A 56,376-nucleotide genomic window follows, 5' to 3' on the forward strand; every position below is an offset into this window, starting at 1 on the left:
GCGAGACGGTCATGGCGGCGGTCGAGGCGGTCCTCGCCGACCTCGCGGCCTCCCCGCTGTGGGGGTCCGCCGGTGCCGTCGGCATCGGCAGCGCGGGCCCGGTCGACGCCTCCCGGGGGACCGTCAGCCCGGTGAACGTGCCCGGCTGGCGCGACTATCCGCTCGTCGAGAGGGTGCGCCGGGCCACGGCCGGGCGGCCGGTCACCCTCGTCGGCGACGGCGTCGCCATGACGGCGGCCGAGCACTGGCTCGGAGCCGCCCGGGGCCACTCCGACGCCCTGTGCCTGGTGGTCTCCACGGGCGTCGGCGGCGGCCTCGTGCTCGGCGGCCGGGTCCACCCCGGCCCCACCGGCAACGCCGGTCACATCGGCCACATCCCGGTGGACCTCGACGGCGAACCCTGCGCGTGCGGCGGACGCGGCTGCGTCGAGCGCCTCGCCGGCGGCCCGCACCTCGCCCGCCGCGCCCTGGAGAACGGCTGGCGGCCGGGGCCCGACGGCGACGTCTCCGCCGCCGCGGTGGCCGCCGCCGCACACGCCGGGGACCCGGTCGCCGTCGCCTCGTTCGAGCGGGCGGCCCAGGCGCTCGCGGCGGGCATCGCCGCCACCGCCGCTCTCGTGGAGATCGACATCGCGGTCGTCGGCGGCGGGGTGGCGGGCGCCGGCGAGGTCCTCTTCGCCCCGCTCCGGCGCAGCCTCCGCGCCTACGCCGCGCTCTCCTTCGTCCGGGACCTGACGGTCGTCCCCGCCGTCACGGGCACGGACGCGGGCCTCCTCGGCGCGGCGGCGGCAGCGGCCCCGGGCCTCGCCGCGGCCGCCCCGGCTCCGTGAAGGTCCCCTGGACCCGGCTCACTCCCGTCCCCCACTCCGTAATTCCGTGAAGGGTTCCTGGACCCGGCTCACTCCCGTGCCCGCTCCGCCGTCCGCTGTTCGACGACCACCAGGAACGCGTCGGACTCCAGGTCCATCACGACCCGGGCCGGCACTCCCTCCTCGCGCCGCGCGCCGGCGAACTCCTCCGCCGGCCAGCTGCCCCGCGGCCCGCCGGCCGGAAACCGTTCGAGAACCGTACGACTCATCTCGGCACCCCCTCGTGCTCGCCGTTCTCAACGAGAGCCGCCCGGAAGTGTCACGCACATGCCGAGACGTGTGTTCGTGGTTTCCGTGGCAGGGTGTTGCGGGCAAGCCACTGGGGGCTATCGAAGAGGGGGAAACGTGATCGTCTGGATCAACGGTACGTTCGGTGCGGGAAAGTCCAGCACCGCGCGCGAGCTGGTCGATCTGATCCCGAACAGCACCTTGTACGACCCCGAGCTCACCGGTGGCGGGCTGCGCCGGCTGCTCCCGGCCAAGCGGCTCGCCGAGGTCGAGGACTACCAGGACCTGCCGATCTGGCGCCGGCTGGTCGTCGACACCGCCGCCGCCCTGCTCGCCGAGGTCGGCGGCGTCCTGGTCGTCCCCATGACCCTGCTGCGCCAGGAGTACCGGGACGAGATCTTCGGCGGGCTCGCCGCCCGCCGCATCGACGTGCGCCATGTGCTGCTCGCCCCGGAGGAAACGATCCTGCGGCAGCGGATAGACAGCCGCGCCGAGTACGGCGACCCCGAGACCGACGCGCGCGTCCGGGAGTGGTGCCACCGGCACCTGCCGTCGTACCGCGCCGCCCTCGACTGGCTCGCAGACGACGCGTACAGGCTCGACACCTCCGCGCTCACCGTGACCGAGACCGCCCGGGCCGTCGCCGACGCGGTCCTGGCCGACCGGATCGCGCCCTGCGGCATCGTCCAGACGCCCGAGCCGACCGGCGAGACCCTCGCCGCCGGCGTCCTGCTCTTCGACGAGCAGGACCGTTTCCTCCTCGTCGACCCCACCTACAAGCCCGGCTGGGAGTTCCCCGGCGGCGTCGTCGAGCCCGGCGAACCCCCGGCCCGGGCCGGCATGCGCGAGGTCGCCGAGGAGATCGGCCTCGAACTCGACGCCGTGCCCCGGCTGCTGCTCGTCGACTGGGAACGCCCCGAGCCCCCCGGCTACGGCGGCCTGCGCCTCCTCTTCGACGGCGGAACGCTCCGCACCGCCGACGCCGGGCGCCTCCACCTCCCCGGCGCCGAGCTCCGCGACTGGCGGTTCGTCACCGAGGAGGAGGCGGCCGAGCTGCTGCCCCCCGTCCGCTACCGCCGCCTCCACTGGGCCCTGCGCGCCCGCGAACGCGGCACGGTCCTCAACCTGGAGGCGGGCGACCCGGTGGGCTGAACCCCCGCTTACGCCTGGGCCGTCGCCGCGGCCGCCGCCAGCCGGTCCGCCGTGTCCGTGGTCACCGGGGCCCCGTGCCCGCAGCACAGCACCGAGGGCGCGAGCTTCGCGAGGGCCCGCATCGAGTCGAGGGCGAGGGCGCGGTCGACGTGGAAGACGCCGAACATCACGTCCGGCACCGAGGCCACCGTGTCGCCCGCGAACAGCACGCCGTGGCGCGGCAGATGGACGGCGATCGAGCCGGGGGTGTGACCCGGGGCGTGCACCACCACGGCGCCGTCGCCGAAGCCCAGCTCCTCGCCGTCCTCGACCTCCCGGTCGACCCGGGTCGGCGGCGCCTCCGGCGCGGTCAGGCCGTGCTCGAAGATCGGGACCTCCCAGTCCAGGAGGTCGGGCTCCGGGACCGGCGCCTCGCCCCGGATCACCGGCGCGTCCAGCCGGTGCGCGAGGATCTCGGCCCCGTGCCGGTCCGCGAGCTCCTGGGCCGAGCCCACGTGGTCCCGGTGGCAGTGGGTCAGCACGATCCGGCGCAGCCGGTCCGGATCCAGGCCGGCCGACCGTATCGCCGCGGCCGTGTCGTCGGCCGTGCCGGCCCAGCCGGCGTCGATCAGGGTCAGTCCCTCCTCGTCCTGCCACAGGTACGCCTGGCCGATCGAGAAGTCGAGGAGGTGCAACCGCGGGGTGATCCGGGTGAGTTCGATGGAAGCCATACGGCGAAACCTACGCATCGGCGCAGGTCCGCCGTGTGCTTCTACGCTCTCGGCGAGCTTCGCCGAGCGCTGAACCGAACCGGTGTCAGCCCTGCTTCGAGCGGGCGTAGTTGACGAGGAAGTGCGCCTCGGCCACCGAGAGCCGCTCCAGCTCCTCCGGCGAGACGGACTCGTTCGGCGCGTGGATCTGCGCCTCCGGCTCGCTCAGACCGATCAGCAGGATCTCCGACTCCGGGTAGAGCGAGGCCAGCGTGTTGCACAGCGGGATCGAGCCGCCCATGCCCGCCGTCTGCATCTCCTCACCGGGGTACGCGACGCGCATCGCCTCGGCCATCGACGCGTACGCCGGGCTGGAGGTGTCCGCCTGGAACGGCTGGCCCTGGCCGACCTGCTCCAGGGACACCCGGGCGTCCCACGGCGTGTGCTTCTCGATGTGCGCGAAGAGCAGCTTCGTCACCTCGGCCGCGTCCTCGCCCGGCGGCACCCGCAGGCTGATCTGCGCGCGCGCCGACTTCGGGACCGACGGGGTCGCGCCGGCCACCGGGTGGGCGTCGATGCCGATGACCGTGACCGCCGGACGCGCCCAGATCCGGTCGGCGACCGTGCCGGAGCCCGGCAGGGACACGCCCGTCAGCACCTTGGCGTCCTGACGGAAGTCCTCCTCCGGGTACTGGAGGCCCTCCCAGACCTGGTCGCCCGCGAGGCCGTCGATGACGGTGGAGCCGTCCGGGCCCCGCAGCGAGTCCAGGACGCGGATCAGCGCGGCCAGCGCGTCCGGCGCGGCGCCGCCGAACTGACCGGAGTGCAGATTGCCCTCCAGGGTGTCGATCGTGACCCGGATCATCGTCATGCCGCGCAGGGTCGCGGTCACCGTCGGCAGGCCCACGCGGAAGTTGCCCGCGTCGCCGATCACGATGGCGTCGGCCGTGAGGAGCTCGGGGTGCTGCTCCGCGTACCGCTCCAGGCCGCCGGTGCCCTGCTCCTCCGAGCCCTCGACGACGACCTTGACCGTCACCGGCACCCCGCCGTTCGCCTTCAGGGCGCGCAGCGCGAGCAGGTGCATGATGAAGCCGCCCTTGCAGTCGGCGGTGCCGCGCCCGTACCAGCGGCCGTCCCGCTCGGTCAGTTCGAACGGCGGGGAGAGCCAGACGGACTCGTCCAGCTTCGGCTGCACGTCGTAGTGGGCGTACAGCAGGACGGTCGGCGCGCCGGCCGGGCCGGGCAGGACGCCGTAGACGGACTGCGAGCCGTCCGGGGTGTCGAGCAGCGCCACGTCCTGGAAGTCCTCGGCGCGCAGGGCGTCCGCGACCCAGTTCGCCGCGGCCTCGCACTCGCTGCGGGGCGCCACGGCCTCGTCCGCCACCGACTCGAAGGCCACCAGCTCGGTGAGCTCGGCCTTGGCCCGGGGCATCAGTGACCGGACGGTCTCGGCGATCGGATTCGAGGTCATGGGCACGCTCCTGATGGGTGCGACGTTACGACGTGAGGACGACGTTCGTCGTATGTCGTGGTACGCCGAACGCAGCGTCGATCCTACGGGCGGCCCTCTGGCTACCGCGCCGTAGGATGCGTCAGGAGCAGACCACCGGTCGGATCAGGAGCAGAAGCACACGTGAGCAGCGAGCACGCAGGGAACGCCGGTCCGGAGCACACCGAGCCCGAAGGCGCGGCCCCCGAGGCCGCCGGGGGCCCGGGCGACGGGGCGGCGCGGCTCCCGGACGACGCGGCGTCGGACGAGGCGCCGGCCCGGGCGGGCGACGAGCCCGCCGGGGAGTCGGCGGACGTCTGGGACGTGGTGGTCGTCGGCGCCGGCCCGGCCGGCGCGTCCGCGGCGTACGCGGCGGCGGTCGCCGGCCGCCGGGTGCTGCTCCTGGAGAAGTCCGAGCTGCCCCGGTACAAGACCTGTGGCGGCGGCATCATCGGTCCCTCGCGGGACTCGCTGCCGCCGGGCTTCGAACTGCCCCTCCAGGACCGGGTCCACGCCGTCACCTTCTCCCTGGACGGACGCTTCGCCCGCACCCGCCGCTCGCGCCGGATGCTCTTCGGGCTCATCAACCGCCCGGAGTTCGACGCGCAGCTCGTCGAGCACGCGCAGAAGGCCGGCGCGGAACTGCGGACCGGCGCCACGGTGACCCGGGTGGAGCAGCACGGTCCGGCCGTCCCGGACCGGCGGACCGTCGCCGTCGTCCTCGCCGACGGCGAGACCGTCCTCGCGCGCGCGGTCGTCGGCGCCGACGGCAGCGCCAGCCGGATAGGCGCCCACGTGGGGGTGAAGCTCGGCCAGGTCGACCTGGGCCTGGAGGCGGAGATCCCCGTGCCGCCGTCCGTGGCCGAGGACTGGAAAGGGCGGGTCCTCATCGACTGGGGCCCGATGCCCGGCAGTTACGGCTGGGTGTTCCCCAAGGGCGACACGCTGACCGTGGGCGTCATCTCGGCGCGCGGCGAGGGCGCCGCCACCAAGCGGTACATGGAGGACTTCGTCGCCCGGCTCGGCCTCGCCGGCTTCGAGCCCACGATCTCCTCCGGCCATCTGACGCGCTGCCGCACCGACGACTCGCCGCTCTCCCGCGGCCGGGTCCTGGTCTGCGGCGACGCGGCCGGCCTCCTGGAGCCGTGGACGCGCGAGGGCATCTCGTACGCGCTGCGCTCGGGCCGTCTCGCCGGCGAGTGGGCGGTGCGGGTCGCCGAGTCGAACGACGCGGTCGACGCGCGGCGCCAGGCCCTGAACTACGCCTTCGCCATCAAGGCGGGGCTCGGTGTCGAGATGGCGGTCGGGCGGCGGATGCTCGCCGTCTTCGAGCGTCGGCCGGGGCTGCTGCACGCGACGATAACGGGACTGCGGCCGGCCTGGAACGCCTTCGCCGACATCACCCGGGGCTCGGCCACGCTCGGCGGCATGGTCCGCTCGAACGGCATGGCCCGGCGGGCCCTGGAGCTCCTCGACAAGCGGATGGACACCTCGGCCGGTGTCGGCCCGGCGGGTCGGGGCGTCAGTCCCCGCGAGCGCGCGGCGTCCGAGCCGGAGAGCGTCCCGGAAGAGGGCTGACCGTTCCTTCACGGGCCCCGTCGCCCCCGGCCGCGTCACGCCGCCGGGGCGGCGGGGCCCGTCGTCGTGATGCGGAAGACCGGGTGCTTCGGGGCGATGGCCCGCAGCTCCTCCGTGGAGGAGTCGGGGCCGACGCCGCCGAAGAAGACGCCGACCTCGGCCTTCCAGCGCTTGAGGTAGGCGCGGAGCAGGGCGGGCTTGTCGTCGTCGGCCACCTCGACCGCGGTGAACTCCTCCACGTGCCTGCCGAGGTGCAGCTGCCCGCCGCCGGCGGCCCGCATGTTGTGCGTCCACTGGACGTGGCCGCGGGGGGCGACGAGGTACTGGGCGCCGTCCACCGTCAGGAGGTTGACGGGGGTGCGGCGCCATTCGCCGCTCTTGCGGCCGCGGACGGCCAGGACGCGGGAGCCCCAGACGCTGATGCCCCGGCGGGTCATCCAGGCGACGGCGCGGTTGAAGACGTTCACCGTGAACCAGCCGGGCTTCATGACGTGGGCGGCGGGGGAGGAGCCGGCGGGGGTGGCGGGCTGAGCGGACATGAGGGCCTCCTGGCGAATTCCGCGGAACGAAACCGTGAGCACTGCTCTCTCTTGAGATCAGTGTGCACGGTTCGGTGCTCACAAGCAAGAGCGCTGCTCTCGTTTCGTTCCAGTGCTCCGAAAATGGCACACTGCTCTCCATGACGACCGTTCGAGGAGCCCGCGCCCGCGCCCGCATCGAGATCACCGCCGCCATCAAGGACGAGGCCCGCACCCAGCTCGCCGCCGAAGGCGCCGCCAAGCTGTCCCTGCGGGCCGTCGCCCGCGAGCTCGGCATGGTGTCCTCCGCGCTCTACCGCTACTTCCCCAGCCGCGACGACCTGCTCACCGCCCTCATCGTCGACGCCTACGACGCCGTCGGCGCCGCCGCCGAACGGGCGGCCGCCGAGGCCGAGGCCGAGCGCCCCCTCGACCGGTGGACCGCCGTCTGCCGGGCGGTCCGCGCCTGGGCCGTCGCCCACCCCCACGAATACGCCCTCATCTACGGCTCCCCCGTCCCCGGCTACACCGCCCCCCAGGACACGGTCGTCCCCGCCTCCCGCGTCGGTCTGGTCCTCATCGACATCGCCCGCCGGGCCCACACCGGCGAGGGCGTCGCCCTCCCGCCGCTGCCCGAGGACCTGCGCCCCGAAGCCGTCCGCATCGGCGCCGACATCGCCCCGGACCTCCCGCCGGCCCTCGCCGTCGCGCTCGTCGCCGCCTGGTCGCAGCTCTTCGGCCTCGTCTCCTTCGAGGTCTTCGGCCAGTTCCACCGCGTCGTCGAGGACCGCGACACCTTCTTCGCGACGGCCGCCCGCCGCCTGGGCCAGGACGTGGGCCTGCTCCCGCGCGGCTGACCCGACGACCCGCCCTCGTACTCCCGGGGGAGTAGGGGCGACCACCCCGCCGGGCTGACGTGCGGGCGGGGCCGGCGCGGTTAGCGTGACCGGTATGGACGCCGGTATGCACGAGGAGCGGCCGCGCGGCCCCTGGGAGCGATGGGGACGAGGCGGGGGGCTGCCCTGGCGGTCGACGCTGCTGATCGCCGTGTTCGTCATGGCGGGAACCGGCTTCTCCGCGCGGAACCAGCCGGACCGGGAGGCGCTCGACGCCCTCGGGCGGGCCCTGCTCCTGCTCGGGGCGGCCCCGCTGCTGCTGCGTCACCGCAGGCCCGTGCCGGTGGTGTTCGCCGTCGCGGCCGTCACCCTCGGGTACCTCGCGGCCGGCTATCCGTACGGCCCGGTCTTCGTCATGGTCGCCGTCGCCTGCTTCGCGGCCGTCGTCCACGGGCACCGGGCCGCCGCCTGGTGGGCCATCGGCCTGCTCTGGACGGGCCATCTGTTGCTCTCCCACTGGTTCTACCGGTGGCTGCCCCCGGCCGGTGACGGGCCCGCCCCCTGGGGGCAGGAGCTGCCGGCCGCGGCGTTCGCGGTGGCCGTGCTCGCCGCCTCCGAGGTGGTCCGGGTGCGGCGTGAGCAGGGCGCCCAGCTGCGGGCCGAGCGGGCCGCCGCCGAGCGGCGGCGCGCCGACGAGGAACGGCTCCGCATCGCCCGCGAACTCCACGACGTGCTGGCCCACTCGATCTCCGTGATCAACGTGCAGGCGGGCGTCGGCCTCGCCCTCCTGGACTCCGACCCGGAGCAGGCCCGGACCGCGCTGACCACCATCAAGGCGGCCAGCAAGGAGGCGCTCGGCGAGGTCCGGCAGGTCCTCGACACCCTCCGTGCCCCCGGTGACGCCCCCCGCGCCCCGGCCCCCGGCCTCGACCGGCTCCCCGAACTCGTCGAGCAGGCCGCCGCCGCGGGCCTCACCGTCACCGTCTCGACGAGCGGCCCCCCGGCCGCCCTGCCGCCGGGCACCGACCTCGCCGCCTTCCGGATCGTGCAGGAGGCGCTCACCAACGTGGTGCGGCACTCCGGTTCGCGCACAGCCCGGGTGCGGATCGGAGGGGGCTCCGGGCGCCTGGAGCTGACCGTCGACGACGACGGCCCCGCCACCGGCACGGAGGCCGGCGGCAGCGGGAACGGGCTCGCCGGAATGCGGGAGCGGGCCGGCGCCCTCGGTGGCACCATCGAGGCGGGCGCCCGCCCGGACGGCGGCTTCCGCGTCCACGCCGTCCTTCCCCTCCGCCCGCGGGAGGCCCCGAGGGCGGGGAGGGCCCCGAGACCCGAGGAGAACCGTCCGTGATCCGTGTCCTGCTCGCCGACGACCAGTCGCTGGTACGGGCGGGGTTCCGCGCGCTGCTCGACGCCCAGCCCGACATCGAGGTCGCCGGCGAGGCCGCCGACGGGGAGGAGGCGGTGGACCGGGCCCGCGCGCTGCGTCCCGACGTCGTGCTCATGGACATCCGGATGCCCGGCCTCGACGGGCTGGAGGCGGCACGGCGCCTCACCGAGGACCCTGACCTCGCCGGGGTCCGGGTCGTCATGCTGACCACCTTCGAGCTCGACGAGTACGTCTTCGAGGCGATCCGTGCCGGCGCCTCCGGCTTCCTGGTCAAGGACACGGAGCCGGAGGAGCTCCTGCGGGCCGTGCGGGCCGTCGTCCACGGGGACGCGCTGCTCTCCCCGGGGGTCACCCGCCGGCTCATCGAGGAGTTCGCGGCCCGCTCCAAGGCCCCGGCGGCCACGGCCGCGCTGAGCGCCCTGACCGAGCGGGAGCGGGAGGTGATGGCCCTGGTGGGGATCGGCCTGTCGAACGAGGAGATCGCCCGCCGGCTGGTCGTGAGCCCGCTCACCGCCAAGACCCACGTGAGCCGCGCCATGGTGAAGCTCGGCGCCCGGGACCGTGCCCAACTCGTCGTCCTCGCCTACGAGTCGGGGCTGGTCAGACCCGGCTGGCTGGGCTGAGGGCGGCCCCGGCCCCGGCCCGCCGGCCTGAGGGGCGGCCCGGTCCCGGCCGGCCCGAGGGCCCGCCTCAGCTCCAGGTGATCGCGGAGGTCTCCCGCCACACCCGCAGGATCTCCTCGTCGCCGGTCAGGGTGACGGCCCCGGCCGGCAGCCGGTTCCACAGGGTCAGGTACAACAGGTCGGCGGGGCCGCTCAGTTCGGTGTCGGCCGGACCGCCCGTGGCGTGGAGGGCCCGCTCCGTCCGGGGCGGGTCCGTCGGCGACAGACGAACGGTCCAGACGTCGTCGGTGTCCGTCGTCCGCACCCGCAGGGTGCGGGGCTCGGGCGTCCGCACCCGGCTGCGGTCGCGGGCGTGGAAGGCGCCGAACAGCTCGTCGATGCCGTCGGCGGCGACCGCGGGGTCCACCGGTCCCGGACCGCCCGCGAGCGCGGACTCCGCGTCCGCGCGGTGGACGGTCGTCTCCTGCGCCTGGCGGCGGGCCCAGAAGGCGAGCGGCGAGGGCGCCGGGAGGAAGGTCCAGCACTCCAGGTCCTCCGGCGCCGCGCGCAGGGCGGCGACCAGCCGCGCGTGCCCTTCGCGGAAGTGCGCCAGCAGCTCCTCGCCGTCGAGCGTCGTCTCGCCCCCGCCCGGGTGGAAGGCGGTGCGGCCCTCGGCCACGAAGGTCGTGGCCCAGCGGTGCACCATGGCCGTGTGCCGGAGGAGGTCGCGGATCCGCCACCCGGGGCAGGTCGGCACCTCCGCGTCGGGTCCGGCCTCGGCGGCGGCGTCCGCGAGGCCGAGACCGGCCGCCTCCAGCGCCTGGATGTGCTCCGTGGTCTTCAGGGTGTCCATGCCGCGGATTCTGGCAGCCCGGGAGCGGTGGCGCACACGCGTGCCCGCTCAACTGTCCCGGGAGGCTCCCGCGTTGCGCGCCCCGTAGCCCATGGCCGCCGCGCCGGCGGCGAGCACCGCGACCGTCGTGAGGGCCAGCGGCAGGGAGAACCGGTCGGCGAGGAAGCCGATCGAGGGCGGGCCGAGCAGCATGCCGCCGTAGCCGAGGGTGGACGCCGTCGCGACCCCGTCGGGGCCGGCGACGGCGCCCGCGCGGGCCACGGCGACGGGGAAGATGTTGGCGAGGCCGAGGCCGGTGACCGCGAAGCCGAGGAGCGCGGCCCAGACGTTCGGCGCGAGCGCGCCGAGCAGCATGCCGACGGCGGCGGTCGTGCCGCCCGCGACGAGGGCGCGGGTCTGGCCGAGGCGTTCGAGCAGCACGGTGCCGGAGAGCCGCCCGGCGGTCATGGTCAGCGCGAAGACGGAGTACCCGGCGGCGGCGACCCCCGGGTGCGCGTGCAGGTCCTGGGCGAGGTGGAGGGCGCCCCAGTCGGCCAGCGCCCCTTCGCCGTACGCGGTGCAGAGGGCGATCACCCCGAAGACGAGGACCGTACGGCGTGGCCCGGCCCCCCGTGCGCCGGAGTCCTTCGGGGCGGACGGCGCCGGGAGGGCCTCGGGGAGCACGGGGGAGGGACGGCGCAGCAGTACGGGGCCGGCGGTGGCCGTCAGGGCCAGGCCGACGACCGTGAGGCCGAGGAGGTGGGCGGTGGGGGACAGGCTTCCGGCGAGCAGCCCGCCGAGCCCCGCGCCGAGCATGCCGCCGAGGCTGAAGGCGGCGTGGAAGCTCGGCATCACCGGCCGTCGGAGCGCGGTCACGAGGTCGACGGCGGCGCTGTTCATGGCCACGTTGATCCCGCCGTACGCGGCGCCGAAGACGAGGAGGACGAGGCCGAGCGCGAGCGGGGACCGGGCGAGGGCGGGGAGGGCGACCGAGAGGGAGAGCAGGACGGCGGTGGCGACGGTGACGGCGTGGGAGCCGTGGCGGCGGCAGAGCCGGCCGGTCAGCGTCATCGTGATCACGGCGCCCGCCGAGACGCCCAGGAGGGCGAGGCCGAGGTCGCCGGCCGAGGCGCCGGTCTGCTGCTTGACGGCGGGGATCCGGACCACCCAGCCGGCGAACAGGAAGCCGTCGAGGGCGAAGAAGAGGGTCAGGGCGGAGCGGAGGCGGGTCAGGGAGCGGGTGGCGGTGTCTCCGCCGGAGCCCCCCGGTAGGGCCGTCCGTACTTTGTTTAGTAGCGGCACAAACTCAGGATAGGGGGCGGAGGGCGGGGGAATCAACCGGGCGGGGACGGCGCCCCGGTCCGATCATGGGAGACTCACCACCATGAACGGCAAGGCGACGACGACCCGGACACGGCTGGACAGGGGGCGTAACGCGCTCGGCCCCGCACTGGAACTGGTGCACACCGGCAGGGCGCCGACCCGGGCCGTCCTCACCGCCGAACTCGGCGTCACCCGGGCCACCGCGGGCGCCGTCGCCGCCGAGCTGGAGGCCCTCGGCCTCATCCGCGTCGACTCCAACCCCGGTGCCGCCGCGGGCTCCCAGGGGCGCCCCTCGCACCGCCTCGCCGTCGACGAGAAGGGCCCCGTCGCCCTCGCCGCCCAGGTCCACGCGGACGGTTTCCGCGCCGCCCTCGTCGGCCTCGGCGGCACCATCGTGGCCACCGCCCCCGGCTGCGTCACCGTCTCCGCCGACCCCGCGCAGGTGCTCGGCGCCGTCGTCGACGCGGGGGCCGCGCTGCTCCGGGAGAGCGGCCGCCGGTGCGTCGGCGCCGGACTCGCCGCCCCCTCCGCCGTGGCCGAGCCCGAGGGCACGGCGCTCAACCCCCTCCACCTCGCCTGGCCCGCCGGAGCGCCCGTCCGGGAGATCTTCGCCGAGCGGGTGCGCGCCGCCGGCATCGAAGGCCCCGCCTTCACCGGCAACGACGTCAACCTCGCCGCGCTCGCCGAGCACCGCCACGGCGCGGGGCGCGGCGCCCGGGACCTGCTCTGCGTCGCCACCGGCCACCGGGGCGTCGGCGGCGCGCTCGTCCTCGACGGGCGCCTGCACACGGGGAGTTCGGGCCTCGCCCTGGAGGTCGGTCATCTGACGGTCAACCCCGAGGGCCGTCCCTGCCACTGCGGCAGCCGCGGCTGCCTCGACGTCGAGACGGACCCGCTCGCGTTCCTCACGGCCGCGGGCCGGGTCCCCGGCCCCGAGGTGTCCCTGCTCCAGCAGTCCCGCGACCTGCTGCGCACCAGCCCCGACGACCCGGGCGTCCGGGTCGCGGTGGGGGAGCTGATCGACCGGCTCGGGCTCGGGCTCGCCGGCCTGGTGAACATCCTCAACCCGGACCGGATCATCCTCGGCGGCCTCCACCGCGAGCTCCTCGACGCCGACGCCGAGCGACTGCGCGCGGTCGTCGCCGACCGCAGCCTGTGGGGCCGCAGCGGCGGTGTGCCGATCCTCCCCTGCACCCTGGACCACAACAGCCTCGTCGGCGCGGCCGAACTCGCCTGGCAGCCGGTCCTGGACGATCCGCTCGCCGCCCTGGGGCGCGAGCCGGTCTGAGGCGCGGGGCCCCCGTTCCGCGGTTGCGGTTCGCGCCACGAACCAATATTGTTCGTGGCACGAACTTCAAGGCGTCGGTTCGGCGTGCCGAGGTGTCCCCGGCGCGCCATGGGGGAAGGACGGGACAGTGACCGGACGACAGGTGGTCTTCGGCTTCGGCGCGCACAGCGGGTTCGAGGACGGCCCCGAGCTGCTGCGCCGCGTCGAGCGGGCCGACGCCGACGGGCTCGACCTCTTCTCGCTCTCGGACCATCCGTACCTCGGCGCGCGCCTGGACGCGTACGCCTCCCTCGGCTTCCTCCTCGGCCGTACGCGGCACATCGCGGGCTTCGCCAACGTCACCAACCTGCCCACCCGGCCGGCCCCGGTGCTCGCGCGGACGGTCACCACGCTGTCGGCGCTCAGCGGCGGCCGCGTCGTGCTCGGCATGGGCGCCGGCGGGCTGTGGGACCGCATCGCCGACATGGGCGTCCCGAAGCTCTCCCCCGGCGAGGCCGTCGAGGCCTTCGAGGAGGCCATCGTCCTGATCAAGAAGCTGTCCGGCGGCGGCCCGCCGGTCACCCACCAGGGCCGCCACTACCGGGTGCGCGAGCTGGAGACGACGCCCGTCGCCGCCCCGCCCGTCTGGACCGGCTCCAACGGCCCCAAGTCCCTGGCCGCGACGGGCCGGGTCGCCGACGGCTGGATCCCCGGCCACGCCGCGGACTGGCTGAGCGAGCGGTACCGGACCTCGCGGCCGGTCATCGACGAGGCGGCGGCCTCCGTGGGACGCGACCCGGGCGAGATCCGGACGGTCTACAACCTCCCGGGACGCATCACCGAGCGGCCGCTGGCCGCCACCCGCGACGGGGAAGGACGCTGGATCGGCGGGTCCGCGGAGCAGTGGGTGGAGGAGCTGACCGGAGCCGTGCTGGAGCACGACGCCTCGGGCTTCGTCCTCTTCTCGCCGGGCGGCGGCGCCCAGGACGTCGACGCGCTCGCCCGGTGGGGCGGCGAGATCGTCCCCGCCGTGCGCGAGGCGCTCGCGAAGGAACGCGGCTGACCCGGGGCTCACCCGCGGGGGCCGGGGCGCCCCTCCGCCAGCGCGGCGAGCCGGTCGAGCGCCATGCGTGTCCCGGTCTCGTTGTCGGCGGGCGGCACCGCGTCCGGCACCCCCTCGTGGACGACCCGGACCTCGGTCCCGCCCCCGATCTCCGTCAGCGTCGTCGTGAGGACCATCGTCCCGTGCAGCGAGGGGTCCGGCGTCTCGAACTCGATGCTCTCGACCACCTTCTCGTACGGCACGAGCTCCAGGAAGGTGCCGTGGTACGTGTCCGTACGGGCCCCGGACTTCCCGGCGCCCTCGGACGACCCGTACCGCAGCGACACCCGGAAGGCGCCCCCTTCGCGCGCCTCGAAGCCGTGCACCTCGCAGGTCATCCCGTACGGAACCCGCCAGCGCGCGACGGCGTCCGGATCGAGGAGCGACCGGTAGACGACCGACGCCGGGGCGGCGATGTGTCGGGACACCCGCGTGGTGTACACGCCTCCCAGGCTAGCGGCGCACGGGCGCGGACGCCGGGCGGCCGGTGCGCGGGCGCCGTACGAGGCTCCCGAGGGGCCCCTGGCGGGGGCCCGCTGGACCGGTGCCGACGACGCCCGTCCCGCCCGTGCCGGACGAACCGGCGCGAGCGGCACGGGCGGTGCGGTCGCGTCACGCGACGGCGGTCCCCTCCGACTCGACCATCCGGCCGGGGACCGCCAGCCGCGTCACCCCGGGCATCGTGGTGGCGGGCGCCACCGCGGCGGCGCCCCACCGCGCCGCCGGCACGCCGTAGTGCCGCAGGAGGCGAGCGGATCGTCCAGGACCGGCTGCCAGGCGAGTTCGGCCGCGCCGACGAGGCAGGTCCACGTCGGCCGCGTGGACGTCGAGCCGGACGAGGTCCGCGAGGGACATGTCGGCCGCGCCGAGCACGGCCTCCAGGTTGTCGAGGCTCAGCGTCAACTGCGCCGTCATGTCACCGTCGTGCCGGGACCCGTCCGGCGACTCCCGCCGGGTCCGGTCCGCCCCCTGCGGGGGACCCGGGGAAAACCGATGGGCGGGGGAGACGGGACGACGTACTGTTCCGCCCCGTGATCACTTCTGAGACCGATACCCCTCCCGTGTCCGACCTCCCTCCGCGCCTCGGCAGCCTCACCTTCCACGGCCCCCTCTCCCCGGCCCGCGCCACCCGCATGATCGAGCGGCTCGCGGCCGCCCGGCCCGCCGACGTGCTCGACATCGGCTGCGGCTGGGGCGAGTTGCTCCTGCGCGTCCTGGAGGCGGCGCCAGCCGCCGAGGGGGTCGGGATCGACATCAACGCCGAGGACCTGGCCCGCGGCCGGAAGCTCGCCGAGCGCCGCGGGCTCGCCGACCGCGTCGCCTTCGTCGAGGAGTCGGCGCTCGGCACCGACCGGGGCCCGTCGACGCGATCCTCTGCCTCGGGTCCAGCCAGGCGCTCTGCGACCCCGAGCTGCCGCACGACCCCGCCGCCGCCCTGCGCGAGCTGCGCCGGCTCGTCCGGCCCGGCGGGCGGGTCGTGCTCGGCGAGGGCTTCTGGGAGCGGACGCCCACCGAGACGGAGCTCGCCGGGATGTGGCCCGGCGCGAGCACCGGCGACCACGTCTCCCTCGGCGCCCTCGTCGACCTCGCCGTCGAGGCGGGGTTCCGGCCCGCGTGGATCGAGACGGCGAGCGCGGAGGAGTGGGAGGAGTTCGAGTCCGGCTACCGGTACGACACCGAGGTCTGGCTCGCCGCCCACCCCGACCACCCGCTCGCCGCCGAGACGCGCGAGCGCGTCGACCGGCAGCGTTCCAGCTGGCTGAAGGGCTACCGGGGCGTGCTGGGCATCGCCTACCTCACCCTCGTCGCCGTGGCCTGAGGCCCACCGGGAGCCGGTTCACCACTGCCGTCCCCTGCCCAGCGCCGCACGGCCCGGCGCCGACAGGTGCAGCACCTGGAAGCGCTCGCCCTCGTCGGAGGGCGCCTCCGGGCCCTCCCACAGGGTGAACGAGAGCAGTTCCCAGTGGCGCGGGTCCACCGCCAGGGCGGAGGCCACCACCCCGTCCCGCCGCGCCTCGCGCGCGTGCCGGTCCACCGCCTCCGCCACGGCCCCGCCCGGCGGGACGCCCTCCCCGAGCGGCGTCCTCCGCCGCGTCGCGGCGCCCGGCGCCGACGCGGACGCCGGCCCCTCCTCGTACGAAAGACCCGTCCAGTGCTGCACCACCGGCCGGCCGAAGTCGTTCACGATGCCCTGGAAACCGGGGCCCCAGAGGAAGGAGTTCATGCCCTCGGGGGCGGCCCACAGATAAAACGGCGCGTACTGGTTCACGGGTGACCCGGCCTCCCGCTCCCGGATCAGATACGCCTTCAGTCCGAGTCCGGGGAAGGCGTCGAGCAGATGGCCCCTGGTCGCCACCCGCTTGCGGATGATCTCCATGTCGTAGTCGGCGGGCAGGGTGATCTCGTACTGCAGCGCGTGCACGGGAAGGCTCCGTCTCTCTGGACGCGGGGGGTCACACGGGGGCGGTGCGCGGGGCGAGCAGGGCGAGCAGCCCGCGTACGGCGGTGTCGAACGGAGCGGGCGAACCCGTCGCACGGGCCAGCACGTACCCGCCCTGCACGGTCGCGAGGACCGTCGCCGCGATCTCGACCGGATCGAGGGAGCCGCTCAGTTCGCCGCTGTCCACGCCCTCTCGCACGACCTCGGCGATCCGGCCGCGCACCCGGCCGAGCACCTCCTCGACCGGCGCGCGCAGCTCCGGGTCCGCGACGACCTCCGGATCCATGGTCAGCCGCCCCACGGGGCAGCCGCGCAGGACGTCGCGCTCGCGCCGCAGGTACGCCTCGACGCGGGCGTACGCCGAACCCTCGCCGCCGAGGACCGCCTCGGCCGCCGCGCCCAGCTCCTCCGCCGAGCGCCGGATGGCCGCGAGCGCCAGGTCGTGCTTGCCGGCGAAGTGGTGGTACATGCTGCCCTGGCCCGCGCCCGCCGCCTGCTGGACGGCCTTGGGGCTGGTGCCGACGTAGCCGCGCTCCCACAGCAGTTCGCGGGTCGCCTCGACCAGCCGCTCCGAGGTGCTCATGCTCATGACGGCACTGTACATACCAGTAGGTACAGAAAGGAAGCAGTGCCCGAGCGGCGACGTACTCCCGGTGTCGTACGCCAGGAGCCGCTGCCCGTACGACGACCCGGACCCCCTCCCGGAGCGAGTCTCGAAGCAAAGCCGGAGACCACCGAGGAGCTGAACCCTCATGAACACACTCGCCCACGCGGGCCCCGGCCCGTGGGTCCTCTTCTTCCCCCTCGTCTGGGCCGCCGTCGTCATCGGGATCGTCACCGTCGCCCGCCGCGCCGGATGGCGGCGCGGACGCGACGCCCGGTTCGGCGGCGACCTCCGCCGCGGGCCGGACGAGCACTCGCCCATCGCCCTGCTCGGCCACCGGTTCGCGGCCGGGGAGATCGACGAGGACGAGTACTGGCGGCGCCTGACCGTCCTGGAGGAGCAGTTCGGCCGCGCCGCGGACCCCAAGGGGCGCCGGACATGACCGCCCCCGCCCCGATCCACGCCGCCCGGGTCGTCGACGCCGTCAAGGTGTACGGGCGCGTCGACACCGAGGTCAGGGCCCTCGACGGAGTGAGCGTCGACTTCCCCGCCGGCGGCTTCACCGCCGTCATGGGCCCCTCAGGCTCCGGCAAGTCCACCCTGATGCACTGCGCCGCCGGGCTCGACACCCTGACCTCCGGCGCCGCCCTCGTCGGCGACACCGACCTGTCCACCCTCGACGACCGGCGCCTGACCCTGCTGCGCCGCGACCGGATCGGCTTCGTCTTCCAGGCCTTCAACCTGCTGCCGACCCTCACCGTCGCCGAGAACATCACCCTCCCGCTCGACCTCGCCGGGCACGCCGTCGACCGCGACCGGTTCGACCGGCTCGTCGACACCGTCGGCCTGCGCGACCGCCTCCACCACCGGCCGGCCGAACTCTCCGGCGGACAGCAGCAACGCGTCGCCGTCGCCCGGGCCTTCGCCGGCGACCCCGACGTCGTCTTCGCCGACGAACCCACCGGCAACCTCGACTCGCGCTCGGGCGAGGAGGTCCTCCGCCTGCTCGGCCGTACGGCCCACGACACCGGCCGTACGGTCGTCATGGTCACCCACGACCCCGTCGCCGCGGCCCACGCCGACGAGGTGGTCTTCCTCGCCGACGGCCGGCTCGTCGACCGCATGACCGGCCCCACGGCCGACCGCGTCCTCGACCGCATGAAGGCCTTCGAGACGGGAAGCCCGGCACCGGCCGCCGGCCGGGCGACGGCCCGTGGAGGTGCGACATGAACGCCCCCGCCACCCTCCGGCTCGCCGGGGCCTCGCTCCGCGCGCACCGACGCCGCTTCCTCGGCACCTTCGCAGCCGTCCTCCTCGGCGTCGCCTTCCTCACCGGCACCCTCGTCATGGGCGACACGCTCCGCGCGAGCTTCGACTCGATGTTCACCGGCGCCACCCGGGGCACCGACGCCGTCGTCCGCAGCGCCACCACCGTGACCGCCGCCGGCGACGCCCAGGGCACCCGCGGCCCCGTCGACGCGGACCTCGCCGAGCGCCTCGCCCGGGTCCCCGGCGTCGCCGCCGCCGCACCCCGCATCGAGGGCGCGGGCCAGCTCCTCGCCGCCGACGGCACCCCCGTCGGCGGCAAGGGCCCGCCCACCCTCGCGGGCAACTGGATCGACGACGCCGCCCTCAACCCGTACCGCCTCGCGGAGGGCCGCGAGCCGAGCGCCCCCGGCGAGGCCGTCCTCAACCGGGGCGCCGCGAAGACGGCCGGCCTCGCCGTCGGCGACACCACCGTCCTGCGCACCCCCGACCCGGTGGAGGTCACCGTCGTCGGCCTGGCCACCTTCGGCGGCGCGGACGGCATGGGCCAGGTCACCTGGACCGGCCTCACCCGCGCCGACGCCGAGAAGTACCTGACGGCGCGCCCCGGCGAGGCGACGAGCATCGCCGTGCGCGCGGGGCCCGGCGTCTCGCAGGACGAACTGGTCGCCGCGCTGACGCCCGCCCTGCCCGACGGCGTCGAGGCGATCACCGGACAGCGGGCCGCCGAGGAGAACACCGAAATGGTCTCCGGCCGGTTCCTCGACCTCTTCACCACCTTCCTGCTGGTGTTCAGCGGGGTCGCCGTGCTCGTCTCCGTCTTCACCATCCACAACACCTTCGCCGTCCTCGTCGCCCAGCGGACCCGCGAGAACGCCCTCCTGCGCGCGATCGGCGCCGCCCGCCGCCAGATCGTCACCGGCACCCTCGCCGAGGCGCTCGCCGTCGGACTGCTCGCCTCCCTCGCCGGGCTCCTCGCCGGGATCGGCGTGGCCGCCGGACTCCAGGCGCTGTTCCCCGCGATCGGCTTCCCCTTCCCCGAGGGCGGCCTCGTCGTCTCCGGCACCTCCCTCCTCCTGCCGCTCGGCGTCGGGCTCGCGGTCTGCGCCGGTTCGGCGCTCCTGCCGGCCGTACGCGCCGGGCGCACGGCCCCGCTCGCCGCGCTCCGCGAGACGGACGTGGACGGCTCGGGCACCTCCCGCCGCCGTGCGCTGACCGGCGGCGCCCTGCTCGCCACCGCCGTCGGCACGGTCCTCGCCGGCATCCTCGGCACCCCGTCCCTGTGGCTCGCCGCCACCGGGGCCGCGCTCGCCGTCGCCGCGTTCGTGGTCCTCGGACCGGTCGCCGCCTCGCTCGCCGTACGGGTGCTCGGCCGCCCGCTGCGCGGGGTCAACCACCGCCTCGCCCGCCGCAACGCCCTGCGCAGCCCGGGCCGCACGGCCGCGACCGCCACCGCCCTGATGATCGGGGTCGCCGTCGTCACCCTCTTCACGGTCTTCGGCGCCTCCCTCAAGGCGACCACGGACCGCACGGTCGACCGCTCCTTCGCCGGGGACGTGGCCATCGGCGCCCCCTCGTTCGGCGCGGGCGGCAGCGGGCTCAGCCCCCGCCTCGCCCCGGCCGTCGCCGCGCTGCCCGAGGTCGACACCGCCGTGGGTCTGGGACGCGGCGTCGCGGAGGTGGACGGCAGGGGCCGCGCGCTCACGGTCACCGACCCCGCCGCGCTCGCCCGGACGCTCGACCTGGGGGAGGTGCGGGGCTCCCTCGCGGGACTCGGTACGGACGGGCTCGCCGTCGCCGCCGACGAGGCCGCCGCCTCCGGTCTGGCGCCCGGCAGGACCGCCGAGCTGACGTTCACCGACGGCAGCCGGCACACCTTCACGGTCCGCGCGGTCTACGAGCGCGCCGACCTCGCCGGCGACTACCTCGTCACCCGGGAGGCCTGGGCCCCGCACCGCACCCAGGACGCGGACCGGCTCGTCGCCGTCTCGTTCGAGGACGGCGTCCGCGCGGAGGAGGGCAAGGCCGCCGTGACGGAGGTCGCCGAGCGGTACGGCCGTCCGGAGGTGCAGACCCGGGAGGAGTACGCGAAGGCCTCGGCGGGCGGCATCGACATGATGCTCACCCTGATCTACGCGCTGCTCGCGCTCGCCGTCCTGATCGCGCTGCTCGGCATCGCGAACACGCTGACCCTCTCCGTCCACGAACGGACGCGCGAACTCGGCCTGCTGCGGGCCGTCGGGCAGACCCGGGCCCAGCTGCGGACCATGGTCCGCTGGGAGTCCGTCCTGGTCGCCGCCTTCGGGACGGTCGGGGGGCTCACGCTCGGAGGCTTCCTCGGCTGGGTCCTGGTCCGGGCCTCGGCCGGCTCGGGCGACAGCGCCCTGGCGTTCGCCGTACCGACCGTGCGGCTCGCGGCCGTGGCCCTGGTCGGCCTGGTGGCGGGAGCCGTGGCGGCCTGGCGCCCGGCCCGCCGGGCGGCCCGCCTGGAGATCCTCCGGGCCATCGCCACGGAGTGACGGGGAGAGGCTTCGCCGACCCGTGCGGCCGGGCCCCGTCCGGCCGGGACGCCGAGGGACTCGGCGCCTCACCTGGCCGGGAACCCGTCTGGCCGGGAACCCGCCTGGCCGGGAACCCCGCTCGGCCGGGGTCGCGAGGGACCGCACCGGCCCGGCGGGGGACCTCGACCGGCTTCGTCAGCCCGCCCGGCCCGCCAGGACCGGGCGGGCCAGCGACGGGGCCGGCACCGGCTCGGCCGGGGAGCTGAGGGGCACGCCGGGGACCCGGCTGTACCCGACGCCCGCGAGCAGGCCCTCGGTCGCGGCCCCGTACACGGCCCGCGCGCACTCGTCGACGGGATCGCCGAGGGCCGGCGCCGTGAGGGTGAACCACACGACCTTGCCGTCGGCGCCGCACGGCCGGATGCCCCAGCTCTCGCTGACCGCCCCGACGATGCCGAGGCCCCGACCGGAGGTGGCGAGCGCGTCGGCGTCGTCCACCAGACCGAAGGCGGCCGCGGGGCAGACCTCGGGAAGCCGGGGGTCGTGGTCCCGGACGGAGACGGTGAGACGGTCGAGCAGCAGCTCGATCTCGACCCTGCATCCCTTGTCCGGCTGGGCATGGCGGTGCACGTTCGTCAGCAGCTCGGTCAGACCGAGGACGGCCTGGTCCACCAGGGCGTCCAGCTGCCAATGTCGAAGGTGCGCGGAGATGATGCGGCGGACCTGTCCGATCCGCGACGGCAGGGCCTGAAGCTCCACCGCGTAGTACCTGCTCGGCTCGCTGATCACGGCTGCGACTCCCCGAAGTGGTCCGGAAGAAGACGAAGATTCGGATCTGTCTCTGCGGTGCAGAAGGAGTGGCGACCTGATCGCAGCGTCACCACCGCTGAACCCTCAGTGAGGTGGATTCCAGCCTGGACCAGCCGTGACCGCCCCGCAACTCGCCGCGAACCCTCGCAGCTCAGGGCCGTCGGGCCGCCTTCTTCAGCGCCGCGAGGAAACGCCCCGACACCTGGGACCCGCCGTCCGGGCCGTGGTCGTCGTCCTGGAGCGTCAGCCGGTACCGCGTGCCGTTCACGGTCGCCACCGTCTCGTCCGCCTTCGCGAACCACGGTCGCCCCGCCCGTACCGCCGAGACCGGCGCGCTGTCGATCTCGCTGCCGTAGCTCGTCAGGAGCGCGAGGCGGCCGTCCTCGATCCGCACCTCGCCCGCGCGCGTCAGCGAACGCGGCCAGCGCGCGATCCGTACGCCCCTGGCGCTGAACTCGGGCTCCGCCATGCCGATCCGCCCCTTTCACCCGGTTGCCGTACCCAGTGTGCCGGGCCGTCGCCGCGCGCACCAGTAGCCCTCCCGAAGGCCGTCCACAAGGGAGGCCTATGGAACGTCAAAGGGAACGTTTGCCCAGGTGAGAGCGGTATTGTCGGCAGGGGGAGACCCCTGAGGCGACACACGAATAGAGGGACGGATGAGCACCACCCACCAGAGTCCGGCCGCGGTCACGGTCGACGTCGACCGCAGCGACCCGGCGTACCGGTCCTGGCTGAAGGAGGCCGTGCGCAAGGTCCAGGCCGACGCCAACCGCTCCGCCGACACCCATCTGCTGCGCTTCCCCCTGCCCGAGAAGTGGGGCATCGACCTCTACCTCAAGGACGAGTCGACCCACCCCACCGGCAGCCTCAAGCACCGCCTCGCCCGCTCCCTCTTCCTCTACGGCCTCTGCAACGGCTGGATCCGCCCCGGCAAGCCCGTCATCGAGGCCTCCAGCGGCTCGACCGCCGTCTCCGAGGCGTACTTCGCGAAGCTCATCGGCGTCCCCTTCATCGCCGTCATGCCCCGCACGACCAGCCCCGAGAAGTGCAGGCTCATCGAGTTCCACGGCGGCCAGTGCCACTTCGTCGACGACTCGCGCACGATGTACGAGGAGGCCGCCGCCCTCGCCGAGCGCACCGGCGGCCACTACATGGACCAGTTCACCTACGCGGAGCGGGCCACCGACTGGCGCGGCAACAACAACATCGCCGAGTCGATGTACCAGCAGCTGCGCCTGGAGCGGTACCCGGAGCCCGCCTGGATCGTCGCCACCGCCGGCACCGGCGGCACCTCGGCCACCATCGCCCGCTACGTCCACTACATGCAGCACGACACCCGGATCTGTGTCGCCGACCCCGAGAACTCCTGCTTCTTCGACGGCTGGACGCACCAGGACCCGAACGCCACCGCCGACTGCGGCTCGCGCATCGAGGGCATCGGCCGCCCCCGCATGGAGCCCAGCTTCGTGCCCGGGGCCGTCGACCGCATGATGAAGGTCCCCGACGCGGCGAGCGTCGCCGCCGTCCGCGCCCTGGAGACCGCGATCGGCCGGAAGGCGGGCGGCTCCACCGGCACCGGCCTGTGGAGCGCCTTCAAGATCATCGCCGAGATGGTCGCGCACGACCGCACCGGAAGCGTCGTCACCCTCATCTGCGACCCGGGCGAGCGCTACCTCGACAAGTACTACTCCGACGACTGGCTCGCCGCCCAGGGCCTGGACATCGCCCCGTACTCCGCCGCTATCGAGCGGTTCCTGGCGACGGGGGCCTGGCCGGAGTGAGCCGCCGGTCCAGCCGGCGCGCCGCGTCCCGGAAGGACAGGCCCACGCCCGGCGCCGCGAGGCGCAGCGCGAGCCGGAACGGGGCCGCGCCGTCGGCGGCCATCGTCCACCGCAGACGGGTGCCCGTCCCGGTGGGGGAGAGGGCCCACTCCTCCGCCATGGCCGTCACGCCGGGGGCGTTCGTCGCGTCCACCCGGTAGGCGTAGCGGAGGTCGGGCTCGGAGGCCAGGATCGTCTCGTCGAAGGCGATCCCGCCGCGCAGCCGTATGGTCCGGCCCGCGCCGTCGCCGGTCGGGACGGCGGAGGTGACGGCCGTGAACCACGACGGCAGACTCCCCACCTCCACGGCCACCGACCGGTAGACGGTCGGCGGCGGCGCGGCGAGGGTCGCGGTGAAGACCAGGCGGACGGGCGCGGACGAGGTGAAGTCGAGCTCCACCGGGCGCAGTCGGCGTGCCATGGACCCTCCCGGGGTGGGGCGTGGGTGGATGCAGCACGATAGCTGACGCGCTGTCAGCGGCCCAGGGGTACGGCGCCCGGCCGCCCGAACGCCCTTGCGGTGGCGGCGCCCCGCGGTGCAGGGCCCCACCCCGCCGGTGCGGGCCGCGCCCGGCGGGGCGGTGCCCCCCGGTACCCGCCGTGTGGGCGATCGTCCCGCTGGGCGAGGGGGTCCCCCCTGCTCGAGCGAAGCCGAGAGCTTGGGGGAGGGTGGGCACACGGGACGGCGCCCTTCAGCGGCGCCCCCGCGTTCCGCGCCTGGACCCGCACCACTGGTGCGCCGTGCACGGGGTGCGGGTCCAGGCGCTTGAGCCTCTGGCGCCGGCAAGGGCGCCGTTCCGTTGTGCCCACCCGTTCCGCCCCTTGCGGAACGCCTGCCCACAACGAGGGGCGCGGGGTCACGCCCCCCGTAGCAGGCCGTCCACCGCTCGGCCGAACACGGCCCGCCCCGCCAGCCGCAGCACCGGATCGAAGACCCCCGGCACGCCCCGCACCGAAAGCTCCTCCGTCCACACCATCCGGCAGCCCCCGCCCGCCGCACCCGTCACCTCGATCAGCGCCCAGCCCCGCACCACCCGCCCGGACTTCTCCAGGCGGCAGGCGCCGGGGCGGCCGGCCGACGGGGGTTCCCAGCGGACGACCTCCATCGGGTCGTCGAAGGACAGCCGGCCGAGGCCCGTGCGGGCGACGAACCGCGTGCCCACCCCGTCCGGCCCCGGCGTCAGCACCCTCGTGCGGGTCAGCGGCACCTGGCGGCCGTGCGCCGGCCAGTCCGTCAGCCGCCGCCACACCTCCTCCGGCGCCGCCGGCACCGTCCGCTCGACCCGGAAGAGGCTCACTCCTGTTCCTCGCCCGGCACCACGAGACCCGGCACGTACTCCGTCACCTCGGCCCGCACCCCGGCGGGCAGACCGCTGTCCGTCACCCAGGTGTCGACCTCGTCGAGGGCGGCGAAGGAACTCAGGCCCACCGTCCCCCACTTGGTGTGGTCGGCGACCACCACGACCCGGCGCGCCGAGCGCATCAGGCACCGGTTGGTCTCGGCCTCCGCCAGGTTCGGCGTGGAGAGCCCGGCCTCCACCGAGACGCCGTGCACGCCGAGGAAGAGCAGGTCGAAGTGGAGCGAGCGGACCGCCCGGTCCGCCACCGGCCCCACCAGCGCGTCGGAGGGCGTGCGGACCCCGCCGGTCAGGACGACGGTCGCCGCGCCGCGCCGCGTCTCGCCCCCGCCGCCCGTCTGCTGGGCCTCGTGGAACACGTCGGCGACCCGCACCGAGTTGGTGACCACCGTCAGGTCCGGCACGTCGAGCAGGTGCCGGGCCAGCGCGTAGGTCGTCGTCCCGCCGGACAGGGCGATCGCCGTACCGGGCGAGACCAGGGCCGCCGCCGTGCGGGCGATCTCGTCCTTGGCGCTCGGTTCGAGGACCGACTTGGCCTCGAAGCCCGGCTCGTGGGTGCTCGCCTCGACCACCGGAACGGCCCCGCCGTGCACCTTCGCGACCATGCCCTGCCGGGCCAGCGCGTCCAGGTCGCGGCGGATCGTCATGTCCGAGACGTTCAGACGGCGGGTCAGTTCGTTGACCCGCACGCCGCCACGCCGCCGTACCTCGTCGAGGATCAGGGCACGCCGCTGCTCCGCGAGGAGGTTCTGGTTGTCAGTCACCGCCGGGGCCGGTCCTTCCGCAGGAGACAAGGGGATGAGTGTCGGATTCGGTGAGGGACCGTGCGCGGTCGCACGGCCTTCCGCGATCCTGTTGCAGACGTCGCATCTTCCCACTCTGAGAGGAAGCCCCCTCAGTGTCCCCTGCCACACCCGCTCCGGAGAGCGGGGGCGCGGCGCTCGAACTCCTCGTCCACGGAGTCGGCGGAGCCACCCCCGAATCGATGCTCGACGACCCCAGGACCGTACGGGTCACCGGCGACCGGACCGCCGCCATGTACCGGCGCGGCGAGGACCTCGACGCCGAGGAACACCCCGAGCGGTACGCGGCGCGTCCCGTCCCGGAGGCGTACTGCTGGTCCAATCTGACCTCCGGCGACGGCGCCCGTGCCCTGTGGCTGCTGCTCCTGCCCTTCATGGTGGCCAATCTGGCGCACTGGATGCGGCCGCCCGCCGAGGGCAGGCCGGCGCTCGTGCGGCTCTACGGGGTCCTCGTCCGCCTCGTCGCCCTCACCCTCACCGTCCTGCTCACGGCCGCCGCCTGCGAGGTGGCGCTCGACCTGACGGCCTGGCAGTGCGCGGCCACCACCGCCTGCGCCGACGCGTACTCCTGGCTCGGTTTCCTCTCCGCCGGGCGCGGCGGCTGGTGGTCCCTGCCGGGCCGCCGCCTCGCCCTCGCCGCGCTCGTGCCGACCGCGCTCGTCGGCCTGCTCTGGTACCTCTCCAACCGGACCTGGAGCGCGTACGAGGCGCAGCGCCCGCCCGCCGGGTACGACGTCCCCGTCGCGGAGCCCGGGGCCGACACGGAGGCGGCGGACGCCGCCGAGCCCGTCGGCCCCGTCGAGCTCCGTCCCGCGCTCGGCCGCCCCGGCTTCTGGTACGGCCGCCGGCTCGTCGCCCGCCTCCGGGCCGCCCACACCGCCGCCGGGTTCCTCACCGTCGCCGCCGCCCTCGTCACGGCCACCGTCCGCCACGACGCCGGTTCGCCCGGCCCGCGCACGGTCCTCGGCTGGGTCCTCCGGGCGGCCGTCGCCGTCCTCGCGGTCGTCGCGGTCTGGGTCGTCTGCCGGCGCGGCCGCAGCGAGAGCCGGCTCGACCTGCGCGTCGAGCGGGCCCTCGTCTCCTGGCTCCCCGCCGCCTCCCTCGTCGTCCTCGCGCTCACGGCCCTGCACGCCGGCTGGTCCCGTCCCGGCTGGGTCTCCTCCGGCACCCTCCCCGGCGACGCCGTCTTCGGCGCCCTCACCCTCGTCCAGGGCGGTCTCGTCGTCGCCCTCGGCGTCGTCGCCCTGCTCCTCCAGCGGCCCCGCCGGGATCCCCGTACCGCGCTGCGCGGGCTCGGCGGCCCGGCGGTCGCCATGCTGGCCTGCGCGCTCGCCGGGGTCATGTCCGGGGGAGTGGCGCAGCGGGTCGCCGACTGGCTCGACGGCCCGGCCACCCCCGGCATGGGCGACCACGGCGGCCCCAGGATCGGCCCGCCGGTCCTCCTCAGCTGGCAGGCCTCGGTGATCCCCGTCCTGCTCCTGCTGCTTCTCGCGCCCGCCGCCCTCCTCGCCGTACGGACCGTCCTCGACGCCCGGCGCCTGCGCTCCGCCGTCGAGGCCGACTACGGCGCCGCGGGCGAACGCGACCCGGTGCGTACGGGACAGATCGCGACAGGCCGGGCCCGCGCCTCGCTCACCGACTCCGCGCCCGTCCTCGTCGGCGTGGTCTCCGGCGCGACCCTGCTCCTCGGGGCCGCCTCCGTCGTCGGCGCCTGGGCCAGCGGCAACGTGCCGGGCCGGGCCTTCGACGGGGCGCATCCCGCGATCGCCTCCCTCGCCTCCGTCACCCAGGCCCTCGGCTCCTGGATGATCGGCTTCGGCTTCCTGCTCTTCGTCACCTGGGGCCGCCGCGCCTACAAGGACGCCTCGGCCCGCCGCACCATCGGCATCCTCTGGGACGTCGGCACCTTCTGGCCCCGCGCCGCCCACCCCTTCGCCCCGCCCTGCTACGCCGAGCGGGCGGTCCCCGACCTCACCTGGCGGATGAGCTCCTGGACCCGGAGCACCGGCGGCCGGCTCGTCATCTCCGGGCACTCCCAGGGCAGCGTCCTCGCCGCGGCCGCCGTCTGGCAGCTGCAGCCCGCCACCCGGAGCCGGGTCGCCCTGCTCACCTACGGCTCGCCGCTGGAGCGGCTCTACGGCCGCTGGTTCCCCGCCTACTTCGGCCCCGAGGCGCTGCGCGCCCTGAACCGCACGGTGCACTGCTGGAGCAATCTGTACCGCGCCACCGACCCCATCGGCGGCCCCGTCAGGGTCCCCGCCGAGGACGGCCGTCCGGCCGTGGACGGAGCGGTGCTGCTCGACCCCGTCGCGTACGGCCGCACCCGTCGGCATCCGCTGCCCGAACCGATCCTCGGCCACTCCGACTACCAGGCCGACCCGGCGTTCGCCCGGTGCCGTTCCGGACTCCTCGACCGGCTCCCGCCGGCCTTTCCCTACCAGCGGTCCAACTCGCCGTTGGATCAGGGGATCTCGGGGATGTCCTCCGGGTAGAGCAGGGTCAGGTCGTCCGTGCTCGCCTCGGCGAGCGCGGCGACCCGGCCCGCGTGCCGCTCCACCATCGACTCGAAGGTCCCCCGCGCCGTGCGGCCGTTGCCGAACGCCGGGCCCTTGGGGAGCTTCTCGAAGTACGCGAGCAGCGCCTCGTCCGTGCCCGGCGCCAGCCGGTACTCGTGCTCGTCCGCCTGCTGGCCGACGATCCTCAGCAGCTCCTCCGGCGTGTAGTCGCCGAAGGTGATGGTCCGGGAGAAACGGGAGGCCACACCCGGGTTGACGGTGAGGAAGCGCTCCATCTCCGCCGTGTACCCGGCGACGATGACCACCACGGCGTCCCGGTGGTCCTCCATCAGCTTCACCAGCGTGTCGATCGCCTCGCGGCCGAAGTCCCGCCCCGAGTCCTCCGGCGACAGCGCGTACGCCTCGTCGACGAAGAGCACGCCGCCGCGCGCCCGGTCGAAGGCCTCCTGCGTGCGGATCGCCGTCGAGCCGATGTGCTCGCCGACCAGGTCCACCCGGGAGACCTCCACCAGGTGGCCGCGCTCCAGGACCCCGAGGGAGGCGAGGATCTCGCCGTACAGCCGGGCCACCGTCGTCTTGCCCGTGCCCGGGTTGCCGGTGAAGACCAGGTGGCGGCGGACCGAGGCCGCCTTGAGCCCCGCCTCCTGGCGCCTGCGCCCCACCTCGATCATGTTGGTGAGGGTCCGCACCTCCAGCTTGACGCTCTCCAGACCGACCAGGGCGTCCAGTTCGCCGAGCACGTCCTGCGAGGAACGGGTCTCCGGGGCGGGCTCCGGCGCGGCCGGCACGACCACCGGGGTGCGCGGCGGGGGCACCGTGCCGAGCAGCCCCGCCGACTGCGTGGCCGTCAGGACCGTGCCGCCGTCGGGCACGGAGGAGCGGACCGCGCTCTCGTCGCTGGTGCAGTCCTCCGCGCTCGCGCCCTCCTCGGGGAACTCGTAACCGCCGCGCGCGCAGCGCTCCGTGCGGCACTTGCGCAGGACCGTCCGGCAGCCGTCCGTGACGTGGAAGCCGTATCCGTCGCTGCCCGTCACCCGGCAGCCGTGGAAGGAGCCGCGGCCCTCCGCCGACACGTAGAAACCGGCCTCGGCGGGGGAGGTGACCACACACCGGTCGATCGTGGGGTCGGCGCCCTTGGTGACGATGACCCCGGTCTGCACGGAGTCGATCGTGCAGCCGCCGAGGGTGCCGCCGCTGCCGTGGTCGCGGAACCAGGCGCCCGTGGACGCCTCCCGGATCCGGCAGTCGTCGAGCTGGGCCGTGGCGCCGTCGCTCACCGAGACCGCCGTGTTCCGCACCTGCGTCAGATCGCTGTCGACGACGTCCACGCGGGAGCCCCGGTCGAGGACGAACAGCGCGTCCGGCACGTCGTGCACCCGGCAGGCGTCGAGGACGGCGGTCGCCCCGTCGCTGACCCACACCGCCGGGTAGTCGCCGGTGCTGTCGTGGATCTCGCACTGGTTGGCGTCCACCCGCGTCCCCGGGTCCCACACCGAAAGGCCGTTGCGCCCGAAACGGCGGACGGTCGACCGGGTCAGCGTCAGGACCGATCGCGAGCGGAGGTCGACCGCGTTCTCCGGCACATCGTGGATGTCGCAGTCCGAGAGCGTGAGCACGGCGTCCGTGTCCAGCGTGATGCCGTCCGCCGAGGTGCGGTGCACCGAGGAGTCGGTGAGGTGGGCGGTGGCGCGGGCGGCGATCTGCAGACCGGCGCCCTTGATCTCGTACACCTCGCAGCCGACGCCCTCCAGGCCGCTGCCCTCGCCGGTCACGGCGATCCCCGCGCCGGAGGCGTGGTGCACCCGGCAGCGTTCCAGACGGGGATGCGCCCCGCCGCGCACCGAGACGCCCGCCTGCCCGGCGGAGACGATCTCGCACTCCTCGAACACCCCGCCCGCGCCGTCGAGCACGGCGATGCCGACCCCGGCCGGATTGTCGACCGTGCAGCGGCGGACCGTCGGCCGGGCGGCGCCCCGCACCTCGATTCCGGCGGCCGAGCGGGTCATGATCCGCAGGTCGAGCAGCTCGGGCGTGCCGTCCTCGACGAGCAGGGCGGGCGCGGCCACGTCCTGCCCCTCGATGTGCAGGTCCTGCACGGTGACGGAGGCCCGCAGGGTCAGCGGCACCCCGTCCGGGGGCGCGATCCGCACCGAGCCGACCCCGCCCTCGGGGCCGCGCAGGGTGACGGCCCGCCGGACCACGAGGTTCTCCCGGTAGGTGCCGGGCGCGACGGTGAGGACGTCCCCGTCGCCCGCGGCCTCCAGCGCGGCGGCGAGGGAGGGGTACTCACCCGTGCGGCGCCGCCACCGCGATGTGCCGGTGTGCGTCACCTGGACCGTGCCCTGTGCCATGGGTGTGTCCTGCCCCCGCCTCATGCCTCGCCGCTGATCCGATGCCCCACCGTAGCGCGCGCGGCGCCGCCGGGTTGACGGGTCGCCGACCCGCGTGCGCACGGGAGGCCGACCGTCGCCGGGCACGCGTCACCGCCGGTCCGGGCCGGTCCGGAGCGGTCGGGCTCGGTCGCGGAGCGGTCGAACTCGAACGCGGCGCCGTGGGACGGCCGTGGTCGGCCGGAGCGACGGGCCCGGCCGGGGCGGACGGCCCCGGACCGGCGGGCGGTCGCCCGCCGGCGTCAGCTCCCGGTGCCCGTACGGCCCCAGTCGGGGCCCGCCGCCTCCCACGCGCGGTCGAGGCGCGCGTACCGCCGCAGCACCAGTCTGCGGACGGCGAGACGGCGGACGAGCTCCACCAGCGAACCGCCGAGCAGAGCGGCCGTCAGACCGGCGACGGCCGCGTGCGCGCGCGCCGTCCCCATCTGCATCGGCGGCGCCGCCGGGCGCCCGTCCCGGTCCGTCCAGAGCCGGAAGGCGGCGCCGGGCGCGGAGTGCTGCCGGGCCGTCGCCACCGTCCCGGTGCGGACCGAGCCGTCCGGCGCGGTCCAGCGGGCCACCACCGCGCGCCGCAGCCGCTCCTCCCCGGTGGCCTCGACGGATCCGGGGCCGCTCGCGGGGCCGCGGGCGAGCCGCACCACCCTGGCCGTCGTCGGCAGCCGCTGTGCCTGCTGCGCACGGGCCGCGCGCGACAGCGAGCCGTACGCGGAGGTGCCGGCCGCCCAGCCGGTCAGCGGCACGACGGTACAGAGCAGCACGATCGCCACGAGGGCGATCCACGCCTCGACGAGATCAGTGGTCCGGCGCAGGGGATTGTGCCGCCAGCGCCAGAGTCCGGTGGCTGCACGCACGTCTGGACCCCCTGGTTGTACACCGCCTCGTGGTTCACCCTTCCTCCAACGAGTGTGCCCCCGGGGAGGGTTCCCCGCCTGCCGGACCGGTGGACCGGGACGCGCGGCCCCGGGACCTCAGTCCAGGATCTTCACGGGGTCGCCGACCCGGACGGTGCCGGTGTGCTCGGGGACGAGGTTCTGGCCGAAGATGACCCGGCCGTCGCTCGTGCGGTGCCGGGCGAGGGTCCGCAGCGGCTCCTTGCCCCGCTCGGCCGTGAACTGGTCCGTCGTGGTGACGACGCAGCGCCCGCAGGGCCTGGCGACCCGGAAGGTGACCTCTCCGACGGCGAGCCGCTTCCAGCCGTCCTCAGCCCAGGGGGCGGTGCCCTCGATCACCAGGTTCGGCCGGAACCGGTTCATCGGCAGGGGGCCCTCGTCGGCGTGGTCGCCCTGGGCTATCAGGGAGTTGAGGGCGTCGAGAGAGGCGGTGGTGGCGACGAGCAGCGGATAGCCGTCCGCGAAGCTCACGGTCTCGCCGGGCAGGGCGTAGTCCGGGTCGACCGGACGCCGGTGCTCGGGCGCGTCCATGTGCACGAGCCGTACGTCGCTCTCCAGGTACTCCGAGAGCCAGGCGGCCGCGGCGGGGTCGGCCGGGACCGCCTCCACGAACTTGTCGAAGATCTCCATCGTGACGGTGGCCGTGGCCGGCGGGGGCTGGGGCACCTCGACCGTCAGCGTGGGCCGGCCGGGAGCGGACAGGGAGACCCCGCCGCCCGGCAGCGGCTCCGCCGTGGCCAACGCCATCCGGGGGTGACGGCGTTGGGTCACGACCTTGTTCGCGGCGTCGACGACGGCCCAGCGGCGGTCCCGGGCCAGCCCCCAGGGCTGTACCTCGGCCTCCGTGCGGGGCAGCGCGCGCATGGCTTTGACCGGGTGGATGTGGACGGAGCGGAGCACAGGAGTCGGCATGCCCCCATCCTGCCAGCCGCCCCGGCCTCCACGTCGGGCGTTGTGCGGGGTCTGTCAGTAACCCCCGCCCTGGTAGGGGCGGTTGTACGGGTCGTCGTACGGCGCGGGGGTCGGGACCGGCGCGGGCCGGGGGGCCGCCGGACGCATCGCCTCGTACCCGGCGGCGGCCGGGCGGGGCTGCTGCGGGTACTGGCCGCCCGGGTAGCCGCGCGGAGCCGCCGCCTGCTGCGGGATGTACGGGGCCGGGGCGTGCTGCAGCGGGACGGGGGCCATCTGCGGTGAGGGCTGCGGGTAGCCGTAACCGCCGCCGTAGGCCGGGGCGGGCTGCGGGCCCGGCGCCGCCGGGAGGGCGGGCAGCGCCGAGGGGAGCGCCGGCAGATGGGAACCGCTTCCGGGGAAGCTGCTGCCGGTGTCGTAGGCGGCGGGCACTCGGATCGGGGCGATCTGAGGCGTGCCCCGCTCCGCGACCAGGGAGTCGTAGATCGGGGTGTCCGGGAAGGACGGCGCGGTGTGGTAACCGCCTCCATAGGTGGAGCGGGGGGAGGTCATGGCACATAAGTTAAGCCCACGATGTGCTGGTTGGGGAGCCTGATTAGAGGGTTGTTTGACGGGCTTCGGGAAGAGATGGATCCCCAATCCGAGCGAACGTGACAAAAACGGGCGGCGCGCCGGGCCAAGATCGTGTAAACGCCGAGTTCGGAGGGGGTTACCGGTGGGTCGGAGCGTTCCGCGCCCGGCCCGCGCCCCCGACATGAAGAGCGCATAAAGAAAAGGCGCCGGGAAGGCGTGGGGGAAGTGATCATGGGCATGATTAAGCGTCAATCCCGCGCCGTCGAGCGTGGTGTGTACACGCCGAATTGATGGCGCTACTCCCCGTGTCGGAAAAGCCATTTCCGTGAAGACGCCACGGAACTCGGGGCGTTCACCGATCCGGTGCCGCCTCCGGGCGCGTGTACGTCCGGCCCTTCCACGTCGCGCCCCGGCCCCGGTGGTGCCGCACCGCCGAGTCCACCGTCATCAGGAGGTACAGGAACGCGGTGAACGGCAGCAGCGGAGCGAGCCACAGCGGCTGGCGGTAGTAACGGAGCATCGGCACGTACGTCCCCGCCATCACCGCCCACGCGCCGCCACCGGCCCACGCCGCCACCGCGTCCCCGCTCCGGACGCCGGCCACCAGGGCCGCAGGCGGCACCAGATAGACGAGCACGAGGCCCGCGACCGTCCCCACGAGCAGCAGCGGGTTGTGCCGCAGCTGCGCGTACGCGCTCCGCGCGACCATCCGCCACAGCTCGCCGAGCCCCGGATACGGGCGGACGCTGTCGACCCGCTCCGCCAGCCCCAGCCAGATCCGCCCCCCGGCCCGCCGCACCGCCCGCGCCAGCGACACGTCGTCGATCACCGCCTGCCGGATCGCCGCCGGCACGTCCGCCGCCACCGCCGTCTCCGTCCGCAGCAGCACGCAGCCGCCCGCGGCGGCCGTCGCCAGGGGCCGCGCCCGGTTGATCCAGCGGAAGGGATACAACTGGGCGAAGAAGTAGACGAACGCCGGGACGACCAGGCGCTCCCACACGCTCGCCACCCGCAGCCGGGCCATCTGCGACACCAGGTCCAGGTCGTCGCCCACGGCCGCCGCCACCAGCCGCCGCAGACTGTCCGGCTCGTGCGCGATGTCCGCGTCCGTCAGCAGCAGGAACTCCGGCCCGCGCGCGCGTGCCAGCGCCATCCCGTGCCGCAGCGCCCACAGCTTCCCCGTCCAGCCCGGCTCCGGCTCTCCCGGCGACACGACGGTCAGCGGCAGCCCGCCGTCCCGGCCGGCCAGCTCGACGGCGAGCTTCCCCGTCCCGTCCGTGCTCCCGTCGTCGACGAGGAAGACCTCCGCCTCCCCCGGATAGTCCTGCGCGAGGAGGGACGGCAGGCTCGTCGGCAGCACCTCCGCCTCGTCCCGCGCCGGCACCACGACGGCCACCCTCGGCCACCGCTCCGGAGGCGGTCGTCGCCCCCGTGGCAGCCGCTGATCGGTGCGCCAGAAGAAGCCCTGACCCAGGAGCAGCCACAACCAGACGGCCAGGGAGGCGATCGAGAACCAGGCAAGGGTGCTCATTCGTGGCAGTCTGCCCCAGATCGCGGGGGGTGAACGGCTCATCGGCTAGGGTGACCGGGTGAAGATCGCGCTCATGGACTCCGGAATCGGCCTCCTCCCGGCGGCGGCCGCGGTACGCCGGCTCCGGCCGGACGCGGACATCCTCCTCTCCAACGACCCCGACGGCATGCCGTGGGGCCCCCGCACCCCCGAGGACCTGACGGGGCGCGCCCTCGACGTCGCCCTCGCCGCCGCCGAGCACCGTCCGCAGGCGCTCATCGTGGCCTGCAACACCGCCACCGTGCACGCCCTGCCCGCCCTGCGCGCCGCCCTCGAACCGGGCATCCCCGTCATCGGCACCGTCCCCGCGATCAAGCCCGCCGCCGCGGACGGCGGCAAGGTCGCCATCTGGGCCACCCCCGCCACGACCGGCAGCGCCTACCAGCGCGGACTCATCCGCGACTTCGCGGACGGCGCCGAGGTCACCGAGGTGCCCTGCCCGGGGCTCGCCGACGCCGTCGAGCACGCCGACCGGGACGCGGTGGACGCCGCCGTCGCCGCGGCGGCCGAGCTCACCCCGACCGACGTCCGCGCCGTCGTCCTCGGCTGCACCCACTACGAACTGGTCGAGGAGCGGATCCTCGCCGCGCTGGAGGCCCGCCGCCGGGCCGGGCTGCCGCCGATCGTCTTCCACGGCTCGGCCGACGCCGTCGCCGCACAGGCCCTGCGCCGGATCGGCGTCGAGCCCGCGCCCGACGCGGACCCCACCGGCACCCTCTCCGTCCTGCTCAGCGGGCGCCCCGGCCGGCTCCCCGCCCCGGCCCTCGACTACGCGGAGGGCCGCACCCTGGCGGCCACGGCCGCCGCCCACTGACCACCGGGTCGTGCCGCGGGTGCGCCCCGCGCGCCGAGCGCCTCGGGCCGAGCCTCCGCCGAGCCGCCCCTCCACCGGGGCGTTCCGCGGACCGCCACCCTCCTCTCTCACCGAGCGTCACGGCGTGACCGCGCTCCGGCGTGCTGTCCACAGGGAACCTGGGTACTCTCCCCTTATGAGGGAGCACTCCCGGGACCGGAGCCCGCACGCCGACGAGCTGATGCCCGTCCTCTGGACCGGTCGCGCCACCAACCGTTTCCAGTGGGTCGCCGCCGTCGCCGGCGCCGCCTGCATGGCCCTGGGCATCACCATCGCCGTCGAGTCCGCGTGGACCTCCGGCATCGCCGCCCTCCTCATGGCCGTGATCGGCTGCGTCGCGGCCGGACTGCTCGTCCTCTTCGGCACCCTCGCCTTCGTCCACGTCGCCGTGAAGGTCGACGACCGCGCCATGGAGGTCCGCTGCGGCCACATCGGCGTCCCGCGCCGCCGCATCCCGCTCGCCCACGTCGTCGGCGCCGACTTCGCGCCCAGCGTCACCCCGCGCCAGTGGGGCGGCTGGGGCTACCGCTGGCGGCCCGAGATGGGCACGGCCGTGATCGTCCGGCGGGGCGAGGGCCTGGTCCTGCGCCTCGGCGACGGTCTGAGCTTCACGGTGACCGTCGACGACGCGGAGTCCGCGGTCCGCGTCATCCGCGCCCGCCTCGGCCGCCCCGCCCCGCCGACCCCGCCCGCCGCGACCGGTGTGTGAGCCCGCCCGTGTCCCCGGAGGGGCGGGTCCGCGCCGGTCGCACGGGCTCCGGGACGAGCCGTACCGCCCTCCTGAGGGACAGGAAAGCCCCGTAGACTCCGCTGGGTGAGCGCCACCATCACCCCCGTCGACGCGCCCGGACCCGACACCGCCCCCACGCCGGCCGCCCGGCTGCGGCGGTTCGCACGGCCCGGGGCGGCTCTGCTGTCCGGGTTCCTGCTCTACCTGAGCTTCCCCCCGCGCCCCCTGTGGTGGCTCGCGCTGCCCGCCTTCGCGCTGCTCGGCTGGACCCTGCGGGGCCGCCGGCTCCGCGCCGGTTTCGGCCTCGGCCATCTCGTGGGGCTCGGCTTCCTGCTGCCGCTCCTCGTGTGGACCGGCGAGGAGGTCGGCGCCGGTCCCTGGCTGGCCCTCGCCGCCGTCGAGGCGCTCTTCGTCGCCGCCGCCGGCCTCGGCATCGCGGCCGTCTCCCGGCTCCCCTGGTGGCCCTTCTTCGCGGCCGGGGTGTGGATCCTCGCCGAGGGGGCACGCGCGCGCGTGCCCTTCGGCGGCTTCCCCTGGGGCAAGGTGGCCTTCGGACAGGCGGACGGCCTCTTCCTGCCGCTCGCCGCCGTCGGCGGCACCCCGGTGCTCGGCTTCGCGGTCGCCCTGTGCGGCTTCGGCCTGTACGAGGCGTGCCGGCGGTTCCTCGCGTACCGGGCCACCGGCACCCTCCCGCGCGGCCCGCTCGCCGCCGCGGCGCTCGCGCTCCTCGTCCCGGTCACCGGCGCCCTCGCCGCGCTGCCCCTCGTCGACGACTCCGCCGAGGACGGCACCGCCACCGTCGCGGCCGTCCAGGGCAACGTGCCCCGCCTCGGCCTCGACTTCAACGCCCAGCGCCGGGCCGTCCTCGACAACCACGTCGCCCGCACCCGCGAGCTCGCCCGGGCCGTCGAGGAGGGCCGCGAGCCGCAGCCCGACTTCGTGCTGTGGCCGGAGAACTCCTCCGACATCGACCCGTACGCGAACGCCGACGCGGCCGACGTCATCGACGGCGCCGTCAAGGCGATCGGCGTGCCCACCGTGATCGGCGCCGTCGTCACCCCCGAGACCGGCAAGCTCCGCAACACGCTCATCCAGTGGGACCCCGAGCGCGGCCCCGTCGCCACGTACGACAAGCGGCACGTCCAGCCCTTCGGCGAGTACATCCCGATGCGCTCCTTCGTAAGGATCTTCAACAGCAACGTCGACCGGGTGAGCCGGGACTTCGGCGCCGGCACCGAGGTCGGCGTCTTCGACCTCGCCGGTACGAAGGTGGGCCTGGCGACCTGCTACGAGGCGGCCTTCGACTGGGCCGTCCGCGACACCGTCACCCACGGCGCCCAGCTGATCTCCGTCCCCAGCAACAACGCCACCTTCGGCCGCAGCGAGATGACCTACCAGCAGCTCGCGATGAGCCGGGTGCGCGCGGTCGAGCACAGCCGGTCGGTCGTCGTGCCCGTGACCAGCGGCGTCAGCGCGATCATCCGCCCCGACGGCGAGATCGTCTCCCGGACGAAGATGTTCACCCCGGACGTCCTCGTCGAGAAGGTGCCGCTGCGCTCCTCGCAGACCCCCGCGACCCGGCTGGGCACCCTGCCCGAGGCCCTGCTCGCGGTGCTCGCGGTGGTCGGACTCGGCTGGGCGGGCGCCCGCGCGGTGCGCGCCCGCCGGACCCCGGCGGCCTGAACGCGGCCCCGGCCCCGGTCCGTAGATGATCTAGGGTCGGGGCATGGGCACTCCTGACTTCATCCGCGAACTGCGCGAGACGGCCGGCCACCAGCTGCTCTTCCTGCCGGGTGTCAGCGCCGTCGTCCTCGACGACCGGGGCCGCGTCCTGCTCGGCAAGCGGGCCGACAACGGCCTGTGGGCGGTCATCGGCGGCATCGTCGACCCGGGGGAGCAGCCCGCCGACTGCGCCGTGCGCGAGGTGTTCGAGGAGACCGCGGTGCGCTGCGTGCCCGAGCGGATCGTGCTCGTGGAGACCCTGCGCAAGCCCGTCGTCTACCCGAACGGCGACATCTGCCAGTACATGGACGTCTCGTTCCGCTGCCGGGCGATCGGAGGCGAGGCGCGGGTCAACGACGAGGAGTCCACCGAGGTCGGCTGGTTCGGGGTGGACGAGCTTCCGGAGATGAAGCGTTTCTCGTACCTCCGGATCGAGAAGGCGCTCGCCGATGAACCCACATGGTTCCGCACCACAGCAACCAGCTGAACTATGGGCCCGGCACACATCGGTGGGGGAGGGGCCCGTTCATAGGGTGCGGAGCATGAGCGCCCCCATCACCGTCTCCGGCACCGAGCCCGGTGCCGACGTCGCCTCGCCCCTGCCCCGCGCCGCGGGGCTCGCCCTCGACCTCACCGGCCGCACCGCGCTCGTCACCGGCGCGGCCGGCGGCATCGGGCGCGCCTGCGCGCTGCGGCTCGCCGCCGCCGGGGCCCGGGTCAGAGCCGTCGACCGGGCCGCCGAGGGCCTGGAGAGCCTGGCCGAGGAGGCCGGCACGCTCCCCGGCGACCTCGAACCGCGGCTCCTCGACCTGACCGACCTGGACGCCGCGGAGGCGGTGGCCGCCGGCACCGACATCCTCGTCAACAACGCCGGGATCCAGCTGGTCCGCCCCATCGAGGAGTTCCCGCCGGACGTCTTCCACACCGTGCTCACCGTGATGCTGGAGGCGCCCTTCCGGCTCATCCGGGGCGCCCTGCCCCACATGTACGAGCAGGGATGGGGGCGGATCGTGAACCTCTCCTCCGTCCATGGACTGCGCGCGTCCGCCTTCAAGTCCGCCTACGTGGCCGCCAAACACGGTCTGGAGGGCCTCTCCAAGACCGCCGCCCTCGAAGGCGCCCCGCACGGGGTCACCTCCAACTGCGTCAACCCCGGCTACGTCCGCACCCCGCTGGTCGAACGGCAGATCGCCGACCAGGCCGCCGCCCACGGCATCCCGCCGGAGCGCGTCGTCGCCGAGGTCCTCCTCAAGGACTCGGCCCTCAAGCGGCTCATCGAGCCGCAGGAGGTCGCCGAGGCCGTCCTCTACCTCTGCACCCCGCAGGCCTCCTTCATCACCGGCACCTCCCTCACTCTCGACGGCGGTTGGACCGCCCACTGAGGCGGTCCGCCGGGAAGCCCGTCCACAGGGGTGGTGCGACCACACGTACGGCAGGTATCCCTGTGTCCATGCCCCACGAACACGTCTCCTACCTGGAACTCCTCGCCCGGGGAGCAGGGACGGAGGCCTACGACCGGCCCGTGCTGCTCGCCCGTGCGAGCGGCGCGGGTCCCGAAGCGCTGGCCGAGCTCGAAGAGGCCAAGCAGCTCGCGCTGCGGGTCCGGGCCGAGCTGGAGGGGCGGCGGCGGCGCGAGGCGGAGCTCTCCGCCCTCTTCGCCACCGCCCACGACCTCGCGGGACTCCGCGACCTCGACGCGGTGCTGCGCGCCATCGTGCAGCGCGCCCGCTCGCTCCTCGGCACCGAGGTCGCGTACCTCAGCCTCAACGACCCGGCCGCCGGCGACACGTACATGCGGGTCACCGAGGGCTCGGTCTCCGCCCGGTTCCAGCAGGTGCGCCTCGGCATGGGCGAGGGGCTCGGCGGCCTCGTCGCCCAGACCGCCCGCCCGTACGTCACCGAGGACTACTTCGAGGATCCGCGCTTCCAGCACACGCGCACCATCGACGCGGCGGTACGGGACGAGGGCCTCGTCGCCATCCTCGGCGTGCCGCTCAGCCTCGGCAGCCAGGTCATCGGCGTGCTGTTCGCCGCCGACCGCAGGGCCAGGGTCTTCGAGCGCGAACAGGTCGCGCTGCTCGGCTCCTTCGCCGCGCACGCCGCCGTCGCCATCGACACGGCCAACCTGCTCGCCGAGACCCGCTCGGCCCTCGCCGAGCTGGAGCGGGCCAACGACATCATCCGCGAGCACAGCGGTGTCATCGAGCGGGCCTCCGAGGTCCACGACCGGCTCTCCGAACTGGTCCTGCGGGGCGGCGGCGTCCACGACGTCGCCGACGCCGTCTCCGAGGTCCTCGGCGGCACCGTCGAGTTCACCGAGGCGGGCGCCGGCTCCGCCCGCCGCACCGGGGGCCACGCGGTCCGCGAGGGCGACGACTGGGTGGCCGCCGTGTCGGCCGGCGGCGAGACCCTGGGCGCCCTCGTGCTCCACGGCCAGCCCGACCTCGACCCCGTCGACCAGCGCACCCTGGAGCGCGCCGCCCTCGTCACCTCCCTGCTGCTGCTCGCCCGCCGCTCGGCGGGCGAGGCCGAGCAGCGGGTGCGGGGCGAGCTCCTCGACGACCTCCTCGACGCCCCCGACCGGGACCGCCGGCTGCTCCGCGAGCGCGCCGCCCGGCTCCGCACGGACAGCGAGGCACCGCACGTCGTGCTCGCCGCCCGCATCGACCGGGCCGCCGGCGACGCCTCCGAGGGCGACGCCGGAGGCCGCGAGAGCGCCGACCGCCAGCGCCTGTGGTCGGCCGCCTCGCACCTGGCCGCCACCCGGCACGGCCTCGCCTCGGCCCGCGACGGCGGGACGGTCCTGCTGCTGCCGCTCGGCCCGGGGGAGAGCGCCGCCGACCTCGCCCGCCAGACCGCCCGGAGCCTCGGCGGCACCCTGCGCGAGCCGGTCACCGTCGGCGCCTCCGCGCCCGTACGGACGCCCCTCGACCGACCGGACCAGGTCGCCGTCGCCTACCAGGAGGCCCGCCGCTGTCTGGACGCGCTCGTCCTGCTGCACCGCTCGGGGCAGGGCGCGGCCGCCGAGGACCTCGGCTTCCTCGGCCTGCTCCTCGCCGACGGCCGGGACGTCGACGGCTTCGTGGGCCGGACGATCGGTCAGGTCGTCGCGTACGACCGGCGGCGCGGCACCGAACTGGTCCGCACCCTGGACGCCTACTTCGCCAGCGGCATGAGCCCGGCCCGCACCAAGGACGAACTCCACGTCCACGTCAACACGGTGGCCCAGCGCCTGGAGCGCGTCGGCCGGCTGCTCGGCCCCGACTGGCAGTCCCCCGCCCGCGCCCTGGAGATCCAGCTCGCCCTGCGCCTGCACGCCCTGTCGGACGCCGTCACGGGCGGGTGACGCACGGAGAAGGCCCCGTGTCCCGCTCGGGTCGAGCGGGACACGGGGCCTTCCGGGCTCCGGATCAGGCGTCGGCGCGGACCCGGGCGGCCTCGGGGCTGCGGTCGTCGATCTCGCCGAGGTCCCGGTCGCGGGTCTCGCGGGCGGCGGCGATCGCGACGGTGGTGAGCAGCGCGGCGGCGATCACGTACAGGGCGATCGGGGTCGAGCTGCCGTAGTCGGCGAGGAGCGCGGTCGCGATGAGCGGCGCGGGGGCGCCGGCGGCCACGGAGGAGAACTGGGCGCCGATGGAGGCGCCGGAGTAGCGCATCCGGGTCGCGAACATCTCGGAGAAGAAGGCCGCCTGCGGCGCGTACATCGCGCCGTGCAGGACCAGGCCGACCGTGACGGCGAGCAGCAGGGAGCCGAAGCTGCCGTGGTCGATCAGCAGGAAGAAGGGGAACATCCAGGCGCCGACGCCGACCGCGCCGATCAGGTAGACCGGGCGGCGGCCGATCCGGTCGGAGAGCGCGCCCCAGGCGGGGATGACGGCGAAGTGGACGGCGGAGGCGATGAGGACGGCGTTCAGCGCGGTCTGCTTGCTCAGGCCGACCTGCGTGGTCGCGTACACGAGGATGAACGCGGTGATGACGTAGTACGAGATGTTCTCCGCCATGCGGGCGCCCATCGCGATCAGCACGTCCCGCCAGTGGTGCCTGAGGACCGCGACCAGCGGCATCTTCTCGACCTGACCGGCGACCGCCCTGCGCTCCTCGGCTGCGGCGAGCGCCGCCTTGAAGACCGGCGACTCGTCGACCGAGAGCCGGATCCACAGCCCGACGACCACCAGGACGCCGGAGAGCAGGAAGGGAACGCGCCAGCCCCAGGAGGCGAAGGCGGCGTCCGACAGCAGCGCGGTCAGCGCGGACAGCACGCCGGTCGCGAGCAGCTGGCCGGCCGGCGCGCCGGTCTGCGGCCAGGAGGCCCAGAACCCGCGCCGCTTCGCGTCGCCGTGCTCGGACACGAGCAGGACGGCCCCGCCCCACTCGCCGCCGAGCGCGAAGCCCTGCACCAGCCGCAGCGCCGTGAGCAGCACCGGGGCGACGGAGCCCACGGCCGCGTGCGTCGGCAGGAGGCCGATGGCGAAGGTCGCGCCGCCCATCATGAGCAGGCTCAGGACCAGCAGCTTCTTCCGCCCGAGCCGGTCCCCGTAGTGCCCGAAGACGAGCGCGCCGAGCGGCCGCGCGGCGAACCCGACCGCGTAGGTCAGGAACGAGAGGAGAGTCCCGACCAGCGGATCGGACTCGGGGAAGAACAGCTTGTTGAACACCAGCGCGGCGGCCGACCCGTAGAGGAAGAAGTCGTACCACTCGATGGTGGTCCCGATGAGGCTGGCGGCGACGATGCGCTTGAGGGAGCCGGGTGGCGTCGGGGAGGGAGTTGCGGCGGCCATGTGCACCACTTCCAGGCATGTGCGGGGACGTTTCGGTGTCGCCATACCGTAGGAAGGCGCAGGTCAGGGGCGTATGTGGTGGGACACTATAGTTCGACGCTCCCGCATGCGCCCGGCCGCCATGACCCGCCTGCACGGCCTCGCGGAGCCCTGCGGAACAGCCGGATCAGCGCCTGTCCGTGTTGCGCTGATGGGGGATGATATGAGGCCGCCGTGCTGACTCCCGTGCTGACTGAAACCCCATGTCAGCACCCGTGTTCACCTCTCCCGTGCTGACTCGGTGCTGACTGCGGAGAACGGAACCCGCACACATGGGACGGACCGGGCACGGTCGTCACAGCAGCGGCCGGCATCATTCCACTTCGGACCCGGACGGGTCTTTTGCATGCCCGCGGCGGCGAAGGAGGCAGATTCATGTGGGCGCCGCCTGAGGGGTGTGGGGTCCACGGCTTGCGGGAGAAGTCGGCGACGGCACCCTGTTGCCGGTCGACCGCAGCGTCGCCGACACCCCGTACTGCTCCGGGCCTCACCGACCCTGCCCGGATCGGCCCACGCCCTGACCGCCGCCAGGCAGCACGGAATCACCTCACCGAGGCCCTCGCTGGCGCAGGGCTCACGTGCTGGGCCGGACAGGGAGTGCCGAGGCGTCGGTGGGCTCATCCGAGTACCGTTTCGCGGTTGCCGCCTCAAGAGAGGGCAGCGCCGCCACCACACCATCCACGCCAAGACTCGCTGCCTGAGCGAGCGGGCCATGGCCACCCTGAAAGGCCGGCGCCTCCTGCGGAAGCCCCGCTGCGGCACCCACCGCATCACCGACGTCGTGAAGGCCGTCCTCGTCCTCCACCACGCATCAGCGTGAGGTGGGAAAACGCTCACTCTCACGGCATGCCTGGCCGGACCGGTGAACGGCACGGTGGGTCCCGACGGGCTTCCGCCGGACTTCCCGGGAGCAATCCGACGGTCGAGCTGTGGATCCAGCTGATCCATGAGGCGGGCCCGTCCACAGGACGGGCCGGCCTTGGTTTTCCCGGCATGGGTGCGCTGGGCGGCCACCCTTCCGGCAGGTCGCCCGCCGGCGCACGATTCGACCCCGCCCGACTCCTCGCGGCCGAACTGGACGACCTGCTGAAGCACTGAGCTCCGTCCACCCGGGGTACGGCTCTGCAGGCAGGGCCAGGCTGCCGCATCCGCGTCAGGAGGGGAGCCACGTCCGCCAGGTGGCCTCGTTCTCCTTCACCCAGCGGCCCGCCGCTTCCTGCGGCGACAGTTTCTGCTCCGCGATCATCAGGGAGACGTCGTTCTGCATCGCGGTCGTCCACCGGAACTTCTTCAGGAAGGCGGCGGCGTCGCCTCCGCCCTCCGCGAAGCGGGCGTTGAGGAACTTCTGGAGCGGCGTGTGCGGATACGCGCAGGCCACCTTCTCCGGGTCGGAGTCGCAGCCCTCCTCGTGGGCGGGCAGCTTCACCTCCGTCATCGGCACCTTCTCGAACAGCCACTGGGGCTGGTACCAGTAGGTCAGGAACGGCTTCTTCTCCTTGGCGAACTGCCTGATCTGCGTGATCTGCGCCGCCTCCGAGCCCGCGAACACGACGTGGTAGTCGAGGTCCAGGTTGTTCACGAGCGCCTTGTCGTTCGTCACGTACGACGGGGAGCCGTCCAGCAGCTGGCCCTTGCCGCCGCTCTCCGCGGTGCGGAACTCCTCCGCGTACTTGTTCAGGTTCTTCCAGTCGGTGACGTCCGGGTGCTGCTCGGCGAAGTACGTCGGCACGAACCAGCCGATGTGGCCGGTCACACCCAGATCGCCGCCCCGCTCGATCGTCCCCTTGTCGTCGATGTACCGCTTCTCCTGCTCCGGGTGGCCCCAGTCCTCCAGGATGGCGTCCACCCGGCCCTGGCTGAGCGCGTCCCAGGCGGGGACCTCGTCGATCTGGACGGTGTCCACCCGGTAGCCGAGCTCGTGCTCCAGCAGGTACTGGGCGACGGCTACGTTGGCCTGCGCTCCCACCCACGACTGCACGGAGAGGGTCACCGTGCGGGAGCCCTTGGCGTCGGCGTACGGGGAGGCCTGCTGCGTCATGTCGGCGGCGCCGCAGCCGGTGAGGGCCGTCAGGCCGACGGCGGCCGCGAGTGCGGCGAAGCGTGTGCGAGCCATGTCAGGCCCCCTTTCCGGCGAGGTCGCGGCGTTCCGTGGGCTGGGTGACGCGGTCGAGCATCAGCCCGAGGCAGACGATCGCGGCACCGGCGACCAGACCGGTCGCGAGGTCGCCCTGGGCGAGGCCGAAGACCGCGTCGTAACCGAGTGCGCCGCCGCCCACGAGGCCGCCGATGACGACGACCGCGAGGACCAGCACCACGCCCTGGTTGACGGCGAGCAGCAGCGCGGGCCGGGCCAGCGGCAGCTGGACCTGGAGCAGTTGCTGCCGTCCGGTCGCGCCCAGCGAGCGCGAGGACTCCAGTGCGGCCGGGTCCACCGCGCGCACCCCCTGGGCCGTGATCCGTACCACCGCGGGCAGCGCGTAGACCACGGCGGCCGCGACCGCTGGGGCGCGGCCCACGCCGAACAGGGCGACCACGGGGATCAGGTACACGAACTGCGGCAGCGTCTGGAAGACGTCGAGCACCGGACGGAGCGCGCGGCCCAGCCGGGTGCTGCGGGCCGCGGCGACCCCGAGGGCGACGCCGAGCAGCAGGGTCACGGCCACGGCCGCCAGGACCTGGGACAGCGTGTCGAGCGCCGGGTCCCAGACGCCGAGCACACCGATCACGCCCATCGCGAGGACGGCGGTGGCCGCGGTGCGCCAGGTGCCGATGAGCAGGGCGAGCGCGCCGACGGTCAACAGCACCGCCCACCAGGGCAGCCACTGCAGTCCGTCGCGCAAGGGGTTGAGGACCCAGGTGGTGAACCGCCCCGCCCAGTCGGCGGTACCGCCGACGACGGGCACGCCGGAGTAGAGGTGGTCGGTCATCCAGTCGACGGCCCCGTTGACGGGCTCGGCGACGTCCATCGTCCACGCGTCGGGCCAGGAGAGCCGGTCGGACAGACGGCCCCCGAGGGCGACGGCGGCGGTCACCACGAGGGCGACGGCCCAGCCGAGTCCGGCACGGCGGACCGGAGCCGCACCGATCCGCTCTCCCGCCGCGGCGGTGACCCGGTCCAGGACGATGGCGAGCAGCACGATCGGCACACCGGCGGCCAGCGCGGCACCGACGTCGACGGAGGCCAGCGCCTGGTAGACGCGGTCGCCGAGGCCGCCCGCACCGATGACGGACGCGATCACGGCCATTCCCAGGGCCATCATGATCGACTGGTTGACGCCGAGCAGGAGTTCTTTGCGGGCCAGCGGCAGCCGGGCGGTCAGCAGCCGCTGCCTCCCGGTGGCACCGAGGGACGCGGCGGCCTCCATGACGCCGGCGTCCGCGCCGCGGAGCCCGAGCGCGGTGAGCCGGGCCATGGGCGGGGCTGCGTAGACGACGGTCGCGAGTACGGCCGCCGGCACGCCGATGCCGAAGACCAGGACGACGGGCAGCAGATACGCGAAGGCCGGCAGCGCCTGCATGGTGTCGAGCACCGGGCGCAGGATCCGGTGCACACGGTCCGACAGGCCGGCGGCGAGCCCGAGGAGACCACCGAGCAGCACGGACGCGGCGACGGCGACCACCATCAGGGCGAGCGTCTGCATGGTGGGCACCCACATGCCGAGCAGTCCGCACACGGCGAAGGCGGCGACGGAGGTCAGCGCGAGCCGTACGCCCGCGACACGCCAGGCCACCAGGCCGGCGGCGGCGGTGACGCCGGCCCACCCGACGGTGAGCAGCAGCAGGTACACCGCGCGGACCGAGACGACCACGGTGTTGCTGACGTGGCCGAGGAAGTAGAGGAACAGCGGGTGGCCGTCGCGGTTGTCGATGATCCAGTCGCTGGTGCGGTCGAGCGGCCCGGACACGTCGACGGCGAGCCGGGCCGGCCAGCCGCCGCCGCCCAGGAGCACCGCACCCAGGACGAGCGCGACGGCCGTCCCGGCACCGATCAGCCGGCCGCGGTGCCGCGCGAGCGCGCGCAGCGCGGCGGTCCTGGTGTCAACGGCTCCGGCATTACCGGTTCCGGCCTTGCCGGCGGCCGTGCGGCCGGGAGGAGCAGGTGTGACGGTGACGGTCATCGGCCCCACCGCCCCGCGCCGCGCGTCCGCTCTCCCACGGCGTCGGCACCGGTCGTGCCGCACGGTGGCGGCCAGGTCGTATGGGAGTACATCAGGCCACCGCCTTCCCCGCCGCGGCCGGGACCCCGGCGACGACACCGAGGAGTCCCGCGTGGTCGACCACACCGAGGCACCGCCCGTCCTCGACGACCCGCGCGTTCTCACCCGTACGGGCAACGGCTTCGATGGCCTCGTGGACGGTGGCGCCGGGGGCGAGCGCGGGGCCGGTCTCACGTTCGCCGGCGAGCGCGGGGCGCATCGCCGAGCGGACGGTCAGCACCTGCTCGCGCGGCACGTCCCGGACGAAGTCCCTGACGTAGTCGTCGGCGGGGGCGCCCACGATCTCCTCCGGTGTGCCGAGCTGCACGATCCGGCCGTCGCGCATCAGCGCGATGCGGTCGCCGAGCTTCAGTGCCTCGCTCAGGTCGTGCGTGATGAAGACCATCGTGCGTCCCTCCTCCCGGTGCAGACGGACGACCTCCTCCTGCATCTCACGGCGGATGAGGGGGTCCAGTGCGCTGAACGGCTCGTCGAACAGGAGGACTTCGGGGTCCACGGCGAGCGCGCGGGCCAGTCCGACCCGCTGTTGCTGGCCGCCGGACAACTGGCCCGGCCTGCGTTGCTCCATGCCGCCCAGGCCGACCTTGGCGACGAACTCCGCCGCCCGCTCGCGCCGTTCGCCGCGCCCCACGCCCTGGATCTCGAGCCCGTACGCGACGTTGTCGAGCACCGTCCGGTGCGGCAGCAGCCCGAAGTGCTGGAAGACCATCGCCGCCCGGTGCCGACGCAGTTCGCGGAGCCGGCCGGAGTCCATGGACAGCACGTCCTCGCCGTCGATGGAGATCGTTCCCGAGGTCGGCTCGATGAGCCGGGTCAGGCAGCGTACGAGCGTCGACTTGCCTGAGCCCGACAGGCCCATGACGACGAAGACCTCACCCTTGCGGACGTCGAAGGAGACGTCGCGGACGGCGGCGGTGCAGCCGGTGCGCTCGCGCAGTTCGGCGGCGCCGAGGGAGGCGAGCTCCTGGTCGGCGGGCACGCGCTCGGCCTTCGTGCCGAAGACCTTCCACAGGCCGCGTACGGAGAAGACGGAGTCCGCGGGGCTCTGCGACGGCGTCGTGGTGAGCGGCGGAGTGTGGGGGGTGTTCATCGGGTGGTGCCTCCCAGCAGGTCGGCGCATTTCTCGCCGACCATGAGCACGCCGATCATGGGGTTGACGGCGGTCATGGTCGGGAAGACGGACGCGTCGGCGATCCGGATGCCGTCGAGGCCCCGGATCCTCAGGTCGGGTGCGACGACGGCGAGTTCGTCGTCGACGGCGCCCATACGGCAGGTGCCGGCAGGGTGGTAGACGGTGTGCGCGACCTGCCGTGCATAGGCGCTGAGTTCCTCGTCGGAGGTGATCTCGGGCCCCGGGCACACCTCGCGCTTCAGCCATCCGGCCAGCGGTTCGCTCGCCGCGATCCGCCGAGCGATACGGATCCCGTCGACGAGGGTCCGGCCGTCGTAGTCGTCCTCGTCGGTGAAGTACCGGAAGTCGAGAGCGGGCTTGACCTCGGGGTCGGCGCTCGTCAGGTAGAGCCGGCCGCGGCTGCGCGGCTTGGGGATGTTCGGGGTCATCGACACGCCGTGCGCAGGCCGTTCGTAGCCCAGCCGCTCGGGATTGTCGGTGAAGGGGATCTGGTAGAAGTGGAACATCAGGTCCGGCCCCTCGGCCTCCGGGTCCCGGCGGACGAACAGCCCGGCGTCCGAGTCCATGGCGGAGTTCTCCGGGATCGCGCCGTGGGTCTCCCACACGATGACCGACTCGGGGTGGTCGAGCAGGTTCTCCCCGACGCCCGGCAGGTCGTGCACGACGGGTATGCCGAGCTTCTCCAGGTCGGCGCGCGGCCCGATGCCGGAGTGCAGCAGCAGGCGCGGGGTGTCCACGGCGCCCGCGCACACCAGGACCTCGCGCCGGGCGCGTACGACGTGCTCCGCGCCCTCCTTCGTGCGGATGTGAACGCCGGTGGCGCGGGTGCCTTCGAGCTCCAGCCGGAACGCCCAGGTCTCCAGGGCGATGTGCAGGTTGGGCCGGTCCAGGAACGGGTGCAGATACGCGACGGAGGCGGACGACCGCTTGTTGTTCTCCGGGTGGTAGGCGAGGTCGAAGAAGCCGACGCCTTCGTGGAAGGGCTGCTTGTTGAAGCCCTCGACGCGTGGCACACCGAGCGCGGTCTGCGCGGCGTCGACGAAGTCCCGGGCGATCGCGTTCCGGTCGGCCTCGTCCACGGGGACGATGTTGTTGCGCAGCCGGGCGAAGTAGGGGTCCATGGCCGCCGCGTCCCACCCCTCGGCACCGGCCTCGGCCCACTCGTCCCAGTCGGAGGGAAGGGGCTTGAAGGCGATGAGAGTGTTGTGCGAGGAGCAGCCGCCCAGCACCCGGGCACGGCTGTGGCGGATGTACGAGTTGCCCCGGGGCTGCTCGGTGGTGGGGTAGTCGTAGTCCAGCTCGCCGCCGAGCAGCCCCATCCAGCGGCGCAGGGTGAGGACGTCGTCGCGGCCCACGTCACTGGGGCCGCCCTCGATGACGGCGACGGTGACGTCCGGGTTCTCGGTCAGCCGGGAGGCGATCACCGATCCCGCGGTGCCGCCGCCGACGACGACGTAGTCGTAGACGTGCTGGTCGTTCATGCCTGGTCCTTCTGCGTCTCGCCCGCGAACCAGCGCACGGGGCGCGGGGCGAGGTTCTGGTAGATGTGCTTGGCCTCGCGGTATTCGGCGAGACCGCTGGGCCCCAGTTCGCGGCCGATGCCGGACTTTCCGAAGCCGCCCCATTCCGCCTGGGGCAGGTAGGGGTGGAAGTCGTTGATCCAGACGGTGCCGTGGCGCAGCCGGGCCGCCACCCGTCGGGCGCGGTCCTCGTCGGAGGTCCACACCGCTCCGGCGAGGCCGTACTCGGTGTCGTTGGCGAGGGCGACGGCCTCCTCTTCCGTACGGAAGGTCTCCACGGTGAGCACGGGACCGAAGACCTCCTCGCGGACGACCCGCATGCCGCGGTGACACCGGTCCAGGACCGTGGGCCGGAAGAAGTAGCCGGGACCGGCCGGCTTCTCGCCGCCCGCCCGCAGAACCGCGCCCTCGCCGAGGGCGGAGGCCACGTACTCCTCGGTCCTCGTCAACTGGGCCGCGGAGACCAGCGGGCCGCACTCCACCCCCTGGTCCGTGCCGCGCCCCAGCCGGATGTGTTCGGCCCGACGGGAGAGTTCGGCGACGAAGCGCTCGCGCAGCGACTCCTCGACGATGAGACGGGAGCCGGCGGAGCAGACCTGGCCGCTGTGGATGAAGGCCGCGTTGAGCGCCTGGTCCACGGCCGTGTCGAACCCCTCCGGCGTCGCACAGGCGTCGGCGAACACGATGTTGGGGTTCTTGCCGCCCAGTTCGAGGGCGACCTTCTTCACGCTGTCGGCAGCGGCCCTGGCGACCTTCGTGCCGCTGACGAGACCGCCCGTGAAGGAAACGAGGTCGACGTCGGGGTGCTCGGCGAGCCGCGCGCCGACGGTGTCGCCGGGACCCGTGACGATGTTGGCCGCCCCGAGGGGCAGTCCGGCCTCCAGAAGCAGTTCGATCAGAGCGACGGTGCTCAGTGGGGTGATCTCGCTGGGCTTGATCACGAACGTGTTGCCTGCGGCGAGGGCGGGCGCGATCTTCCAGCTGGCCTGGAGCAGCGGGTAGTTCCACGGAGTGATCAGGGCGCAGACCCCGACCGGCTCGTGCACGACGACACTGCGGATCTCGTCCGAACCGGCGTCGACGACCCGCCCGCCGTCCTCGTTCGCCACGAGGTCGGCGAAGTAGAGGAAGGCGTCGCGGACGCAGTCGACGTCGGCGCGGCCCTCTTCCAGCGTCTTGCCGGCGTCCTGGCTCTCCATGGCGCCGATCCGCTCGCGGTCGCGCTCCAGCAGGGCGGCGACACGCTTCAGCAGGGCGGCCCGCTCGGCGACCGGCGTACGAGGCCAGGAACCGTCGTCGAACGCGGCTCGTGCCGCGGCCACGGCGTCGTCCGTGTCCTGGACACCGCCCTCCGCCACAACCGCGAAGGCGGTCGCGTCGGCGGGATCGATGATCTCGCGCGTGGCGCCGGACAGGGCTGCGCGCCACTCTCCGCCCACATGGATGGTCTGTTGTACTGCAGTCACGTCGCGTCTGGCCTTCCGCTCTTCGAATCCCCCTGCCGGTTGCCCGGCGATCGGGCCGCCTGCCCTGACCTCCGAGATCCATGCGCAATGCCTTACGGAGAGTGATCCCCCTCACTTCTGAAAGTGGCGAGAAAGGGGACATATGGAGCAGGTGAGGCAGGCTGAGCGGGCGCGTCCCGGAGCACGCGCTGCCCCGGAGGCGTGCGAGGCCACCGGCCTCGACACGGGCGCCTGAGTCCGACCGGCCCCGGACGGCGGCCCGCCCGCAGCAGTCTGGAACACGGCGAATCATTGGTTCCGCGTCCAGAACAAGGACGTGACCCCGAGGTTCGTCGGCGACAAGAAGCACTCCTGCCGGGCGGCCATCACCGACGTTCGCGTTCGGGCACACGCGTAACCGACCCGTCGTGGTCCTGGCCGGGTGGGCAGCAAGCTTGCCGTCGGCACGGTTCCGACCGGCGAGAAACGGTCGAGGCTCGCCTCCGGTGTTCGTCGTTCTCGATCACTGTTCGCTCACGAGCCCTCCCCACGGATCCTGAAGCCGCGCGCATGAGCCCCGCCGGTGCCCCGCCCGTGGGGCTCATGCGGTGGCCGCGGCGCCGAGGCGGCGTGGTGCTCGGGCCCGCGTCAGGGTCCGGGGCCGGGTTCGTTCGAACGGGTGAACCGGCTTCGCGGCGATGATTCCGCGGTCGTCCCCGGGTCTACCTCTTGACGAGACCGTTCGACGCATCAGGAGCAAGCCATGGGCCTCATCCACATCGCCATGTTCTCGACCCTCGACCTCGTCGGGCAGGCGCCCGGCGGCCCCGACGAGGACCCCGAGGGGTTCCCCTTCGGCGGCTGGCAGGCGCCCCTGATCGACGGGGCCACGGGCGCCCAGATCCAGGCGGCGTACGAGGGCACGGACGCCCTCCTGCTCGGCCGGCGCACGTACGACATCTTCGCCTCGTACTGGCCGCAGCAGGACGACTACTTCGGCACGCTCTTCAACCGCATCCCGAAGTACGTGGCCTCCCGTGGCAAGCCCGACCTGCCCTGGGCCCGCTCCGAGCAGCTCGGCCCGGACCTGCCCGGCGCGGTGCGCGAGATCCGCGAGCGGCATGAGCAGGTGACGGTCGTGGGCAGCCTGAACCTGGTGCAGACCCTCCTGCACGAGAAGCTCTTCGACCGCCTGGACCTCTGGCTGCACCCCGTCGTGCTCGGCGTCGGCAAGAAGGTGTTCGAGGACGGCGCGGTGCCCACCAACGTCATGCTCCTGGAGCCTCCGGAGGCCAGCCCCAAGGGCACCGTGCACCTGCGCTACGGTCGCGCCGAGGGCACGCCCGTCACGGGAGACATGAGCGCACCCGACCGCGGCCTGGGCGACGAGTCCTGACCTATGCCGGGGCGGCCGGCGGGCGTCGACCACCTCCCGTCCGGCGAGGAAAGCCCTTCGAGGAAAGACCCGTCGACTCCGTACTCCCTTGCCTTCTGCCTCGATGCGATCACGTCCGGAACGGTGCTCGGCGCCAGGCCGACGGACGGCCCCGACCAGGTCACGGCCGTCCTCGGGGCCGACTTCGCCGAAAACTCCCCCGACGGCCACGGCATGGGGCGCGACTACGGCATGGCCGAGTTCTTCTGGCAGCGGGAGTCGCCTGACCATCCTTGGGTGGGCCACCACTTCACCCTGCAGGTGCATCGGCTGTCGTCCCTCGGCAGCGGCGCCGTCAACCCCGTGATCCGTGAGCGGTACGGCCGCTTCGCCCGCCGCCTCCGCTACGGCAAGCTGGAACGGCTGCTGGCCGGGCGCGGCGTATACATGGAGGACGTCCCGGATCCCAACGGCCCGGCGTACACCCTGTACCGGCAACCCGACTCCCCAGGTGTCGGTGCTGGCGTGCCGGACTGCCCAGGGGAGGCACGGGCGTCGGGGCGGCGGCGAGCGCATCGGTGACGTGTACGCCGTGCACTCGTCGACGAGCGCCGAGCAGGTGGCCTTCTACCGGGCGGGTTACGGCGGACCGCGTGCCGAGGGAGCTCTCAGGTCGGCGGTGATGCCCGGACCGGCGTACGGTATCGGCGCCGAACCGCCCTGGAGGACCGCATGACCCGCACCACGCCGCCGCGTCCCGTCGACGTCGAGGACGTCTTCCCCGCCCTCTCCGCCCACCGGCGCACGGCCACCCGCCTTCACCCCCGCCAGGGCGTCGCGAAGGCCGGGGAGAGCTCGCTGGCCGGACCGCTGTCGTGGCCTGCCGACGAGCCGTGGCCCGTGTGCACCGCGGTACACGCCAAGGACACGGGCCATCGGTTGGCCGACGTGCGGCTCAAGCGGCGCATCCTCGCCGAGGCGAGGGGACGCGACCTCTCCGACGAGGAGCGGCGGATCCTCGACGCCCTGAGGCCGGGTCGGCACGCCCCCGGTCTCCGGGACGAGGATCCCCTCCCGCTGCTGGCCGTCGCCCAGCTGTACACGCGGGACGTCCCCGACCTCGTCGGGCCGGAAGGCCACGACCTGCTCCAGGTGTTCTGGTGCCCCTTCGAGGTCCACGGCCCCGACCGCACCATCGACGTCGTGCTCAAGTGGCGGCGCTCGCAGGAGGTCGGGGACGTCCTGGCGGACCAGCCCGAGCCCCCGGTGACGGGCCGCGAGGAGTGCGTGCCCACCCCGTGCGTCCTGCACCCCGAACAGGTCGTCGAGCACGAGTACCTGGGGCTGCTGGACGAAGAACTCCAGGAGGCCATCGCCGACTGGGAGGAGAGCCTGCTGGACGAGGAGGACGAGGAGGACGAGGACGACGACGCGTACGACTCCTCCACGCCGCAGAGCTACGACACGTACGAGGAGTACGAGGCCGCGACGGCCCGTGCGCGGGCGGAGGAGGAGTACGAGGTCGACTACATGGGGGACCTGTCCATCGCTCCGGGATGGAAGGCGGGCGGCTTCGCGTCCTGGCACCTCACCGATCCCGCACCGGTCGACTGCGAGGCCTGCGGCACACCGATGCCTCCCCTGCTCACCGTCGACCAGTGGGAGTGCGACGGCGGTTCGAGGAGCTGGCTTCCCCTGGAGGACCGCGACTCGGCCGACGACCCGGACGTGATCGACCCGGTCGGCGTCTACCTCGGCCGCGGCGTGATGCGCGTCCACACCTGCCCCGTCGACCCGGCGCACCCGCACCGGCTCAGCTTCCAGTAGGCGCCCGCCGCCGTGCGCGCGGGCGCCGCGCGAGCGCGCCGGATTCAGGAGGTGTGCGCGTCGGACTCCTTCCGGCCCGTCTTCCAGTGGACGTGCCCCTTGGCACCGGCCCGGGGGGCCCTCGGCTCCGGCTCGTACTCGACGGCCACGCTCATCGGTCCGGTGCCGACCGTCGTCGAGCCCATGACCCGGTCGGTCTCCGTGTCGACGTAGACCGTGGAGCGCGAGCCGAGCCCGGTGGTCACGTACATCTGCCGCCCGTCGTAGCCCAGCGCGAGGCCCTCCGCGCCGCCGGGAACGCGGAAACTGCGCGCCACGACGCCGATCTCGGTGTCGATGACCGACACCTCCTCGTTGCCGAAGCCGGAGGACACGTACACCGACGAACCGTCGGGCGCCACCGTCAGCGACTCCGCGCCCGCCTCGACCGGCACCGTGTCGAGGACGGTGGCCGCGCGGGTGTCGATGACGGACACGGCGTCGGCCCCGTTGCCCGTGCTCACGTACGCCAGGGCGCCGTCCGGGCTGACGGCCACGTCGTAGGCGGCGGTACCGGTGTCCAGCGGCACGGTCGCCACGACCCGGTCGCGGCGGGTGTCGATGATCGACACGCTGCCGGACAGCAGGTTGGCGACGTAGACGCGGCGACCGTCGGGGGAGACCGCCACGCCCTTGGGGAACGAGCCGACCCGGACGGTGCGCACGGCCCGGCCGCGGAAGGCGTCGATGACCGAGACGGTGCCGGAGTCGGCGTTGGTGACGTAGGCGCGCCGGCCGTCGCGGCTGACGGCGACGCCCTCGGGCCGGGCGCCGACCGGGATGGTGCGGACCACCCTGGCCCGCTCGGTGTCGAGGACCGTGACGGTGTGCGAGCCGCTGCCGCCGGTCACGAAGGCACGGTGCCGCTGTCGGGAGACGGCCACGTCCACCGCACCCGACGGCACGGCCACGGTGTGGGTGACGGTCCGGTCGTCGAGGTCGAGGAACGACACGGTCCTGGCGGTGGCGTTGGCCACGTAGGCGCGGTCGGCCGCCGGCGTGTCGTCGTGCGGCGGTGGCGTCGCCGCGGCGGCGGGGGTGGCGGGCGCGGCCGTCGAGGCGGCTACGGCCGCGGCGGCCAGGGCCGCGCGGAGCCACCCGACGGGCCGGCGTCGAGTGGCTTCCTGGGAGTCGCGTGCCGGCACGGGGGCCTCCAAAGGGGCGGCGATGGGGCGCCCTCCGGTACGGATGCGGGAGCGCATGGGTCCTCCCCCTTCTTCCCGTACCGGGCGGGAGGCGAGACGGAAGGACACGCCTTCTCGCCCGACCGGCCCACGTCGTGGACCTCGACCGAGTGAATGCGGCGGCTCGGAGAGTGCGGTTCGGCCGCGCCGGTCCTCCCGGCCCCCCGGCCGCCCGTACGTTCCCGAGGGTGCCTCCGCCCCCCGCCTCCTGGCCGATGCCCTCGACCGGCCGCAGCGGAGGCTGAAAGGACCCGTGTCATGCCTGTGCTCGCATCCGCCGGACGACGCCGAGGCCTCCGCCTCGCCGGCGCCGCCGTGACGCTCGGCGCCCTGTCGGCGGCCCTCGGTGCGCCCACCGCCGCCCACGCAGACCTGCCCGGCGCCTCCCCGGTGCTCACCCGGGCCCCCTACCTCACGGATCTGACGCCCACCTCCGTCCGGGTGACGTGGGCGACCACCACCCGCAGCCGGCAGACCGTGAGGTACGGCCCGCTCGGCAACTGCACGGCCAACACGGCCACCGCCGCCACGCTCGGCACCACCATGACCGTCAACGGCGTCACCGAGTACAGCAACTCGGTGACCGTGCCGAACCTCAGCCCCGACACCCCGTACTGCTACCGGGTCTTCACCGGGGACGCCACGCCCATCGACCTGCTCGGCACCAACCCCTCGCCCTCGTTCACCACGATGGTGCCGGGCGGCTCGTCGGCACCCTTCACGTTCGCCGTGCTCGGCGACTGGGGCGACACCACCAGCAACGGCGTCAACAGCGGCGCGGTCAACCAGGACCAGGCCAACGTGCTGTCCCAGCTGGCCGCGAGCGGCGCCCGCTTCACGCTCTCCACCGGCGACGTGGCCTATCCCAGCGGCAGCCCGACCAACTACGGCGACCTCCAGCAGTCCGGGGTCAACATCAGCGCCGTCTTCGCCCCGGAGTACTACGCGGCGCCCGGCCAGCGCATCCCGATGTTCGCCCTCAACGGCAACCACGGCCGCACCTCCACCCTCCTGCTGACCTGGCCGGAGAGCGCGGTCACCGCCGCCTCGAACGGCGTCTACTCCCAGGTGAGCTACCCGTCGTTCTTCGGCAGCAACCCGGCGAGCTACCCGACGACGTACTACGCCTTCACCAGCGGCGGCGTGCGGTTCTACGTGCTCGACGCGTCCTGGAGCGACAGCAACGTCGG

49 protein-coding genes and 2 pseudogenes (2 of these 51 cut by a window edge) are annotated in these 56,376 nt (G+C 74.3%); 24 read left to right on the top strand and 27 right to left on the bottom strand.

The annotated features are described in order from the left end of the window. Window positions 1-830: the 3' portion of an ROK family protein gene (locus tag ACFYUZ_RS22385; RefSeq protein ID WP_389311855.1), read on the top strand. The gene continues 133 nt to the left of window position 1, outside the view; only the last 830 of its 963 coding nucleotides appear in the window; its start codon lies off the left edge, out of view; its stop codon occupies window positions 828-830. 68 nt (window positions 831-898) lie between these two features. On the opposite strand, the gene ACFYUZ_RS22390 is transcribed toward ACFYUZ_RS22385, so the two are convergent. After that, the gene (locus tag ACFYUZ_RS22390) at window positions 899-1,078 is read right to left on the bottom strand and encodes a hypothetical protein (RefSeq protein ID WP_389311857.1); all 180 of its coding nucleotides are present in this window, start codon (window positions 1,076-1,078) and stop codon (window positions 899-901) included. A gap of 136 nt (window positions 1,079-1,214) precedes the next feature. Between ACFYUZ_RS22390 and ACFYUZ_RS22395 the strand changes: the two genes are divergently transcribed. Then, window positions 1,215-2,249 (top strand): NUDIX domain-containing protein, encoded by a 1,035-nt coding sequence (locus ACFYUZ_RS22395; protein WP_389311859.1) that lies wholly within the window; start codon window positions 1,215-1,217, stop codon window positions 2,247-2,249. Between the two features lie 8 nt (window positions 2,250-2,257). On the opposite strand, the gene ACFYUZ_RS22400 is transcribed toward ACFYUZ_RS22395, so the two are convergent. Next, window positions 2,258-2,959: an MBL fold metallo-hydrolase gene (locus ACFYUZ_RS22400; protein ID WP_389311861.1), complete on the bottom strand. Its 702-nt coding sequence runs from the start codon at window positions 2,957-2,959 to the stop codon at window positions 2,258-2,260. An 85-nt stretch (window positions 2,960-3,044) separates the two neighbouring features. Further along, window positions 3,045-4,409 carry a dipeptidase gene (locus tag ACFYUZ_RS22405; protein ID WP_389311862.1) on the bottom strand — a complete coding sequence of 455 codons (1,365 nt, stop codon included), beginning with the start codon at window positions 4,407-4,409 and terminating at the stop codon, window positions 3,045-3,047. Window positions 4,410-4,751: 342 nt separating this feature from the next. On the opposite strand from ACFYUZ_RS22405, the gene ACFYUZ_RS22410 reads away from it, so the two are divergent. Continuing rightward, window positions 4,752-6,005: a geranylgeranyl reductase family protein gene (locus ACFYUZ_RS22410; RefSeq protein WP_389312184.1), complete on the top strand. Its 1,254-nt coding sequence runs from the start codon at window positions 4,752-4,754 to the stop codon at window positions 6,003-6,005. 35 nt (window positions 6,006-6,040) lie between these two features. Here ACFYUZ_RS22410 and ACFYUZ_RS22415 read toward each other — a convergent pair whose 3' ends face one another. After that, entirely contained in the window at window positions 6,041-6,544 is a 504-nt protein-coding gene (locus ACFYUZ_RS22415) for a nitroreductase family deazaflavin-dependent oxidoreductase (protein ID WP_389311864.1), read from the bottom strand. Between the two features lie 140 nt (window positions 6,545-6,684). On the opposite strand from ACFYUZ_RS22415, the gene ACFYUZ_RS22420 reads away from it, so the two are divergent. The 3 genes from ACFYUZ_RS22420 (at window position 6,685) to ACFYUZ_RS22430 (ending at window position 9,372) form a co-directional block, all read left to right on the top strand. Further along, the gene (locus tag ACFYUZ_RS22420) at window positions 6,685-7,380 is read left to right on the top strand and encodes a TetR/AcrR family transcriptional regulator (RefSeq protein WP_389311866.1); all 696 of its coding nucleotides are present in this window, start codon (window positions 6,685-6,687) and stop codon (window positions 7,378-7,380) included. 106 nt (window positions 7,381-7,486) lie between these two features. Further along, window positions 7,487-8,710, top strand: coding sequence for a sensor histidine kinase (locus ACFYUZ_RS22425; RefSeq protein ID WP_389312186.1), 1,224 nt, complete (start codon window positions 7,487-7,489; stop codon window positions 8,708-8,710). Further along, window positions 8,707-9,372, top strand: coding sequence for a response regulator (locus ACFYUZ_RS22430; protein ID WP_389311868.1), 666 nt, complete (start codon window positions 8,707-8,709; stop codon window positions 9,370-9,372). Before ACFYUZ_RS22425 ends, ACFYUZ_RS22430 begins: the two co-directional genes overlap by 4 nt. A gap of 67 nt (window positions 9,373-9,439) precedes the next feature. On the opposite strand, the gene ACFYUZ_RS22435 is transcribed toward ACFYUZ_RS22430, so the two are convergent. Next, window positions 9,440-10,195 carry a maleylpyruvate isomerase family mycothiol-dependent enzyme gene (locus ACFYUZ_RS22435; RefSeq protein WP_389312188.1) on the bottom strand — a complete coding sequence of 252 codons (756 nt, stop codon included), beginning with the start codon at window positions 10,193-10,195 and terminating at the stop codon, window positions 9,440-9,442. A gap of 57 nt (window positions 10,196-10,252) precedes the next feature. Continuing rightward, the gene (locus ACFYUZ_RS22440) at window positions 10,253-11,485 is read right to left on the bottom strand and encodes an MFS transporter (RefSeq protein ID WP_389311870.1); all 1,233 of its coding nucleotides are present in this window, start codon (window positions 11,483-11,485) and stop codon (window positions 10,253-10,255) included. Window positions 11,486-11,567: 82 nt separating this feature from the next. On the opposite strand from ACFYUZ_RS22440, the gene ACFYUZ_RS22445 reads away from it, so the two are divergent. Together ACFYUZ_RS22445 and ACFYUZ_RS22450 are read left to right on the top strand one after the other, a co-directional pair. Beyond that, window positions 11,568-12,794 (top strand): ROK family protein, encoded by a 1,227-nt coding sequence (locus tag ACFYUZ_RS22445; protein ID WP_389311872.1) that lies wholly within the window; start codon window positions 11,568-11,570, stop codon window positions 12,792-12,794. 127 nt (window positions 12,795-12,921) lie between these two features. Continuing rightward, the gene (locus ACFYUZ_RS22450) at window positions 12,922-13,836 is read left to right on the top strand and encodes an LLM class flavin-dependent oxidoreductase (RefSeq protein ID WP_389311874.1); all 915 of its coding nucleotides are present in this window, start codon (window positions 12,922-12,924) and stop codon (window positions 13,834-13,836) included. 8 nt (window positions 13,837-13,844) lie between these two features. Here ACFYUZ_RS22450 and ACFYUZ_RS22455 read toward each other — a convergent pair whose 3' ends face one another. Continuing rightward, window positions 13,845-14,318, bottom strand: coding sequence for an SRPBCC family protein (locus ACFYUZ_RS22455; RefSeq protein ID WP_389311875.1), 474 nt, complete (start codon window positions 14,316-14,318; stop codon window positions 13,845-13,847). Window positions 14,319-14,487: 169 nt separating this feature from the next. Further along, window positions 14,488-14,820: pseudogene (locus ACFYUZ_RS22460) on the bottom strand (hypothetical protein); the annotation flags it as partial. An 86-nt stretch (window positions 14,821-14,906) separates the two neighbouring features. Here ACFYUZ_RS22460 and ACFYUZ_RS22465 point away from each other — a divergent pair. Next, a pseudogene (locus ACFYUZ_RS22465) lies at window positions 14,907-15,694 on the top strand (methyltransferase). A gap of 18 nt (window positions 15,695-15,712) precedes the next feature. Here ACFYUZ_RS22465 and ACFYUZ_RS22470 read toward each other — a convergent pair. Further along, the gene (locus ACFYUZ_RS22470; RefSeq protein WP_389311877.1) at window positions 15,713-16,297 is read right to left on the bottom strand and encodes a DUF4865 family protein; all 585 of its coding nucleotides are present in this window, start codon (window positions 16,295-16,297) and stop codon (window positions 15,713-15,715) included. Between the two features lie 31 nt (window positions 16,298-16,328). Beyond that, window positions 16,329-16,919 (bottom strand): TetR/AcrR family transcriptional regulator, encoded by a 591-nt coding sequence (locus ACFYUZ_RS22475; RefSeq protein WP_389311879.1) that lies wholly within the window; start codon window positions 16,917-16,919, stop codon window positions 16,329-16,331. Window positions 16,920-17,067: 148 nt separating this feature from the next. On the opposite strand from ACFYUZ_RS22475, the gene ACFYUZ_RS22480 reads away from it, so the two are divergent. From ACFYUZ_RS22480 to ACFYUZ_RS22490, 3 genes are read left to right on the top strand one after another with little or no spacing between them, the layout of a single operon-like run. Then, window positions 17,068-17,361, top strand: a complete 294-nt coding sequence (locus ACFYUZ_RS22480; protein ID WP_389311881.1) for an SHOCT domain-containing protein — start codon at window positions 17,068-17,070, stop codon at window positions 17,359-17,361. Next, a complete protein-coding gene (locus ACFYUZ_RS22485; RefSeq protein WP_389311883.1) occupies window positions 17,358-18,149 on the top strand; it encodes an ABC transporter ATP-binding protein in 792 nt (263 codons plus the stop codon). Before ACFYUZ_RS22480 ends, ACFYUZ_RS22485 begins: the two co-directional genes overlap by 4 nt. Next, the gene (locus ACFYUZ_RS22490) at window positions 18,146-20,704 is read left to right on the top strand and encodes an FtsX-like permease family protein (RefSeq protein WP_389311885.1); all 2,559 of its coding nucleotides are present in this window, start codon (window positions 18,146-18,148) and stop codon (window positions 20,702-20,704) included. Before ACFYUZ_RS22485 ends, ACFYUZ_RS22490 begins: the two co-directional genes overlap by 4 nt. A gap of 177 nt (window positions 20,705-20,881) precedes the next feature. Here ACFYUZ_RS22490 and ACFYUZ_RS22495 read toward each other — a convergent pair whose 3' ends face one another. Continuing rightward, window positions 20,882-21,475, bottom strand: a complete 594-nt coding sequence (locus ACFYUZ_RS22495; protein WP_389311887.1) for an ATP-binding protein — start codon at window positions 21,473-21,475, stop codon at window positions 20,882-20,884. Between the two features lie 172 nt (window positions 21,476-21,647). Next, window positions 21,648-21,965 carry a hypothetical protein gene (locus ACFYUZ_RS22500; RefSeq protein ID WP_389311889.1) on the bottom strand — a complete coding sequence of 106 codons (318 nt, stop codon included), beginning with the start codon at window positions 21,963-21,965 and terminating at the stop codon, window positions 21,648-21,650. Between the two features lie 187 nt (window positions 21,966-22,152). On the opposite strand from ACFYUZ_RS22500, the gene ACFYUZ_RS22505 reads away from it, so the two are divergent. Continuing rightward, a complete protein-coding gene (locus ACFYUZ_RS22505) occupies window positions 22,153-23,277 on the top strand; it encodes a PLP-dependent cysteine synthase family protein (RefSeq protein WP_389311891.1) in 1,125 nt (374 codons plus the stop codon). Here ACFYUZ_RS22505 and ACFYUZ_RS22510 read toward each other — a convergent pair. The 3 genes from ACFYUZ_RS22510 to ACFYUZ_RS22520 form a co-directional block, all read right to left on the bottom strand. Further along, window positions 23,237-23,737 carry an SRPBCC family protein gene (locus ACFYUZ_RS22510; protein ID WP_389311893.1) on the bottom strand — a complete coding sequence of 167 codons (501 nt, stop codon included), beginning with the start codon at window positions 23,735-23,737 and terminating at the stop codon, window positions 23,237-23,239. The two genes, ACFYUZ_RS22505 and ACFYUZ_RS22510, sit on opposite strands and share 41 nt — an antisense overlap. A 436-nt stretch (window positions 23,738-24,173) precedes the next feature. Next, window positions 24,174-24,614: an SRPBCC family protein gene (locus tag ACFYUZ_RS22515; protein WP_389311895.1), complete on the bottom strand. Its 441-nt coding sequence runs from the start codon at window positions 24,612-24,614 to the stop codon at window positions 24,174-24,176. After that, window positions 24,611-25,438, bottom strand: coding sequence for a DeoR/GlpR family DNA-binding transcription regulator (locus ACFYUZ_RS22520; protein ID WP_389311897.1), 828 nt, complete (start codon window positions 25,436-25,438; stop codon window positions 24,611-24,613). Before ACFYUZ_RS22520 ends, ACFYUZ_RS22515 begins: the two co-directional genes overlap by 4 nt. Window positions 25,439-25,572: 134 nt before the next feature. Between ACFYUZ_RS22520 and ACFYUZ_RS22525 the strand changes: the two genes are divergently transcribed. Beyond that, window positions 25,573-27,969, top strand: a complete 2,397-nt coding sequence (locus ACFYUZ_RS22525; RefSeq protein ID WP_389311899.1) for a hypothetical protein — start codon at window positions 25,573-25,575, stop codon at window positions 27,967-27,969. Here the strand turns inward: ACFYUZ_RS22525 and ACFYUZ_RS22530 are convergent. The 5 genes from ACFYUZ_RS22530 to ACFYUZ_RS22550 all read right to left on the bottom strand — a co-directional run bounded on the left by ACFYUZ_RS22530 (window position 27,939) and on the right by ACFYUZ_RS22550 (window position 34,286). Then, window positions 27,939-30,344, bottom strand: a complete 2,406-nt coding sequence (locus ACFYUZ_RS22530; RefSeq protein ID WP_389311901.1) for a right-handed parallel beta-helix repeat-containing protein — start codon at window positions 30,342-30,344, stop codon at window positions 27,939-27,941. The two genes, ACFYUZ_RS22525 and ACFYUZ_RS22530, sit on opposite strands and share 31 nt — an antisense overlap. Before the next feature lie 281 nt (window positions 30,345-30,625). Beyond that, on the bottom strand, window positions 30,626-31,234 hold the full coding sequence (locus ACFYUZ_RS22535) for a hypothetical protein (protein WP_389311903.1): 609 nt from the start codon (window positions 31,232-31,234) through the stop codon (window positions 30,626-30,628). A 117-nt stretch (window positions 31,235-31,351) separates the two neighbouring features. Next, on the bottom strand, window positions 31,352-32,185 hold the full coding sequence (locus tag ACFYUZ_RS22540) for an MOSC domain-containing protein (protein ID WP_389311905.1): 834 nt from the start codon (window positions 32,183-32,185) through the stop codon (window positions 31,352-31,354). Between the two features lie 54 nt (window positions 32,186-32,239). After that, window positions 32,240-32,734 carry a DUF6643 family protein gene (locus tag ACFYUZ_RS22545; RefSeq protein WP_389311907.1) on the bottom strand — a complete coding sequence of 165 codons (495 nt, stop codon included), beginning with the start codon at window positions 32,732-32,734 and terminating at the stop codon, window positions 32,240-32,242. A gap of 373 nt (window positions 32,735-33,107) precedes the next feature. Continuing rightward, entirely contained in the window at window positions 33,108-34,286 is a 1,179-nt protein-coding gene (locus ACFYUZ_RS22550; protein ID WP_389311909.1) for a glycosyltransferase, read from the bottom strand. A gap of 58 nt (window positions 34,287-34,344) precedes the next feature. Here ACFYUZ_RS22550 and ACFYUZ_RS22555 point away from each other — a divergent pair, with 58 nt between their 5' ends. From ACFYUZ_RS22555 to ACFYUZ_RS22580, 6 genes are all read left to right on the top strand, one after another. Then, on the top strand, window positions 34,345-35,139 hold the full coding sequence (locus tag ACFYUZ_RS22555) for a glutamate racemase (RefSeq protein WP_389311911.1): 795 nt from the start codon (window positions 34,345-34,347) through the stop codon (window positions 35,137-35,139). Between the two features lie 175 nt (window positions 35,140-35,314). Then, window positions 35,315-35,887: a hypothetical protein gene (locus tag ACFYUZ_RS22560; protein ID WP_389311912.1), complete on the top strand. Its 573-nt coding sequence runs from the start codon at window positions 35,315-35,317 to the stop codon at window positions 35,885-35,887. Between the two features lie 105 nt (window positions 35,888-35,992). Continuing rightward, window positions 35,993-37,591, top strand: a complete 1,599-nt coding sequence (gene lnt, locus ACFYUZ_RS22565; RefSeq protein ID WP_389311914.1) for an apolipoprotein N-acyltransferase — start codon at window positions 35,993-35,995, stop codon at window positions 37,589-37,591. 43 nt (window positions 37,592-37,634) lie between these two features. Continuing rightward, window positions 37,635-38,117, top strand: a complete 483-nt coding sequence (locus ACFYUZ_RS22570; RefSeq protein WP_389311916.1) for an NUDIX domain-containing protein — start codon at window positions 37,635-37,637, stop codon at window positions 38,115-38,117. A 55-nt stretch (window positions 38,118-38,172) separates the two neighbouring features. Next, window positions 38,173-39,012, top strand: a complete 840-nt coding sequence (locus tag ACFYUZ_RS22575; protein WP_389311918.1) for a 3-hydroxybutyrate dehydrogenase — start codon at window positions 38,173-38,175, stop codon at window positions 39,010-39,012. Window positions 39,013-39,080: 68 nt separating this feature from the next. Further along, window positions 39,081-40,976: a helix-turn-helix domain-containing protein gene (locus ACFYUZ_RS22580; protein WP_389311919.1), complete on the top strand. Its 1,896-nt coding sequence runs from the start codon at window positions 39,081-39,083 to the stop codon at window positions 40,974-40,976. A gap of 64 nt (window positions 40,977-41,040) precedes the next feature. Here ACFYUZ_RS22580 and ACFYUZ_RS22585 read toward each other — a convergent pair whose 3' ends face one another. The 6 genes from ACFYUZ_RS22585 to ACFYUZ_RS22610 all read right to left on the bottom strand — a co-directional run bounded on the left by ACFYUZ_RS22585 (window position 41,041) and on the right by ACFYUZ_RS22610 (window position 50,782). After that, window positions 41,041-42,408, bottom strand: a complete 1,368-nt coding sequence (locus ACFYUZ_RS22585) for an MFS transporter (protein WP_389311921.1) — start codon at window positions 42,406-42,408, stop codon at window positions 41,041-41,043. A 1,192-nt stretch (window positions 42,409-43,600) separates the two neighbouring features. Further along, on the bottom strand, window positions 43,601-44,560 hold the full coding sequence (locus ACFYUZ_RS22590) for an ABC transporter substrate-binding protein (protein ID WP_389311923.1): 960 nt from the start codon (window positions 44,558-44,560) through the stop codon (window positions 43,601-43,603). 1 nt (window position 44,561) lies between these two features. Continuing rightward, window positions 44,562-46,565, bottom strand: coding sequence for an ABC transporter permease subunit (locus tag ACFYUZ_RS22595; protein ID WP_389311925.1), 2,004 nt, complete (start codon window positions 46,563-46,565; stop codon window positions 44,562-44,564). Window positions 46,566-46,656: 91 nt separating this feature from the next. Continuing rightward, a complete protein-coding gene (locus ACFYUZ_RS22600) occupies window positions 46,657-47,754 on the bottom strand; it encodes a glycine betaine/L-proline ABC transporter ATP-binding protein (protein ID WP_389311927.1) in 1,098 nt (365 codons plus the stop codon). Then, the gene (locus ACFYUZ_RS22605) at window positions 47,751-49,277 is read right to left on the bottom strand and encodes a GMC family oxidoreductase (RefSeq protein WP_389311929.1); all 1,527 of its coding nucleotides are present in this window, start codon (window positions 49,275-49,277) and stop codon (window positions 47,751-47,753) included. The genes ACFYUZ_RS22600 and ACFYUZ_RS22605 overlap by 4 nt, the downstream gene beginning before the upstream one ends. After that, window positions 49,274-50,782, bottom strand: a complete 1,509-nt coding sequence (locus tag ACFYUZ_RS22610) for an aldehyde dehydrogenase family protein (protein WP_389311931.1) — start codon at window positions 50,780-50,782, stop codon at window positions 49,274-49,276. The genes ACFYUZ_RS22605 and ACFYUZ_RS22610 overlap by 4 nt, the downstream gene beginning before the upstream one ends. Before the next feature lie 742 nt (window positions 50,783-51,524). On the opposite strand from ACFYUZ_RS22610, the gene ACFYUZ_RS22615 reads away from it, so the two are divergent. From ACFYUZ_RS22615 to ACFYUZ_RS22625, 3 genes are all read left to right on the top strand, one after another. Beyond that, on the top strand, window positions 51,525-52,157 hold the full coding sequence (locus ACFYUZ_RS22615) for a dihydrofolate reductase family protein (protein ID WP_389311933.1): 633 nt from the start codon (window positions 51,525-51,527) through the stop codon (window positions 52,155-52,157). Window positions 52,158-52,280: 123 nt separating this feature from the next. Continuing rightward, window positions 52,281-52,718 (top strand): hypothetical protein, encoded by a 438-nt coding sequence (locus ACFYUZ_RS22620; RefSeq protein ID WP_389311935.1) that lies wholly within the window; start codon window positions 52,281-52,283, stop codon window positions 52,716-52,718. A gap of 150 nt (window positions 52,719-52,868) precedes the next feature. Beyond that, a complete protein-coding gene (locus ACFYUZ_RS22625) occupies window positions 52,869-53,963 on the top strand; it encodes a hypothetical protein (RefSeq protein ID WP_389311937.1) in 1,095 nt (364 codons plus the stop codon). 44 nt (window positions 53,964-54,007) lie between these two features. Here the strand turns inward: ACFYUZ_RS22625 and ACFYUZ_RS22630 are convergent, their stop codons facing one another. Beyond that, window positions 54,008-55,204 carry a cytochrome D1 domain-containing protein gene (locus ACFYUZ_RS22630; protein WP_389311939.1) on the bottom strand — a complete coding sequence of 399 codons (1,197 nt, stop codon included), beginning with the start codon at window positions 55,202-55,204 and terminating at the stop codon, window positions 54,008-54,010. A gap of 240 nt (window positions 55,205-55,444) precedes the next feature. Here ACFYUZ_RS22630 and ACFYUZ_RS22635 point away from each other — a divergent pair, with 240 nt between their 5' ends. Then, a protein-coding gene (locus ACFYUZ_RS22635) for a fibronectin type III domain-containing protein (protein WP_389311941.1) crosses the window boundary here: on the top strand, window positions 55,445-56,376 show its 5' portion. The gene runs 853 nt beyond the window's last position; the window shows 932 of its 1,785 coding nt (coding positions 1-932); the start codon lies at window positions 55,445-55,447; the stop codon falls past the right edge of the window.

This window comes from Streptomyces sp. NPDC004266 (genome assembly GCF_042874095.1).
Lineage (GTDB): Bacteria > Actinomycetota > Actinomycetes > Streptomycetales > Streptomycetaceae > Streptomyces.

Coding starts and splice junctions, on each gene's coding strand:
- ACFYUZ_RS22390 (WP_389311857.1), bottom strand. CDS start 1,078: ATGAGTCGTACGGTTCTCGAACGGTTTCCGGCCGGCGGGCCGCGGGGC.
- ACFYUZ_RS22400 (WP_389311861.1), bottom strand. CDS start 2,959: ATGGCTTCCATCGAACTCACCCGGATCACCCCGCGGTTGCACCTCCTC.
- ACFYUZ_RS22405 (WP_389311862.1), bottom strand. CDS start 4,409: ATGACCTCGAATCCGATCGCCGAGACCGTCCGGTCACTGATGCCCCGG.
- ACFYUZ_RS22415 (WP_389311864.1), bottom strand. CDS start 6,544: ATGTCCGCTCAGCCCGCCACCCCCGCCGGCTCCTCCCCCGCCGCCCAC.
- ACFYUZ_RS22420 (WP_389311866.1), top strand. CDS start 6,685: ATGACGACCGTTCGAGGAGCCCGCGCCCGCGCCCGCATCGAGATCACC.
- ACFYUZ_RS22425 (WP_389312186.1), top strand. CDS start 7,487: ATGCACGAGGAGCGGCCGCGCGGCCCCTGGGAGCGATGGGGACGAGGC.
- ACFYUZ_RS22445 (WP_389311872.1), top strand. CDS start 11,568: ATGAACGGCAAGGCGACGACGACCCGGACACGGCTGGACAGGGGGCGT.
- ACFYUZ_RS22475 (WP_389311879.1), bottom strand. CDS start 16,919: ATGTACAGTGCCGTCATGAGCATGAGCACCTCGGAGCGGCTGGTCGAG.
- ACFYUZ_RS22480 (WP_389311881.1), top strand. CDS start 17,068: ATGAACACACTCGCCCACGCGGGCCCCGGCCCGTGGGTCCTCTTCTTC.
- ACFYUZ_RS22485 (WP_389311883.1), top strand. CDS start 17,358: ATGACCGCCCCCGCCCCGATCCACGCCGCCCGGGTCGTCGACGCCGTC.
- ACFYUZ_RS22490 (WP_389311885.1), top strand. CDS start 18,146: ATGAACGCCCCCGCCACCCTCCGGCTCGCCGGGGCCTCGCTCCGCGCG.
- ACFYUZ_RS22500 (WP_389311889.1), bottom strand. CDS start 21,965: ATGGCGGAGCCCGAGTTCAGCGCCAGGGGCGTACGGATCGCGCGCTGG.
- ACFYUZ_RS22505 (WP_389311891.1), top strand. CDS start 22,153: ATGAGCACCACCCACCAGAGTCCGGCCGCGGTCACGGTCGACGTCGAC.
- ACFYUZ_RS22510 (WP_389311893.1), bottom strand. CDS start 23,737: ATGGCACGCCGACTGCGCCCGGTGGAGCTCGACTTCACCTCGTCCGCG.
- ACFYUZ_RS22530 (WP_389311901.1), bottom strand. CDS start 30,344: ATGGCACAGGGCACGGTCCAGGTGACGCACACCGGCACATCGCGGTGG.
- ACFYUZ_RS22540 (WP_389311905.1), bottom strand. CDS start 32,185: ATGCCGACTCCTGTGCTCCGCTCCGTCCACATCCACCCGGTCAAAGCC.
- ACFYUZ_RS22545 (WP_389311907.1), bottom strand. CDS start 32,734: ATGACCTCCCCCCGCTCCACCTATGGAGGCGGTTACCACACCGCGCCG.
- ACFYUZ_RS22550 (WP_389311909.1), bottom strand. CDS start 34,286: ATGAGCACCCTTGCCTGGTTCTCGATCGCCTCCCTGGCCGTCTGGTTG.
- ACFYUZ_RS22560 (WP_389311912.1), top strand. CDS start 35,315: ATGAGGGAGCACTCCCGGGACCGGAGCCCGCACGCCGACGAGCTGATG.
- ACFYUZ_RS22570 (WP_389311916.1), top strand. CDS start 37,635: ATGGGCACTCCTGACTTCATCCGCGAACTGCGCGAGACGGCCGGCCAC.
- ACFYUZ_RS22575 (WP_389311918.1), top strand. CDS start 38,173: ATGAGCGCCCCCATCACCGTCTCCGGCACCGAGCCCGGTGCCGACGTC.
- ACFYUZ_RS22580 (WP_389311919.1), top strand. CDS start 39,081: ATGCCCCACGAACACGTCTCCTACCTGGAACTCCTCGCCCGGGGAGCA.
- ACFYUZ_RS22585 (WP_389311921.1), bottom strand. CDS start 42,408: ATGGCCGCCGCAACTCCCTCCCCGACGCCACCCGGCTCCCTCAAGCGC.
- ACFYUZ_RS22590 (WP_389311923.1), bottom strand. CDS start 44,560: ATGGCTCGCACACGCTTCGCCGCACTCGCGGCCGCCGTCGGCCTGACG.
- ACFYUZ_RS22595 (WP_389311925.1), bottom strand. CDS start 46,565: ATGACCGTCACCGTCACACCTGCTCCTCCCGGCCGCACGGCCGCCGGC.
- ACFYUZ_RS22600 (WP_389311927.1), bottom strand. CDS start 47,754: ATGAACACCCCCCACACTCCGCCGCTCACCACGACGCCGTCGCAGAGC.
- ACFYUZ_RS22605 (WP_389311929.1), bottom strand. CDS start 49,277: ATGAACGACCAGCACGTCTACGACTACGTCGTCGTCGGCGGCGGCACC.
- ACFYUZ_RS22615 (WP_389311933.1), top strand. CDS start 51,525: ATGGGCCTCATCCACATCGCCATGTTCTCGACCCTCGACCTCGTCGGG.
- ACFYUZ_RS22625 (WP_389311937.1), top strand. CDS start 52,869: ATGACCCGCACCACGCCGCCGCGTCCCGTCGACGTCGAGGACGTCTTC.
- ACFYUZ_RS22630 (WP_389311939.1), bottom strand. CDS start 55,204: ATGCGCTCCCGCATCCGTACCGGAGGGCGCCCCATCGCCGCCCCTTTG.